Below are 57671 nucleotides of genomic sequence, written 5' to 3' on the forward strand. Positions count from 1 at the left end.
GCCAAAGCTTTTTGTTTTGTTTTTATCTTTTTCATTTTAAAAGCCAAATCCAAAAAGATTTGGCGGGCATAGCAAATAAACCCAAGCCATTAAATTTAGCACTTTATGCCCTATTTGCCATAGGTACTGTGTGTGCCCGGTATGGTCATCTTTACCTTATAGCAATATAAGGATTTTTTTAGAGGGTGTAAGTCCCTTATGCGCTGTAGTAACGTCTGGAAGCATTAGTAAGTCGCAAGGGTGGTGATCGCGAGGTTACATCTGAAGAAAGCGAGACTACAAAACCCGGTACCGACGAACAGGAACCGTATATAGAGGCATGGTTACTTGGGTAAGCAAGCACATCATTGTAACGCCCAACGATTACCAAAAGGGTAGCTATGTAGATACGGCGGGCATTGGGTGAAAGAAGATGTTCTTACCTGGGGAGGTCTCCAAAGTTACGTGTAGCTATATGGAGAAGTCAGCAGAGGTCATAGTAGTTGCTGGAAATGAGCTGATAGCAAAATCAGAGGTCTCACAAGCGACGAAGGGCCGAACGTAATTCTCTTTAAAATTCGCATAGGAATGACGATTCATGGCCTATACTAAAATTAGAGGATAGTTTCAAGGGTGAAAAGAGCCTTGGAGTGATGGATTGCGAACCGCCGTATACGAGACCCGTACGTACTTTGGTGTGAGGGGTGCACTCCGTCATTTATGGGGAGAGCCGTCTACTCAATTCTTGACAGTTTTAAATTTCATCAAGTAGCTTTTTTGCTTCTTCAATTTGCAATGAAACAAGATAATAGAACACTTGGTCTAATACTTGATTTTCGAATATCTTGCCTTTATATTCTTTTCTCTTCTGATATAATTTGACTGGTAGTTCTAATTCATTTTCTGAATATTGGACACCAAGAAAGTTCTGTAAAGTTTCTAAGCGACTATACCCAAATTCTTCAGAAGGTTCAATAATAGTTCCTTCTCCCCAATCATTCCATGTTATTATTTGCAATAAATCTATATCATTGGTTTTTACTTGTTGAAGCGATTGTTCAAATAGTAATCCTCCCATATCGTCATAATACGTAAATCCGTCACCCCAACCACCTTCCATATAAAAGTCATTAAAACCCGGTATTGCTCCTCCAATACATAAACTAAAATTTGAGTTTTGGCAATATGTATTAAAATCATTATTTACTGATTCTCCAACCCAACCAAATTCCCCAGCACCTACATCATTTAGATTATAGTTGTTAATCGTATAGGGTAAGGTCACAAACAAAGGTTTGGGAGTAATATCCGAAAAAATTGACTCCCACTCACTTGCTGTAAAAATTCCTTGAGGTCCAAAATTTAACAAGAGTGGTCTATTATTAATATTGACATAGTCATCGGTGTCAAAATAATTATCTTGCATATAACTTAACACCCTTTTTCCTTCCAGAACTTTATCTGTAATTACACCTTGCTCTTCAGCGTTTTTTAGGGCAGCATCTTCATAAACTAATCCGAATTTAAGACCTGCTTTTTTTAGCCAAGGAATTATGGCTTCCGTATGCTCTTGCAGTAATCTGGCATCATAAACTTCTGTAATGCCAGGGTTGTCTATTAGTATTCCATCTAAACCTACTAATTTGATGCAAGTAACTGCGTATTCTAAATAGTGAGGCTCACCATTATCATAAGGTCCTATGAGAGGATAATAATGAGCCGCTATTTCTCTTTTGCCATTCGCATCAACATTTGAAGGGTCTTTGGTTGACATTGTCCAATGAATCCCCCAATTACCTCTTTCTGTATTGGGAAATTCTGCAAATTCTGGACTTTCAAACCAAGGCATATAATGCACATAAGTTGGCGTTGTGTATGATTTGGATACCATCAACGGTTCAAAGATTGTAACCTCAAACGTTCTTTCTTCAAATGTGATATTAACAGTATATTCTTTAGAGTTTCCATTTTCGGCAGTTACATTAATTTTAAAATTACCACTTGAAATATTGAAGAAATCACCAGCTTTGACATTGGCTGCTGATTTATCAGAGACTTCGATTGATTTAATTTGAATACTTTCCGTTCCATAAGGTAGCTTTTCATTTACCTGAATTTCATTCCCTGAAATTGAGGTTAAATATTCTAAATTGTTCTGTTCAAGAACTAATTTCGAAATTTCACTTTTGGATGACAATTGAGGTTCTGGAATTGTAATTGGGTCTTCGTCTTTTCCGCAAGAAAATAGAATTATTAAAAGTAAAATTGAAAGTAGGAATTCTGTTTTTTTCATTTTTTAATGTTCGTTAAGGCACATAGTTTACATAAGTTAAAGATTAGGGTTTACACTAAATTAGTTTCTAACCTTGTTGCTTGTTCTTTATTTCTTAAATGTTTTTCATCAAAGAAACCTAAAAATACGTTTCTATAAAATACTCTCCCAATACCGTTTCCCATTTCTACATTTTCGAAATAATTCAAAATGACCTAAGCTATTGGTATAAAAAGAAAAGTATAGAAATTTGGAATTGGGATTATTTTCAAATCATTTTCCGTTTTAAAAATAAATTCAGGTGAATAATAGTCCGCATAACTTCCGGGAAAATATTTCACGTAATATTTGAATTCAGATTTATATTTAGTTGTTATTGATGAACCGTTTTCAAACATAATTTTCTTTTCCGTTGTATTTCAGTCGGAACATAGATTATTTTATTAAACCAGTTTAACGAGATTCCTTTGAATAAAACCTAACTTCAATGTCATTAATTTTTTAAAAATAGTTGTAATGGCCAATACCTATATAGAGATAGAAACCCTTAAATTTTTATTGTTTAACGTACACGATCTTAAAACGGTACTTGAGCAAGAACAATTTGAGGAGTATGATGAAGCGTCTATAGCTATGATGCTCGATTCGGTAAAAGATTTTTCAGATAAAGAACTCTATCCTTATTATAGGGAGATGGACGAAAACCCCGCACACTTTAAGGATGGGGAACTTATTGTTCATCCACAAGTAAAAAAGTATATGAATTTGGGGGGTGAAATGGGTTTTTTATCAGGACCATTCTCCTATGAAGCTGGGGGTATGCAACTGCCTTCGATGGTGGTACATGCTTCTGCTTTTATTCAGGAAACGGCAAATAATCACCTACCTGGTTACATAGGCCTAACGGTAGGTGCTGCTGAATTGATCGTGCATTTTGGCAATCAATTTCTTAAGGATACCTATGTGCCCAAAATGATGAAGGGAGCATGGAGCGGTACCATGTGCCTTACAGAACCACAGGCAGGAAGTTCGCTCTCGGATATTGTGACTACTGCTGTACCTGACGGAGATTCCTATAAAATAAACGGTCAAAAAATATTTATTTCTGGAGGCGATTATAAAGGGGCTGAAAATATTGTTCATTTGGTTTTGGCCCGTATTAAAGGAGCACCTGCCGGAACTAAAGGAATATCACTTTTTGTTGTGCCTAAAAACCGACTCGATACAGACGGTGGTTTAGAATATAATGATGTTACAACGGTTGGGGATTTTCAAAAAATGGGTCAAAGAGGGTATTGTACAACCCATCTCTTTTTTGGAGATAAGGAAGACTGTACCGGTTGGTTGGTTGGTGAACCTAACCAAGGTTTAAAATATATGTTTTTGATGATGAACGGAGCACGGATTGCTGTTGGTAGGGGTGCAGCTGCAATTGCTACGGCAGCTTATCATGCCTCGGTTAGCTATGCTAAAGAAAGACCTCAAGGTCGTGAGCTTCAACGTACGGGAAAAAAAGATGCCTCTCAAGAACAAACACTCATCATCAATCATCCCGATGTACGCAGAATGCTGCTCTTGCAAAAGGTAATTACAGAAGGATCTTTAAGCTTGGTATTTTTGACCTCTCGATACCAAGACCTTTCACAATCGCTTCCAGATGAGGAAAGTAGGGCGAAATATAAATTATTATTAGAAATATTGACTCCCGTTGTAAAGACCTACCCTTCTGAAATGGGTATTACTTCTGTAAATAATGGAGTGCAAGTACTAGGGGGTTACGGTTTTTGTTCCGATTATATTTTACAACAATATTTACGAGATATCCGAATCTCGGCCATTTATGAAGGAACTACTGGCATACAGTCCCAAGATCTGTTGGGAAGAAAAATAACCATGGAAAATGGAAAAGCACTGAAATTACTCTCTGAGGAAATTATGAATTCCATCAAAGAAAGTATGGCACACGAAACGTTGAAACCTTTGGCAGAGAAATTACGTAGTAAATTGGAACTAACCCAAAAAGTGCTACAATCTCTTATGGGGTATGCAATGAAGGGCGATTATCAGCGATTCTTGGCGGATGCCACACCTTTTATGGAATTTTTCAGTACAATAATCATGGCATGGCAATGGTTGGATATAGGCCGTGAAGCACAAAAAGCATTGGTCTCTGCTGATACTAGTTTTAGTGCTGAATTTTATGAAAACAAAATTCACGCCATGCAGTTTTATTTTAAATACGAACTTCCCAAAACAACAGGACTTTCTGAAATATTGATGGATAAACAGGCATTGACACTGAACACAGAGAAGCAACTATTCGCTTGATTAAAAAGGCAAAAGAATAAAAGAAATACTTAAAAAAACGAACAACCGACAACGAAACATGAGTAGTATAAAATCAAAATTTAACCTAACCGGAAAAGTGGCTATCGTCACGGGATCAAGCAAAGGTATAGGACTTTCCATCGCTAAAGGGCTGGCTGAAAACGGGGCCAAAGTGGTTATTAGTAGCAGAAAACAAGAGGCTGTTGATACAGTAGCGAGGGAGTTTAATGAAGCCGGGTTGCAAGCCATAGGAATCGAATGTCATATTGGGGATACCACCCAAAGGGAACAACTGATAGCCAAAACGATAGACGCCTATGGGCGTATTGATATTTTGGTCAACAACGCGGCCATAAATCCTTTCTACGGCCCATTGGAATTGGCAGGGGAAGAAGTGTTCGATAAAATTATGAACGTAAACGTTAAGGCACCTTGGTTACTTTCGAATTTAGCATTACCGCATATGAAAGCTAATGGCGGTGGTAGTATTATTAATATTGCATCGGTAGAGGGCATACATCCCGGATTTCGATTGGGACTCTATAGTATGACGAAAGCTGCTGTGATCATGCTCTCTAAGAACCAGGCAAAGGAGTGGGGCCGTTATGGTATCCGTTCCAATGCGGTCTGTCCCGGATTAATTAAAACAAAATTTAGTGAAAGTCTGTGGTCTGATGAAAAATTGGCTGCGCAATATACAGGGATTATTCCTTTGAAAAGAGTCGCAGAACCTGATGAAATGGCCGGAATAGTGATGTTGTTGGCATCTGATGCGGGCTCTTATATGACGGGTGGGGTGTATACTGCAGATGGAGGTTATTTAATTTCAGGTTAATATAAGAGAATTATGAATTTTGACTATAGCGATAAATCAATAGCACTTCAAGAAGAATTGAAGAGTTTTTTGGAAACTCATGTTCACCCTATTGAGAAGGAGGTAGGATTGTTTCATCAAAATCCGGAAAATAGTTGGAAACGATGGCCCGGTTTGGAAGCATTGAAGCAAAAGGCAAAGGAAGCCGGACTGTGGAATGTTTTTCTTCCTGCTTCATATGGAGAACTTAGTCCTGGGCTTTCGAATTTGGAATATGCCCCTTTGGCAGAAATAATGGGGCGTATAATCTGGTCGTCCGAAATTTTTAACTGTAGTGCTCCCGATACGGGAAACATGGAGGTGCTTGCCAAATATGGAACACCAGAACAACAAGAAAAATGGTTGAAGCCTTTAATGAATGGGGAAATTCGTTCGGCCTTTTTAATGACGGAGCCAGAGGTTGCTTCCTCTGATGCAACCAATATTGAAACCGCTATTGTTTCTGATGGAAATGACTATGTGATCAATGGTCGAAAATGGTGGTCTTCTGGTGCGATGGATCCTAATTGTAAAATTGCAATTGTAATGGGTAAAACCGATTTTGATGCTCCGCGGCATGTACAACAAAGTATGATTTTGGTACCTATGGATACGCCAGGCCTAAAGATTGAAAGGGCACTAAGTGTTTTTGGCTATACCGATTCCCCCGAAGGTCATGCTGAAATAATTCTTGACAATGTTCGTGTGCCAAAATCTAATTTATTATTAGGGGAGGGTAGAGGTTTTGAAATAGCCCAAGGCCGTTTAGGTCCGGGTCGTATTCATCACTGTATGCGGTTAATAGGAATGGCACAGCGTTCTCTAGAAATTATGTCTGAACGTACGGTGCAAAGAAAACCTTTTGGTAGAACCCTAGACACTTTTAGTAGTGTTCGACAAGATATCGCTCTTTCTGCCTGTGAGATTGAACAGAACCGATTGTTGGTATTATCTGCAGCAGATAAAATGGATAAAGTAGGAAATAAAGACGCCAAGGATTTAATAGCCATGATAAAAATAGTCACACCACAAATGGCATTAAGGGTAATTGATAGGGCTATTCAAATTTTAGGAGGAAAGGGCGTTGGGAGTGATACTCCCTTACCACATTTCTTTGCAGCAGCACGAATGCTACGCTTGGCCGATGGCCCAGATGAAGTTCACATGAGTCAATTGGGAAAAAGTACAATAAACAAGTATGTAAAAAAATAGAATGTCTAACGAGAATAACTTAAAACCGGTACGTGAAGGCGAGGAAATCAATGAGGTTAAACTCAAGGATTTTTTGTTAGAAAATGGGTTAATAACCGGAGTGCATTCCGAATTAAAAGTAAAACAATTCACTAATGGTTATTCCAACCTCACCTACCAACTTCAAATTGAGGATAAGGAATATGTCTTACGAAGACCGCCCTTTGCAGCCCCAAAACGTGGGCATGATATGGGGCGTGAATTTAAGGTATTACAGCATTTAAATCCTGTATACGACAAGAGTCCTAAAGTCTACGTCTTTAATGAGGACCCTAAAATTATTGGAGCTCCGTTTTATATTATGGAGAAGGTCAATGGAGAGATTCTAACGGCCATGTATGCGTTTGGTAAACAAGTTTCCCCCGAACAATTTAAAACCATTTCAACTACATGGGTCGATGCTTTTGTAGAATTTCACAATATTGATTATAAGGAAGCACGACTTTCGGAATTAGGTAGACCGAAAGGGTACGTTGAACGGCAAGTTAATAATTGGGGCAAGCAGTACTTGGCCGCGGTAACCGATGAAGTACCAGCGGCACAAAAGGTAATGATGTGGATGAGTGAAAATCAACCCAAAAAATATGACCATACCCTTATCCACAATGATTTCAAATATGACAATGTTGTTTTTGCAGATGATAGTTGGAAGAAGATTTCAGCTGTTTTAGACTGGGAAATGTGTACGCTGGGTGACCCTCTAATGGATTTGGGTACTTCTTTAGGCTATTGGACAACGGCAGGTGACCCAGAGTTTATGAAACAAGGACTTCCTTCTCCAACGGTAATGAAAGGCAATCCTTCACGAACGGAAATTGTACAACAATATGCCTTAAAAAGTGGCAGAAATATAGATGATCTTACGTTCTATTTCGCTTACGGACTTTTTAAGATTGCTGTAATTGCCCAACAGATTTATTACCGATATAAACATGGCCATACGAGTGACCCCAAGTTTGCGAATTTGAATAAGGCTTCTGCTTTATGTTGCAATACCGCATGGCAGGCCATTCAAAAAAATAAAATAGATAATTTGTACTAACTATGGGCGAACAACACTTTATAAACATAAATCTAGAGCAAGTAACTGACTTTGCAAAAAGCGAATCCAAAGAACCTGTTGTTATGCTAAATATGATAAAATATAAAGCTGTTGTGGCTGAAACGGGAATGACGGGTAAGGAAACCTATAAGGAATATATGCGACAAGCGACTCCTTATTTTTTAAAGGCAAATGCAGAAATTGTGTTTTACGGTTCGCCCAAGCATATGTTAATTGGTCCTGAAGATGATACTTTATGGGATGATGTACTTATCGTAAAGTACAATTCCGTTACCGATTTCATGAACATGATAATGGACAAAGGATACCCTTCAAATTTAAGGGCTCACGCATTAACTGATTCACGATTAATTCATTGTGCACCAAATCAAAAAAAAGTAAATCAATCAAACTAAAAAAATGAATTTAAAAGACAAAGTAGTGGTAATTACCGGAGCCGGCAGTGGCATTGGGGCAGCCACGGCAAAGCTTTTTGGCGTAAATATGGCCAATGTTATTGTATCTGATATAAATCTGGAAAGTGCAGAAAAGGTAGCAAGTGAAATTCGAAACGATGGTGGTACTGCATCTGCATTACAAACAGATGTGACCCAGTTTGAGCAGGTGAAGGAATTATTGCAGAAAGTAATACAAAAATATGGTAGTCTAGATGTTATGGTGAACAATGCCGGAATAGCCGGTAAACACCAAGCAAAGACTGCAGATCACTCTCTTGACGACTGGCATAATGTAATCGCGGTAAACCAAACTGGAGTATTCTATTGTATGAAACTTGCAATACAACAGATGCTAAAACAGGGTTATGGTAATATAGTGAATGTGGCTTCTTTGGCGGGATTGAAGGCTTCGGGAAATAACCTTTCCTATTCCGCTAGTAAGTTTGCGGTAGTGGGAATGACAAAATCGGCCGCTTTGGAGTATGCAAGAAAAAAAATTCGAATAAATGCAGTTTGCCCTGGGTTTACCAATTCGGCATTGTTGGAACAATTGCTTGCTGTAAGTCCAGATATGGGCAATAAGTTAAAACGATTTATACCTATGGGCAGGTTCGGGCAGGCAGAGGAAATTGCGGAAGCTATTTGCTGGCTGGCCTCTGAAAATTCAAAATTTATTACTGGACAAACCATAACCTTGGATGGCGGCACCTCCTTATAATATCAGACTATGATAACATTAGTACTTACCAAAAAGGAGAACTATACGATTGTTCAGATGAACCGGGGAAAGGTAAATGCCATCAATCATGAGATGGTGAACGAGCTGAGCGAGGTTTTCAACATATTGGAAAATGACCCAGAAGTAAAGGGTGTAATCTTAACTGGACAACCGCACTATTTTTCGGCCGGATTGGATTTAATCGAATTGTACCAATATAACAAGAACCAGATTCAGGAGTTTTTTACGGCCTTTGGTGCGCTGTATCTGCAATTGGTGCAGTTTAAAAAACCTTTTATTTCAGCTATAACGGGACATTCCCCAGCAGGCGGGTGCGTTTTGGCCGTTACCAGTGATAATCGATATATGACAGAGGGAGATTCCTATGTAATTGGCTTAAATGAGGTTGCCGTAAATATCCAAATAAGTCAAAACCTAACAGAAATTTATGCTTTTTGGATAGGGGAGGGTTTGGCTCATCGGTATATTATGGAAGGTAAATTATTGAATGGAAAGGAAGCCTTGGCTGCTGGTTTGGTAGATGAACTGGTTCCCTTGGATACCGTTTTGGAACGTTCTGAAAAACAGATGAAGCGCTATTTGCAAGCAAACCAAGAGATCTTGATGAATACTAAGAAAAAATTGAGAAAGCAACTTTGGGATAAACTCGATTTAAATGCGGAGAACTCCTTGAAAGAAGCAACCATATTGTGGTGGAAACCCGAAATTAGGTCAAAGATGAAGGCATATGTAGAAAGTTTTACTAACAAGAATAAAAAATAAATGTACATGAATAAACAACTCATTTTTATAAAGAGACCTGTAGGCGCTGCAGATGCTTCGTCTTGGTCTATAGAAACGAACCCTATTCCAGAACTTGAGGAAGGGCAGGTTTTAGTGAAAAATCATTATATCTCTCTTGATCCTGCCATGCGTGGATGGATGAATGAGGGAAAATCTTATATCGCACCGGTAGAAATTGGTGCTGTAATGCGCGCAGGCTCGGTGGGTGAGGTCATAAAAGTGAAAAATCACCCAACATTCAAGGTAGGGGATTTCATTTCCGGTCATGGAGGTGTACAACAATATGTTGCAACGGATGGAAAAGGATATTATAAAGTAGATCCAAAATTAGCACCATTGCCCACTTATATCGGCACTTTGGGAATGCCAGGAATGACCGCTTATTTCGGAATTTTGGAGGTGGGTAAGATTAAAGATGGAGATGTTGTCGTGGTTTCAGGGGCAGCTGGTGCAGTAGGTAGTATTGTTGGACAAATAGCCAAAATTAAAGGATGTACCGTAATTGGAATAGCAGGAGGTACCAACAAGTGTAACTATGTGGTTGATGAGTTAGGTTTTGATGCTTGTATCGATTACAAAAATGAAAATGTTAAGGAGCGATTAAAGCAAGAATGTCCTAAAGGATTGGATGTTTATTTTGATAATGTTGGAGGTGAGATATTGGACGCCGCTTTGGGAAGATTACGAATGCACGCTCGAGTGGTTATTTGCGGTGCAATTTCTCAATACAATAACAAGCAAAACATGAGAGGCCCAGCCAATTATCTTTCTTTATTGGTGAATAGGGCAACGATGCAAGGGATGGTTGTATTTGATTGGGCCGAAAGATATGGGGAAGCCGGTCAGCAAATGGGTAAATGGATGGCAGAAGGGAAGTTGAAAACCCGTGAGGATGTTTATGACGGAATAGAGAACTTTCCATCGACTTATAAGAGACTTTTCTCTGGTGATAAATTGGGTAAATTAGTGTTAAAGGTTATTGAGGATTGATGCAGTTCGGGATTCATCTCATACAAAATGAAAATATAGAAAATGAAAGCAATACGATGTCAAACTTATGGTCCTCCATCTAATTTGAAGTTAGAGGAAATAGATTCCTTACATGCAGGTCCAAAGGAAGTAGTCGTTCAGGTAAAGGCCTGTGGATTAAATTTTCCGGATACGCTAATTATTCAAGGCTTGTATCAATTTAAACCGGAGCTACCATTTACTCCTGGCAGTGATATTGCCGGTGTCGTCAAAGAACTTGGGGAAGAGGTGAAACACTTGAAAATTGGTGATGAAGTTTTTGGTTTTGTGGCCTATGGAGGTTTAGCGGAAGAAGTAATCGTACCAGCAAACGCATGTTTTCCAAAACCAACTCAAATGAACTATCCGGTGGCGGCATCATTTATGATGGCCTATGGTACGTCTTACTATGCATTGAAAGATAGGGCAAAGTTAATGGAAGGTGAAACGCTTTTGGTTATGGGGGCCTCGGGAGGGGTTGGCCTTGCTGCTGTTGAACTGGGAAAATTAATGGGAGCCAAGGTAATTGCGGCAGCCTCCACTCAAGAAAAGCTAGAACTCTGTAAAGCGTATGGTGCTGATGAATTAATTAATTACACCAAACAAGATTTGAAATCCACCCTAAAGAAATTAACGGATGGAAAAGGGGTAGATGTGATATACGATCCTGTTGGGGGTGACTTTTCAGAACAAGTACTAAGAGCTATCGCATGGAACGGGCGATTTTTGGTTGTAGGGTTTGCAGCTGGTACGATACCTAAGATTGCGTTAAATCTGCCCTTGCTAAAAGGAGCATCCATTGTTGGTGTTTTTTGGGGCGGTTTCGCGATGCAATATCCTAGGGAAAATATGGGCAACACCATGACTTTAATGAAATGGCATGCGGAAGGCAAGCTTAAACCTCATATTCATAAAATAGTTCCCTTAGAAGATGCTAAAGAGGCTTTAGAAGAAATGATGAACCGAAGTGTGAAAGGGAAAATGGTTGTTCAAATTTGATAAAGTAACGATAACAATTATTGAAACATAACGATATGAGATTAAAGGATAAAATAGCGATTGTAACAGGAGGTTCACAGGGAATAGGAAGGGCAATTTCTGAACTGTTCGCTAAGGAAGGTGCTACGGTAATTATCATGGATTTACTACCAAAAGGCCAAGAAGTAGCAAATGGAATTAAAGCATCAGGAGGTAAGGCAGAATTCCATACCGTTTCGGTAACCGACAAATCGGCTGTAGAAATACTCTTTGAACAGGTAAATTCAAAATATGGCAAAATTGATATTCTAATTAATAATGCTGGCATAACTCGGGACCGCACCTTAGAGAAAATGACCGAAGATGAATTTGACGCTGTTATCGAGGTGAACTTGAAAGGGGTATTTATTTGCACGCAGGCAGTTGCACCGTATATGAAGGCAAATAGATATGGAAGAATTGTAAGTGCGGCATCCAATGTGGGATTGCGAGGTAATTTTGGTCAAACGAATTATGCGGCTACCAAAGCAGGTGTCATTGCCATGTCCAAGACCTGGACAATGGAACTGGGTAGATATGGTATCACGGCAAATGCCATAGCTCCTGGCTTTACCATGACCGATATGGTCGAAAAAATTCCGCAAGAACATTTTGAGGGGATTAAGGCAAGTATACCTTTAAAAACGGTTGCACATCCCGTCGATATAGCCTATGGCTATTTATATTTAGCATCTGATGAGGCACGTTTTGTTTCTGGAATTTGCTTGACCATTGACGGTGGAACTTCACGATAAATGATAGAAAAATGACTAAACTAGTTTTAGATGATTTAAAGGAATTTAAAACCTACGAAGGAAAAGCACTTCCGTCAGGTGAATGGATTACCATTACTCAAGAAATGATAAATGATTTTGCAAAGGCAACCTTAGACTTTCAATGGATACATGTAGATGTGGAAAAGGCGACCAAATTCTCTCCGTTTAAAAAGCCAGTTGCACATGGCTTTATGTCGGTTTCTCTATTATCTAAAATGCTCGGAGATCTTGTACAAATTAAATCGGTAAAAATGGGAGTGAACTATGGCCTGAATAAAGTTCGTTTTCCAAATGCCGTTTTGGTGGATAGTAAGTTACGATTAAATAGTAAAGTTGCTTATATAGAGGAGTATCCACAAAATGGTGTCAAAGTCACATGGCACTGTTCGGTAGAAATTGAGGATGCCGACAAACCGGCCTGTGTGGCTGAATTTATTAGTATTATGTTCGAATAATACCTTATCTGCCTGTTATAATTAGTAAGTTTTATTTTGTATTTTCAAGGTTGTCAAAATAAACCAAACTAATGACCAGACTCTTCGATTTAATCGACTACCAATTAAAAAACAATCCGTTAGAAGCTTGTATTAGTGGAAGGGATAAAAATGGGAATTGGGAATCGTATAGTACTCAAAAGCTAAAGGATACTGCAGAACAAGCAGCAGCAGGATTATTGAAATTAGGTCTTATACCTGGCGATAAGGTAGCTATTGTTGCCTATAAAAATAGGCCTGAATGGATTATTATGGACTATGCCGTGCAAATGGCGGGTATGATCAGTATTCCCTTATATCCTACTATCAGCGTATCAGAATATGAATACATTTTAAATGAAGCTGAGGTGAAAGCAGCCTTTTGTGGGGCACTGGATTTATATGATAAGCTATCAGAAACTCAAAAAGTTGTAACGACCTTAAAACATATTTACACCTTTGATAGATTGAATGGAAATCCTTTTTGGGAAACTATTTTTGATACCAAAGGTATTCCACGCTTAGAAAGCATCCAATCCAATATAAAGGGAGATGATTTAGTAACCATTATCTACACTTCTGGAACTACGGGAGAACCAAAAGGAGTAATGTTGAGCCATACCAATATTATGCACGTGGTTATTACCACCTCAAATTTTTTAATTGTCAAACCCGAAGAAAAAGCACTAAGTTTTCTTCCGCTTTGCCATATTTATGAACGGGCTGTTTCATTTTGTTATTGCTATAAGGGCGTTTCGATATTTTTCTGTGGTACAGATAACTTAAGCGGACCCGATGGGGATTTTGCTGCAGTACGACCGGTTATCTTTACCACAGTGCCTAGGTTATTGGAGAAAATTTATGAAGCTATTTACAACAAGGGTTTAGCTTTGAAAGGTGCCAAAAGAAAATTATTTTTTTGGGCTTTAGACCTAACGGTTGATTATAAGATAGATCAGCAGTTATCTTTTAGTGAAAGTTTGAAATGGAAGTTTGCCGATACCTTTATTTTTAGTAAGTGGAGAGCAGCTTTAGGCGGTAATGTAATACAAATTATTACAGGTGCCGCCCCTTGTCCTATTAAAATATTACGAATTTTTTGTGCAGCCGGCATTCCTATTCGAGAAGCATACGGATTAACGGAGACCTCCCCGACTTTAACCGGTAATAGCTTGGAACCAAATGGTGCCATGATCGGAACCGTTGGGTATGCTATTGATGGTGTTGAATTATATATTGATAAAACTTCTGGAGAATATAACGAAGATGAGGGAGAAATTTTAGCCCACGGACCCAACGTAATGTTAGGGTACTATAAAAAACCAGATATTAATGAACAGGTATTCCAAACAAACAATGGTAAAAAATGGTTTCGCACTGGTGATATCGGAAAACTCGTTAAAGGACCCTATGGAAGAGCGTTTCTTAAGATTACAGATAGGAAAAAGGAACTATTGAAAACATCTGGAGGAAAATATGTAGCACCTGCGCCGATTGAAAACCGGATAAAGGAAGATTTTTTAGTTGAACAGATGATGGTTATAGGCGATAAACAAAAGTTTGTTTCAGCTTTAATAATACCTTCGGAAGTAGCATTGAAAAATTGGTGCCTTCACAAAAAAATGGAGTGGACCACATTAGAGGAAATGATACGAAATGAAAAAGTAATTCGAAAATATCAGAAGGTGATTGATGGCTATAAGACGGAATTTGGTCATATAGAACAGATAAAGAAATTTAAGTTAATAGCGACACCTTGGTTACCAATTCATGACGATGGTGCTTTGGCTGAACTAACGCCTACATTAAAACTTAAAAGAAGGGTGATAAGAGAAAAATACAGTGTGGAAATTGCTGCTATGTATAACGATGACTAAATAATAATATCAGAACTCATTCAATATTTTCAATATTCATAATAATTAGTTCTTTTTTAGATGGCTCACTATTTTCTGAATCCTTAACTTCTGGATATAATTGATATATACCATACGTAATTCTAAAAGTAGAACCTTCAAGCGAATTATCATTTAGGTTATTTTTTTAAAAATTTCTTGTTCTACTTGTGCAAACAGTATTGGACTTTGGTCTAAACTATTGAAAAATAGGTAGCCATAAAGAGATTTACTATCACATATGGAGTCTTAATATTTTACTTATTTATAGCATTTAAGGCAATGATTGAATGATTAACCTCACATCTCCCAATTATTTTATTCGGTAAGGGAATTTTTCTCCTGGTGACCCTTTAAACATGAAATTACTGTATTTGCCATATAAGAAAGTACAGTTAACGATGCTGCAAGTGAAGCTGTAGATTTTTTGTGATATTTAAAAGAGCATTGTAAGCCCCACCGACTTCACCATATATGATATGCGTCGAAAGAAAAGTAGCACTATGGCGACCATCTAAAGTTCACTAGCAAGAGTTTTATTTCGCTTGCTAGATCATTCTTTACCGCCAAAATACCACACTGATTATTTGGTAAAGGAAGTTGTCGAGCTTTCAATTATTGACTTGTTATCTGAAAAGTTCTTAAGTAATAGATAAACATGAATTTTTATTCAATAAACCAATCCATTACTTACCTTTGTGGAAGACTAAAATATTCCTATTATAATAAAGTTATAGTATATTTAAGCTTTAAACAAAAAATAGTGCCCCCAAAAAAATTATTTATTGTTCATGAAGACATTGATGTATGTCTTTTGCTTCAGTACATATTGCAAGTTGATTTCAAGACTACTGTTGTGGCTAATTCCTTCGGTATGGTTGAAAATTATTTGGAATCCCAAAGTTTTGAAGTTGTACTTACCGATGTTAATATTGATGGTATTTCGAGAAATCAATACATAGCCTACCTAAACGATAAATTACCCGATGCTAAGATAGTTGTGATTACAGATATGGATCAAGGCATTATAGAGAAAGAACTTTTCAATATTGGAATCGAACAATTTTTTGATTTTCCATTGACGATAACAGAATTAAGCAATGCCCTAAAATCATCTTTCTAATTTGAGCGAATTACAATCAATAATTATTCTTTTGTTGATCATACTGCTGGCTATGTTTTATGCATTGGCACTGTATAGTGTTTTCTATAGAAAACGGAAGGAAAAAATTCGCTTGGTTAACAAAAAGATAATTTTCCGTATTATGGGCCAGTATTTCAACAATTCTGATACTCCATTAAGAAATTCATATGTTAAAAGACTTAAGGCACAAGTGTCAAATTCTGAGGGACTTTGGTATGTTTGTCAACAGCTTATAAAGGTAAAGAGTATAGTGGTCTTGCCTGAAAAAGACATTCCACTCCCGATAGTATCAATATTGGGTATAGATAATTTATTGGAAAATAAATTATCATCGCGTAATTTGCATCATAGGGCTTTGGCTATTCAATATAGTTATGAACTTGAGATTACAGCTAATTATAAGAAAATTCACGAATTCATTAATTCTTCAAATATTTTCGTTAGACGAGAAGCTCAATTGGCCATGGTGGTCTTTATGAATTGGGAAATCCTATCCTTTTTTGCTAAATTAACTTACCCGATTTCATTGTGGCAACAGATAAGAATTATCGAAAAATTAAAATCGTCTAAGAAACCTATAGTAACAGAATCCTTAAAGTCATTATTAAATTCAAAGAATACTGATATTCTTGAACTTGGCATGAGATTAGTAGTTGCTTTCAATGTAGAAAGGGAATTTAATATGATAAAAAGTCATACGCAGCATCACAATACTAAGTTAGCCAATGCCGCTTTTGATATGTTGGTACAATTAAATATTTCTAAACCATACAATAAGGAACAATCCTTTTCAAAACAAACATTCGAGCTACCTTTTAGTTACGTTGATTATAGAAATCATAAAAAAAATGATAAACTTTAATGGAATATTTTAGAGCAGGTATCGATTGGTTTTTCTTTACATATGGAATCGTTCTTTTTGGGATATACCTAAGCTTCGTGCATTTGGCGATAAGGGCTATCAAAAAAAATAAAGAACAGGCAGTCTTTTTAAACATAAATAATATTAAAGGAGCAGAGAATTTACCTAGTGTTAGTCTTATTGCACCTGCTTTTAATGAAGGAATGAGTATCGTTACCAATGTACATTCATTATTGTCATTGCAATACCCTTATTATGAGCTGATTATTGTAAATGATGGTAGTACAGATGATTCGTTACAAAAATTGATAAATGCATTTGATTTAGTTGAAGTACCGTATACTCCTAAAGAAACGAATATTAACCATGCTGATATTATTGGTCTATATCAAAGTAGTGATTATAATTATGGTCGTTTAACAGTAATCAACAAGAAAAATGGTGGTCGAGCCGATGCATTAAATTGCGGGATTGCAAACGCAAAAACAAATTTAGTTCTCTGTACCGATGCAGATTGTATTATAGAACAAGATGCTCTTTTGAAGATGGTTCGCCCGTATTTAGAAGAATTGGATAAAGAAGTAATCGCATGTGGTGGAGGCATTGGTATCGCTAACGATTCTATTATTAAAAATGGGACGTTGAAAGAACTAAGGCTTCCAAAAAGTTGGATTGCCCGAATACAGGTAGTAGAATATATTAGGGCTTTCTTATTGGGTAGAATGGCTTGGCACCATTTAGACGGACTAATGCTTGTTTCTGGAGCATTTGGCCTTTATCCTCGTAGCCGTGTTCTTGAAGTAGGAGGATTCGATAAAGATATCGTTGGGGAAGATTTAGAACTATGCATGCGTTTACGGGTTCATATGGAGCAGCAAAGCCTGCCCTATGATGTTGTTTATTTACCAGAGACGTTATGTTGGACAGAGGCTCCTTCAACAGCAAAGGTTTATATAACGCAACGTGATCGTTGGGCTAGAGGACTCTGGGAAACGCTAAAAAAGCATAGACATCTATTTATGAATAGAAAGTACGGTGCAATGGGTGGTGTATTTTTTCCGTATTGGGTTTTATTTGAATTTGGTGCTCCTATTGTCGAATTTCTTGGGTTGGTTTTGATTACAGTATATCTCATTTTGGGTTATATCAATTGGCCAATAGCTAGATTTCTTTATTTATTTGTTTACTTGATTGGCTGTATGTTTTCAACAATTGCAATTCTTATGTATACTATTAATTTTAGACAGTACGCTAGTATAAAAATGGTTACGAAATTAATTTTGGCGGCTTTCATCGAACCTTTCTATTCCCACCAGATAATGCTCTATGCAGAAATAAAGGGATATTTAAAGAAGTTGTTCGGTGTAAAATCTACATGGGGTACAATGACCAGAAAAGGTTTTACTACATCAAACTAAAATTAGTTCTTTTTAAAATCGATAACGCAATTGTGTACTGAGGGTAAATTGACCTCCTTTTAGATTGTTAGGTAGTTCTTCGGTCAGATATCCTATGCCGACCCCTATGCTATAATCTTTGAACCATTTACTAAATCCTCCAGATACATAATATGCCTTCAAAGATGGATTATTGACTATCTGTGAAAATCTATTGACGTCGTCTGGTGAAATACCGGTACCTAAACGAACATAAGCAAAGTCAGCAGCGTTCGAGAAATAATATCGAGACGTGACTTGATAATTCTGAATAAAACGTTCATCCTTTTTTGGTCCTAATGAAGCTCGTGCATTCAAATAAAAGCTACCTAAATATTTGGTAAAGCCAAGACTAATGGAAAGGAAATCATCCTGTTCATAATTCAAATATCTAATTCCACCCTCTAATTCATAGCCTTTGCCCAAGGTATAAAAAAGGGATGCACTAGTACCAAATCGTTGATAGAACCCTCCATCAGAAAAACTTAAAACCACATTACCATATAATTTTTTTGAAAATACAGGGTAGGTATCCAATTCGAATAAAACTCTATCATTAACAAAGCGGTCACTATAGGTAACCCTACCTGCAACTGAATTTGCACCGAAATAATGTTGATATTCAGCAGAAATACTATTCCATGATTTATGTATTGGAAAGTCTTTTGTGAAAGTGATTAATTCATAGCTCATACCAATTTGGTTTGAACTAAGGCGTTTAAGAATTTGTTGTAATCTATACTTCTGCCAATCATCTAAAGAGCGTTCTCTTAGCGTACGAACCTTTTGTTTTGCCAATGTTCTTTCGTTAGCAGATATGAACTCTTCTGCTACATTCAAAGTTGTGTTGATGTCAATAGTGTCATTTTGCCCATAGCTCAGAATACTAAAAAAAAATAGTAATAGAGTTGTTCCTGGAAAAATTGAGATTCTAAATCGAACAAATACTTTCTTTAATAAAACTATATTAAACATTGTGTCATTAATATATAACGTAATTTATTATTTTTTGTTTCAAGTTACTTTAGCAAAACACCTCACTTTTAACTTTTAAAAACTAAATGCGATTTTTTATTTCGACTTATAATAATTGGTGTTTTTTCTTTTCTAATTCTTAGGTAAACAACCCTCTAGATTTTTTAAATATAAGCTTAATTTTAAACAGAAAATTGTATTGAGGAAAAATAGAAAATCTTTTAACTTTCAAAGTAAAAAGCAAAGAAGGATTAGTTGGTATTTTGATATTCAATAATATTGCTCGAAAGAAACAGAATTACCCGTGATTAATGAAAGAATATATAATTCCGATTATTATGAAACCTCCAAAAGTAAAACCAACCAATTTTCCAGTAATTTTGGACCCCTTAATTACGGTGATACCTAATTTAACGAACATATTACTCATAATTGCTGCAACAATGACAGATGAAGCAAGCGTTACTTTTTCTCCATCCAAAGTAAATTTAGCCAAACTTATGGTAATTGCATCTGTATCTGCTAACCCAGCTATTAATGCAGAATAATACAAACCACTTTCCCCGAATAATTCGTTACTGTAAAAAACTGCAAATAGAATTATCACATAAATAAACCCAAATCCTATGGCGTTAAGAAGGTTCATGGGGTTTCCTAATTTAATCTCTGTGTCGAGCTTTTGAGTATCTTCTTTTATGAAAAACAATGCCACGATTAGACATATTAATGTGAAAATCCCAAAAGGTAATATCAAATGGGTAAGAAGTGAACTATTGAAGATATAAATTAATAGCGTGAGTCTTGGAAACATAATGGCCGAAGCGATGATAATACCTGCAGCATATTTTCGTGACAGTTCTGGAGTTTCAATACTTCTAGAAGCATAACTCCATGTAACGGCTGTACTAGATATTAATCCGCCAAGTATTGCCGTCAAAAAAATCCCTTTTTTTGAACCTACAAATTTGACTAAAAAATAGCCAATGAAATTTAGGAAAGAGACTATTGCAATGATAGAGCCAATCTCAAACGGATTTATCAAATCATTTGGGCCGTAGGTATTATTTGGTAAAAAGGGCAATATTAATAGAGCTATGATAGAAAACTTTACAAATGCAAAAAGTTCTTCAGAGGTAATGTTACTAATGACAGAATGAAATCGTGTCTTTAGAGAAAGTAAGGTGACTATGATGACTGCCGTTGCCACCGCATTACGATAATATTCCGCAGAAACCATAAGACCAAGCATAAAAGTGGCAATAAGGGCTAAATTGGTCGTAAAACTTCGTTCAAAGCTATTTTTCTCTTTATAAAAGTGATTAAACCCTAGAAAAAGTATAAAAGCACCCAAGCTTATAATTGACAACCAAAAAGAAAATATTTCAATAAGACTACCCAATGAAAAGCCTAAAATAGTAACTATAGGGAATGCACGTATACCTGCAAATCCATAATCACCCTTAAGATTGTTGTATTCTCGTTCCAATCCTAATATAAGACCAATTCCTAAGCTTATGAATACTCCTAAAATGTATGGGTCTAGTGTTGTTAATATGATATCGAGTTCATCCATTTCTTCTTAGTATTAAAATCATTCGTTTCTGAATATGGAAATGACGATGTAAAACCCTAATAGGGCAGACATTACAAAGCCTATGGCACCTAATAGTGGTATTCCGTTAACCAACGGAGGCATTTTGGCCATGACCAAGAGAGATGAACCAATTGATAAAGCTGCTATGATAACGGCAAATACCAAACGGTTAACTGCTTTACTAGTAGCAAGTTGAAATTCTTTTAATCCTTTGTGTTTATGTATTACTTCTAGTTTTCCATCCTTTAATTTTTTAAGTATGATATTGATGTCATCTGGTAGGGTCTCAACTAAATTATTAATGTTCTTTATGCGGTTTAGGCTCTTTTTAAATAGGTATTTTAAGCTGAACCTACTGCGTACTATCTTTTCAGTGTAAGGTATTAAGTTATCTGTTATATTAAATTTAGGGTCTAGTTTAAGACCTACGCCCTCTATTATAATTATACCACGAATCAGCATATAGAGATAGTGTGGCATGCTAATTCTATTTTCATATAATACAGTCTTAAACTGAGTTAAGGTGGTACCTATATTAATGTTTTGAATTGCCGTATTACTAATTCCTTCGATTAAAATATATAAATCTTGTTCCAGTTTTATGTAATCTGATATATTAGTTTTTATGGCAATTTTTTCAAGTATAGGAATTATTTTCTTGATGTCTTTACTTAAAAAGTGGAGTAGTAAATCACTTAAGAGTTCTTTCTCCCTCGGCATAATAGAGCCCATCATACCAAAATCTAAAAAGCAGATTTTTCCTTTTTCTGGTAGCACAAAAATATTACCAGGATGAGGGTCGGCATGAAAGAAAGCATGTTCTAAAATTTGTTCTAAATAAAGGTCAACCCCAATTTTAGCAACTGCTCTTGGGTCAATATTAGTAGCTCTGAGTGTTGCGATCTCCGATACTTTAATACCGTCGATAAATTCCATACAAATAATCTTATCATTAGATAGTTCTTCATATATAGCTGGTACGTGAATATGCTCATTGCCATTAAAATTCTTGGTGAATTGTAAAGTGTTTTTCAATTCTCTCGAAAACTGAAGTTCTTCTTTTATACTACGCTCGAAAGATTCTACAATTCGTAGTGGCTGCAACGCTTCTGCTTGGCTACTGTACTTTTCAAGACTGTGGGCAAGTTGTCGCATCATCTGCAGGTCAGATTCGATTATTTCTTCAATATTTGGTCGTTGAATCTTTAGAATTACTTCATCACCGTTTATAAGCTGTGCACGGTGTACTTGTGCAAGAGAGGCTGCTGCCAATGGTTCAATGTTGATAGTAGCGAAATATTTAAAGTTTTCTATTCCTAGTTCGTCTTCAATGGTTTTTAGTACATCGAAGTTTTTTAGCAGAGGCACGTGATCCTGCAATTTTTCTAGCTCTGAAATTAATTCAGTTGGCAGCATATCTTCTCTAGTACTGAAAATCTGACCTAATTTTATGTAGGTTGGCCCTAACTCTTCCAACACCATTCGAATACGTTCGTATTTTGAAAAAGATAAGTTTTTTTCTATATCTGGATGGTTTTCTAAATATTTCTTTGGTATTATTTTACTTAATGAACTCTTGGCCAAAACATCTTCAAAACCATATTTTATTAATACGTTAAATAACGCAGTGTACCTTTTAATTTCTCTTTTTGTTGGAAGTTTTAAAATGGCCATTTACGATTTGAATGTTATTAAATTTAGAATGAAACGATAAAAATCCTTCTAAAATTTGCAGTCAGATTCATCATTGTCTGGGTAGAACGTTAAATGATTTCTTACCTTGAAAAAAGCATATAACATCAAAGCTATTTGAAATAATGAACGTGATTTATGATAAAAATCATATTTCATAGTTTGTTGCTTAATTTATAAAGGCTAGGTCTATTCGTAATTACTTCTTTCGATTGTTATCACTTGATATTTTGATTGCCACAGCATCTGAAAAGACGAATTGCATCTTTAAAAAGGATGAGGAAACATAAGTGCTTAATGCTATTTTTTCTTATGGAAACCCTGATTTCTATCCTAAATTAAGAGCATGTATCATTTCAATGAAAATCACACTAAAAGAAGTGAATGATTATAGGCCATTAGATTAGAAGATTGACTCGACGTAATAATATTTTAAATCTATAATATATGTTCTAGTATTTCTTTGTTTAAAAATTCACATATATGATTTTACTCATAGTAATACTTTATATTTTCGATTTATTTTGAAGATTTATAATGTATGTTTTATGCGAAATTTGAATATCAGTATACTTTTCTTGCTTTGCCTTTCCTGTAATCAAGAACGAGAAAAAGTTTTTCCTCAAAAAACGAAGTTAACATCATCTGTATATGCATCGACAACGATACAGCCAGATAGCTTGTATCAAATTTATGCTGTAGTTGCTGGTATTCTTGAAGATAATTTTGTGGAAGAAGGAGATTTGGTAGAGAAAGGAGATGCTATTCTGCAGATTAATGATCGTACTCCTAAATTAAATACTGAAAATGCCTATTTAACAATGCAACAATCTAAGGAAAATGTACAAGGCAATGCCGCCATATTAAAGGATATTGAAGATGAAATTTATGCAACAAGGTTAAGATTTACGAATGATTCTATCAATTTTAGTAGGCAAAAGCGGCTTTGGGAACAAAACATTGGATCTAAGGCAGAATTTGATAGTAGAAAGTTGGCGTATGAGCTTTCAGAAAACCAGCTAAAACAACAGAAAGCAAAATATGTAAGAACCAAATATGATTTGGAAACAAAAATGGAACAAGCTAAAAATAGTTATTCTTCTTCAAAAATAATCACAGATGATTACACGGTAAATAGCAAAATTAAAGGAATGGTTTATGCTTTATTAAAGGAGCCCGGTGAACTTGTGAATACCATAGAACCATTAGGTGCAATTGGTAGTGCCACTAATTTTAAAATAGTAATGTTGATAGATGAGGTAGATATCATTAGGATAAAAATAGACCAGCTAACATTGATAACATTAGACGCCTACCCTAAAGAAGTATTTACCGCAAAGGTGAGCAAAATATATCCTCAAAAAGATGAGCGTTCACAGACTTTTACAATTGAAGCACTTTTTACGGAGCCACCTTCTATATTATACCCTGGCTTAGCAGGAGAGGGTAATATAGTAATTGCGGAAAAAGAAGATGCACTTACCATTCCAATAGAATATTTAATGGATGGTGATAAAGTAGAAACAGAAGAAGGTTTAGTTCATGTTGAGGTTGGACTTGAAAATTTAGAAAGGGTAGAGATTATTTCAGGTATAACGGAGAAGACGATGCTTTTTAAGCCAAAAGGATGATAAACTGGAAGGTCATACTAAATATTGCAAAAACACATCTTCTTACCAAGATGAAATCTACTGCTACCGCATCTTTAGGCGTCACTTTTGGTATAGGTGCCTACATAACCATGGTTAGTTTTATGACAGGTTTAAATAATATGTTAGATAGTCTTATTTTGAACCAAACACCCCATATTCATTTATATAATGAAATTGAGCCAACGGTTAATCAACCAATTTCAATGTTGGAAGATTTTGAAAATTCGGTAGATATGATTAGCTCAATAAAACCAAAACAAGGGCAAAAGAAAATTCATAATGCAGTACCTATTCTTAGCTATTTAAAGAAAAAGGACAAGGTAAAGGGGGCGACACCACAAGTACGGGCACAAATATTTTACCTATCCGGTGCCATTGAATTAGGTGGTACATTAGTTGGGGTAGATATTATGGAAGAAACCAGATTATCGAATATGCGAAATTATATTGTTGATGGTACCCCAGAAGCATTGAAAAGTACAGATAATGGTATTCTGTTAGGATCTGGGCTAGCAAGTAAAATGTCATTATCAGTAGGCGATAGGGTTCAAATAAGCACTGTGAAAGGCGGTATTTTTCCTTTGAAAATTGTTGGTATCTACCAAAGTGGAATTGCAGATATCGATAATATACAAAGCTTCTGTAATTTAAAAACAGTACAACAGATATTAGGAGAGGCACAGAATTATGTTACCGATATCAATATTAAACTTAATAGGATAGAAGATGCCCCTGCATTGGCTCAAATTTTAGAAAAACAATTTGATGTAACCGCAACGGATATTAACGAAGCAAATGCCCAATTCGAAACTGGTACAAATATTCGAAATTTAATAACATATGCAGTTTCTATAACATTACTAATTGTCGCAGGATTTGGAATTTATAATATTCTAAATATGCTTATATATGAAAAAATGAAAGATATCGCTATTTTAAAAGCAACCGGATTTTCAGGCCGAGATGTGCAGTTCATTTTTATGAGTCAGGCCATGATAATTGGTATTGTAGGTGGAATCTTAGGATTGATTTTAGGTTTTGTACTATCTGTAATTATTGACGGGCTGCCGTTCAAGACAGAAGCACTACCAACAATTACAACGTATCCCGTTAATTTCAATATAGGCTATTATGTAATAGGAATCTTATTTGCCTTAATTTCAACCTTTATCGCAGGGTGGCTACCCTCTAATAAAGCAAAACGTATAGATCCGATAAAAATCATTAGAGGCACTTAAGAGAATTGAAAATGGATAAAGTATTAGAAGCTAAAAACATTAATAAACACTTTCTGAAACCTAAAGACTTTCATGTTTTAAAAGACATTTCTTTTGCAATAAAAAAAGGTGAATTTGCCTCAATTATGGGAAAATCAGGTTCGGGTAAGTCTACATTGCTTTACATACTTTCTACTATGGATACGGAGTATACCGGGGAGTTATATTTAAATGAAAAGTTGGTCACCGGTAGATTGCCAAGTGAGTTATCGGTAATTAGAAATGAGCATATTGGTTTTGTGTTCCAGTTCCATTATTTACTATCTGAATTTAGTGTTTTAGAGAATGTAATGCTCCCTGCAAAAAAGTTGGCCCGAAAGTCTGTTCAAGAAATTGAACATGACGCCATTTTGAAATTAAAAATGTTAGGTATCGAAAATCTTGTAAAACAGAAGGCTTCCCGTATTTCTGGTGGTGAAAAACAACGAGTTGCCATCGCAAGGGCATTGATTAATAATCCTTCTATACTTATGGGAGATGAACCAACAGGGAATTTGGATAGCTATAATTCTGATAATGTTTTTAACATATTTAAACGATTGAAAGAGGAGGAAGGTCTTTCACTCTTGGTTGTAACACATGATGAGGATTTTGCGAAGCGAACCGACTATATTATTGAAATGGAAGATGGTCGAATTATGATTTAAAATTGATTTAATTATAGTCGGTTATTATCCAAATAAAAATTTAGTTTTGAAATTATCAGTACTAAATTAATTTTCTTTCATTTTCATAATTTGTTGGTATGACTAAAAATACTTTAAAAAGCTATAGTTATTTTTTAAATATTTCAGTTTTGTGTTTGCTATTTGCTTCGTGTGCAAATGAGGCTAAACAGAGTTTAGTGATGCATACAGAAAATACGATTGCGCTCGATGCAGATGACACCCAAGATTCCATTAAACTTAAAGCAACTCATGTTGTTCCTACCAAGAACCAGTACGATGCTTTAAAAGATGAGTTTATAGCCTTCGTTCATTTTGGACCAAATACATTTAGTAGAATGGAATGGGGTAGTGGTATGGAAGACCCTGCTATTTTCAACCTTCAAAATCTTGATACGGATCAGTGGTGTAAGGCCATGAAAGATGCTGGTATGAAAAAAGTAATTATCACTGCCAAGCATCACGATGGTTTTGTGTTATGGCAAAGTAGGTATACAAAGCATGGGGTGATGTCTTCGTCGTATAAAAATGGTGAAGGAGATGTGTTGAAAGAATTATCAGAATCATGCAAGAAATATGGTATAAAACTAGGTGTTTATCTTTCGCCAGCAGATTTGTTTCAAATTGAAAATGCCGATGGGCTTTATGGCAATCTGAGCGAATACACCAAACGTACCATACCTAGAGAAATAGAAGGTAGACCCTTTGAGAATAAAACTACTTTTGAGTTTGAAGTGGATGATTACAATGAATATTTTTTAAATCAATTATTTGAATTGCTAACTGAGTATGGCCCTATAGATGAGGTTTGGTTTGATGGTGCCCATCCTAAACGTAAGGGAAATCAGCAATATAAATATAGGGACTGGAAAAAACTGATTACCCAATTAGCACCCAATGCTGTCGTATTTGGTAAGGAAGGTACACGTTGGTGCGGTAATGAAGCTGGGGCCACAAGAGATACGGAGTGGAATGTGGTACCATATAAGGAGGATCCTAGAACATTGAACTTGTTCGCAGATATTACGGATGAAGATGTAGGAAGTTTAGAGAAATTGGCAGTTGGTAAGTTTTTACATTATCAACCTGCTGAAACAAACACTTCAATACGAGAAGGATGGTTTTATAGAGATGACACTGATCAAAAAGTAAGAACTACAGATGATGTTTTTGATATCTATGAAAGGTCTGTTGGTGGAAATTCTATTTTTCTATTGAATATTCCTCCTAATCGCGAAGGTAAATTTTCAGACCAAGATGTTCAGGTTTTAAAAGAAACTGGTAAAAGAATTAAGGAAACGTACGGGGTTAACTTGTTGAAAGGTGCAGAGGGTCCAAAAGAACTTTTAGATAATGATGAAGAAACCGATTTGGTTCTGCAAGGGGAACAACCGATTGTTGAGCTAACGTTAAATAAAGAAGCCAAGATCAATAGATTTCTTATTCAAGAGAAGGTAAAAACATTTGGTGAGCGCGTTTCTAAACATGCATTAGATGCTTGGATAGACGGTGCGTGGAAAGAAGTTGCCAATGCTACCAATATAGGATATAAAAAGATATTACGTTTTCCAGAAGTAACGACAAATAAACTTCGCATACGCATTCTTGAAACAAGATTTATTCCTGTGCTGCAAAATGTTTCAGCACATTATTTTGAAAGTAGACCACCACAATTACAATTTACAAGAAATAGTAAGGGGGAGGTTTCTATCGTACCTAAGATGTCTGATTTTGGATGGAATCCTAATGGCGAAAATGCAGGTGCCAATCTAAATAAAGGAATGCAAATATTCTATACTACAGATGGTCAAGAACCTTCTGCGGAATCTAGTTTGTTTACAGCACCATTTGTATTTGATGAAGGGGAAATAAAAGCTATCGCAATTAAAAATAAAGAAAAAGGAGGTGTAGCTAGTATTAAATTCGGAATCTCTAAAATATTATGGAAGTTGGTTTCAACAAGCGGTGCTCAAAAAAAGCATGCCGCCAGTTTACTTTTTGACGAAGACCCAAGAACGTATTGGCAGTCGCTATTGAAGAGCAAGAACCAATTTGTAATTCTTGACTTGGGCAAGAAAATAGAAATCAAATCTTTCGCTTATACACCGCCCACTTCAACTGGGGATGGGATGATTCAAAAAGGAACTATTCACTCTAGTGAGGATGGTGAAAATTGGACCAAACAAGACGCCTTTATCTTTGGAAACCTAATCAATGACCCAACGCCACGCATGCATAAGTTTAAACAAAGTTTTTCTACGCGCTATATTAAATTACAAGTAGATGAAATTGCAGGCAATGGGAATTCGGCTGCCATAGCAGAGTTGGATTTTTATATGCATTAAGCATTTTTTTTGGGTTTTTTAATGACATTTCCATAAACATCAGAACAATCTAAATAAGATAAACCCTTTTATCGTTTATAGTCAAAAGAAATCCAATCTGCATGGCAGATGTTTTGGGTTGGGTTTTCTTTGTTTGTGAAGACTAAATATAAGTTGGCATTATCTTTAGTTGGCGAAACGGGTATGTTATAGTAAAATGTTTCTTCCACCCCATTATGCGCCAATACTTGTTTGCCTATAATTGGACCATCTATACCGTCTTCATGAATTTCAACTGCCCCTTTAAATTCTTGATCTAAATTATAAAAAGATGCAAATTTTAAATGCTTTAGGCCTTTTAGGCTTATGCCATTAAATTTTAAGTAAAATCCATCTTGCATAACCCCAACTACTCTTGATTTGCTTGTGCTCCAAGTTCCGGTACCTTCCTTTATTTCATCTGCGTTTTCAGCTTCAATTTTCTGACTTCTGAAAATGAATTGCTCACTAACTGTAAGTTCGGAATTAGGTTGGTTCGGATTGCCTTTATCACGATAAGAAGCCATTAAGACATAGTTGCCTTCGCCTTGCTTACCTATATGTTCCTTAAACGATAATATACCTGACAGAGGAAGTGATTTTTTCACTTCCTCCATCTGTGGTTTCAAGTCCAAAATATATTCTACCATTTGAGAAACCTCTTCAACAGTAAGTTGAGGATGTGCAGACATGGCATTTTCACCCCAAACACTACCGCCACCTTTTATGATTTTAGAAACCAAATAACCTGTATCGTCTTTACTATATCGTTTCGCAATATCGGTATAGCTAGGTCCGTTCACTTTGTCCAATATTGCATGGCATGCCTTACAGTCAGATGCTTCGATAGCTTTTTTTCCCGCTGGCTCCAGATTTCGTTGATGTCCTAAGGTAGCTTTTATAAGATCTCTACCTTCGGGTATATAATCAAAAGTCACTTTTACGTCATCTGCAGAAATTGTATTAGTATCTGTTGAACCATCTTGTTTGTCTGCTACTATGATTTCATAATCCAATTTCTTGCCATCCCAATAAATTGAATCGTTGTTCAATATATTTATTGCAATGGTAGGGGAGTCATTACCTACCAATATTTTTGAATTTGTAGTCGATGTGTTTCCATCAGTATCGGTAACCTTTAAGACAACAGTGTAACTACCATTTTCAGTAAAAATAAATTCAGGTTTTTGGTCCTGAGATTGCGATACATCATCTGTGAAATACCAATTGTAGGTAAGTGTATCGTAATCAAAATCAATAGAGTTTTCTGCAGAAAATTTGACTGTTAAGGGTGCGGAACCAACTGTTTTGTCATGCTCGAATTTGGCAACTGGTTTTCTATTTCCTTTTATATATGCGATACTACTTAAACGTGCGTCTAAATTTTGTGAGTTCCATTTTTGACCATATTCTAATACATACATATTACCGTTAGAGGCAAAAATCATGTCCATAGGATGTGAAAATTCTTCGTTGGGCATAAATGCATCGGCCTTCACATAATTCTGATTCTCATCTAGTGAGATTACGTAAATCCAATCTCTCATCCATTCATAAACGAACAATTTATCTTCAAAGTAGCTAGGCCATAGATTTTCAGCATTAGCCATGTCCGCTTTGTGAAAAACTGGCCCCGCCATAGGGTTAATACCACCTTCGCCCATCCAAGGAAATTCTTCAGACCTAAAATAGGTCATTGGTATCATAGATTTTTGAGCAGTCGGCATCTCTTGAATTCCGGTATTGTTAGGGGAATCATTGATAAGGTGTTTTGGGTCAAATTTATCACCTGCAATATTTGTTTCAAAGTTAAAATCATTATACGCCTCATTATATCCTCGCGTAAAAGGCCATCCCCAGAAACCAGCATTTTTAGCCTGATTATATTCACCCATTCCGCTAGGACCACGGTTAGGATTTGCCTTGCCGGCATCTGGCCCAATATCGCCCCAATATAAAATACCTGTTTTGCTATCTACGGAATGTCTAAAAGGGTTTCTTAATCCCATCGCATATATTTCGGGTCTTGTTTTGGCGGTACCTGTAGGAAAGAGGTTCCCGTCTGGGATAGTATAACTACCGTTTTCCTCAGGTTTTATCCGTAATATTTTACCTCTCAAATCATTTGTATTGGCAGCAGAACGTTGAGAGTCCCAACCAGCTCTGTGCGGGCGTTCATCCATAGGGGCAAAACCAGATGATTCAAAAGGATTAGTATTATCACCCAGGGTAATGAACAGATTGCCATTTGGCCCAAATTCTAAGGCACCACCACTATGGCAACATTGGCGGTCGGTAGGTATTTCTATTAGTATTTTTTCAGAATCTAAATGGAGTTGATCATTCGTTAAGGTGAAACGAGAAATATGTTGTTTAGATATATCTCCTTTAACGGAATATAAAAGATAGATCCAATTATTCTGTACATAATTCGGGTCAACGGCCAAGCCTAAAAGCCCATCCTCATTACCATAAAACAAGTCTAGCTGGGCTATGGTTTTCGTTTTTTCAATTTCAAAATCATATAGTTTCAAAGCACCGTGACGCTCAATGAACAGGATTCCCTTACCAGGAAGTTCATCTAACTCCATAGGCTCATTTAAATTAAAATCCAGAACTTTTTTCACGAAGCGGTCTTCAGGTGGCACCCTATCTGTTTTTGCCAAGGAATAATTTAAGGTGTTATCACCTACGGCATAGGTGATACCACCAAGTAAATGACTTAAGAATTTAGGATTTAGAAATGTTTCATCCGTATGTCCCATTTCGGTGTAAAAGGCTCTGCCACCGTCATAGTCGTGATACCAAGCTATTGGGTGACTACCAGGGTTTGTGCCCCCCTCGTAACTATTCTCATCAATAGAAATAAGAATATTGATATTGGGATTGATATTTTTGAAATTATACCACTCATCACTTTTGGTCCATGAATTATTTAAGTGTTGGGTAGATGTATGTGATTTATCGTTAATAATCAATTTGGCTTCTTGAATATGCGGATGATCATTAAATATAGCACCAACTAGTTTGTTGTACCACGGCCAATCATATTCTGTACTTGTTGCAGCATGAATGCCTACAAAACCCCCGCCAGCTTGAATGTAACGTTCAAAGTCTGCTTGTTGAACATCATTTAAAATATCCTTGGTCGTATTATTAAAAATAACCGCAGCATAGTTTTTCAAAGAATCTTCTACAATATAATTGGCATCTTCAGTTGCGATAACTTTGTATCCATTTTCCTTTCCCAATTTTTTTATGGCTTCAACTCCGGCTTCTATGGAGCCGTGTCTAAATCCTTGGGTTTTGCTGAAAATTAATATGGTTTCTTTCTTTTTTGTACAGTTTGTAAAAAGGGTAATACAGAGTAACCAATAAGAAATTTGCTTTATTGAACGTATAGAGATTTTAAACATATATTTTATTGGGAATCATTGGTTATTTGTAAGTAAACAAGGTTTTAGAGTTAACTGTATGGAACCTTGGAGCAAGAGCTGTCTAAAGATATAAAAATAGGATTACTGTGCGCTAAATGAATTTACCAAAGTGTTGGTTTTTTGGCGAATTGTAGTTATTTTATGTTGAACAATTTACTAGTATCTTGAAGTTTTATAAAGAGCAATTTTCTAATCAATAAGCCAATGTGGACCACAATTTTTATTGGTATTTATGTACTGTTAACTTTATTTATAGTACTATCTATTATTCTTTATGGCGCCAAACCAACAAAGAGTTTAGCTTGGCTTTTAGCGATTTTCGCAATACCCGTGGGTGGTATAATATTTTATCTTTTATTAGGTAGAAATAGAAGAAAGCGTAAACTAATACGTCTTAAGAAAAACATGTTCAATAAGATGCCATGGACTAATAAAGCACAAAAAAATGTTTTTAATGGTAGGTATTGCAAATTGATGACGCTATGCTATAAAAGCTCACATTTTCCTCCTACATCAAATAATGAATTACAATTATTAAAAGATGGTAGAACTACTTTTGAAGCTATATTTTATGCTTTAGAAAAAGCAACGGTTCAAATTCATATACAATATTATATTTTTGAAGATGGTGAGTTGGCCACTAAGCTTTTTAAGTTATTCAAGAAAAAAATAGACCAAGGTGTTGTTATTAGATTAATTTATGATGGTATTGGTAGTTTTTCTTTAAGTAAAAAATACCTAAATCAATTAGTTGAAATTGGTGTTGAAGCATATTCATTTCTTCCTTTTAAATTCGGACGATATTTTTCTTCACTGAATTATCGAAACCACAGAAAAATAATAGTGGTCGATGGTACAATAGCTTTTACTGGCGGAATTAATATTTCTGACAAATACTTAAAAGGCCAAGTTGGGCTTGGTAAATGGCACGACATGCACTTAAGGTTAGAGGGTCCTTCGGCCAAACAACTAGATCAAGTTTTTATGACAGATTGGTATTTAGTGAGTACAAAACTTTTACAGCCATTAGAACTCTCGAGACACAACTTAGAATCTATTTCGAATGAATTGGTGCAGATAGTGGCAGGAGGTCCTGATGATGATTTTCCTGTACTGGAACAGACTTATTTTTCCATTATTAACATGGCTAAAGAGTACATTTATATTACCAACCCATATATAATACCGGGTCAATCTCTTATACGTGCATTACAGACCGCAGCTCTAAGCGGTATCGATGTACGTTTGCTGGTCTCTGAAAATGCTGATAACAGAGTGGTTAGTTGGGCTGTTCATTCTTATTTTGAGCTGTTTTTAAAATCGGGCATTAAAATATATCTTTTCCCTGACGGATTTTTACACAGTAAAATTATGGTGAGTGATGATGCAATTTCTTCAATTGGTACCGCAAATTTAGATGACCGTAGTTTTGAACAGAATTATGAAGTAAACGCCATTATGTATCATAAAGAGTTTGCCAAACTTTTAAAAGAAGACTTTCTTCAAGATTGTAAAGTAAGTAATGAATTACGGTATGATGAATTTATTCAAAGACCTTGGGGCAAAAAACTAAAAGAAGGTTTTGGTAAAGTTTTGAGTCCACTGTTTTAAATACGCTAATTAATTAACTTGTGAGGTGAAAATTAAGTCTTGCTCTTCTAAAGTTGTAATTACTAATCTTATATAGTCTTTAATTGCTTTATCAATGTTATTTGGGTCAGCGATATCGATAACTCCTCTCCATATCATAGCTCTTTCTTTACCCTCACAGATACAGTATAAAGTAGTTTCAGCATGGTATACGGTAAATTCTTCATAATAATCATCTTCAAAGTAAATGCCTTGATGTTCTAAATAATCGTCATTAAAACGAGATTGATGATCATCCCATCGAGAAATAGACTTGATGAAATTCTCACGATTTTCAGAACCTGTAATTTTAGTCAATAAAATTGCATCAAAATCTTTGTCCAAAAGACTTTGTTCAACCTCATCCAGTTCTTTCTCGGTTTTTCTTGAATTGGTTAGTGATAAATCGAAAATATCAATACTACGCCATGCCTCGACATTTCGATTCGTAAATTCCTTTTTCAGTTGACTTTCAAAATGCTCTCTAGTTTCATCACTTTGCGTCATACCAACCAATAAAACTTTGTTGGCATTGAACAAAACTATATCTGGGTTCTTCCAATTTTCTACTAAACTAATAGAAGAACAACCCATTAATAAAAATGAGAATACGATGAATATTTTTTTCATACTAACTATAGGGATTTATTAAGTATATAATTCAAAGTTACTATTTAGAATATATCATGCATATGACAATGGTCAGTTGTAAATTAAAGTAGAAGAGATTCATTATTTTAAAAAGTTTATAACCACATATCTATGCTTTCATTTAATTTAGGGATGTGGCATTCCCAACCCTTAGCGTCTCTAATTTTTACTTTGAAAGCATCTAAGGCACCTGGTTCACCATGAATTAAAAAAACATTTTCAGGTGTGTTTTTAATATTATCTATCCAGTGCAAAAGTTCAGCTTGATCTGCATGGGCAGATAAACTCTCGATAAAATGTATACTGGCCTTCACCGGATAAAATTTTCCAAACAACTTAAGTTCATGTGTACCTTCTAATAATTGTCTGCCTCTTGTGCCTTCAGCTTGATAACCAACGAGTAATATTTTTGTTTTTGGCTCATCGATTAATTGTTTAAGATAGGTAAGTACCCTTCCGCCAGTAACCATGCCGCTACCCGCAATGACAATTTTAGGTCTAGGGTCATCTATTGTTGTCCATGTATCTGCGTAAGATGTAATAATCGTAAAATGATTGCATATAGCTTCATATTCATTCATCGATAATTTATGCCAATCTGGATATTGTTGAAATACGTTAAGCACATTATTACCCATAGGACTATCAATAAAAATGGGGATATTGGGTATTTTGTTCTTCTTATACATTTGCCATAATAAATACATGAGCAACTGCAAACGTTCAACAGCAAATGAAGGTATAATCAATGTACCTCTATCGTTTATGGTTTTTTCAATAAGATTTTTTAGAATTTCAGTAATGTTTTCTTCAGGGTGGAGTTTATTTCCATAAGTACTTTCTAAGAAAAGGTAGTCTGCCCATTTCGGTCTTTCAGGCGGTGCCAATAGTTCATCATTTAATCTGCCAACATCTCCTGAGAAGATAAAAACCTTTTCGAATATTTCTAAATGAATAAATGTTGATCCGATAATATGACCATTAAACTGAAACTTAAACTTGATGTTCTTAGAAAGTATGATCCATTCATCTTTTTTAAGGCCAGAGAAAAGCTTTAGGGTATTTTCGGCTTCCTCTAAATTATAAAATGGTAGTGCAACCGGATGCTTAGAATATCCTTCTTCATTTGCTTTATTTGCCTGTTCTTCTTGAATTTTGGCACTGTCCAACAAAATTATACGTGCAATTGATAATGTTGGCTCCGTAGCTAATATTTTTCCTTTAAAACCTTCTTTCACCAATCGGGGTAGATAGCCGGTATGGTCTAAATGCCCATGTGTTAATAGTACCACATCTACTTTGGAAACATCGATAGTTAAGGGCTGCCAATTTTTTTCACGTAATTCTTTTAGTCCTTGAAACATACCACAATCTATTAGTATGTTTATTTCAGGAGTTTCTATGTAGAATTTAGAACCGGTAACAGTACCTGATGCGCCGAGAAATTTTATACTAACTTTTTTCATGGTTTTAAGCTTTACAGAGTTGTTCTATCTCATTTAAGATTTTAGTTTTTCTTGTGTTGGAAATACCCAAATGGTCCAGAAAGAATTTATCTTTAATAAGCTGTCTACATAAAACAACATTTCTGCTCAATAAAAACTGTTTTTCTCTATTGGTTAATAAGCAAGAGACGGTAATAGGGTAGAGACCAAGCCTGTCTATTCTATCTTTGAGGCCATCTTTTTTAGGGTAATCCCAGCTTAATAGATAGAGGTCGGCACATTTTCCATACTTTATGGCATCTTCTGTAAACCGGGTATTAGTAACAACCCAGCCTTTATTTAGGGGTTTTGTATTATTACTATTAGTAACCCAATGTGCTTTTACATCGTTATATCTAGAATGTATGTAAAGTGGAACTTTTACATTACAATTTCGACCTTCTTCATTATGAAATTTACATTCTATTATGGTGACCGTATTATTTTTTTCTGCAACAACATCAATTTCATGGCTAACACAGTCGCCGTTTAAGACAATATCAACTTTTACCGCATAACCTGAAAATTGTAAAATTGCACCCACAAAACGTTCGAACGGAAAACCTGTAGGTCCTAGTTCATAAATGGCCTTCTTGAGCTTATATTTTGATGCAAAAACAGATTTGTTTTTTTTTAGTAATGAGTACGCTCTATTGTATATTTCATTAGTCGTTATACCTTCATAAAGTTCATCACCAACTCTGCTGACAATTTCTTCTACCAATTCATGATTTGCACCGCTATGTTTTAAAGAATTGCGTAGCTTATCTAACGAAAATTTCACTTTTTGTCCGGAAGATTTGATTATGTCGATAGTGTTGTAGGTATCCATATTACTTTTTTAAATTAATATCTATAGGCGGTATTTGAAGTAATTGTAACGTAGAAGAAGCTAAGATTACTTTGCCGTTCGTTTTTAATATTGCTTTTTCTATATGTTGAAAAAGGGTATGTTTTGTATTTCTTCTTCGTTTATAATCTGTAATGTATCTTACATTTAATTGAATCCAATTATCGGTTAGACTCATAGCTATAGTAGGTTCTATTGTTGCATTTTCTATATAATAACGCTCTACCATTTCTGCCCATTTTGCCTTAGATTTTTCAGTGTAATCTGATAAAAGTTCAGTAGCACTATTCATTAGTATAGTTTTTGCAAGTTCAGTATCCGAACCATAGGTGATAAGAATATTCAATTCATCCCAAACGAAAGGGAAGTCCATTGAATAATTTTTGATAGGGCCTTTAAATACGAAGGCGTTGCTGATTTTTACAATTCTACCCGAATAATTATCACTACTTACCCATTCACCCATTTCCATAATAGTGGTGTAAATACTGTCAATATCTATTACATCACCTTTAATATTATTAATCTCGATACGGTCACCAGGCTTATATACTCGAACGAATAAAATATAAAATGACCCCGCTATACTTAGTATTAATTCTTGAAGTGTAAATGTAATACCCGCAGTAAATAGGCCTATAATAATGGTGTAATCTTTTAAACTATCTACAGTAATGGCCATTAAAATCAAAAACAGGATAAGTAAATAACCTATAATTTCTACGCCCTTTTGAGCCTTATATCTTATTGATATATTATCAATTCTTTTTTTAAGTGTTTTTCTTATTAGGCCAATACTTATAATGATGAATAAAACCCACATAATTAATTTGGTCATTTTAATGACCATCGGGTCTTCAAAGAACTGTAAAAGTGAATCCATAATTAAATTTTAAAAAACCGCCAATGAAATAACTTCTTTGACGGTTTCTATTTTCAGACATTAACCAACCAACTATTTATGTCCAAAAAAATTTCTTACATAGCTCTTCGCTTGGTTTTCGGTCATGCTATCTGTTTTTTCAACTGCTTTTAGTTTGCCAAATAATGATTTGCGGTGTTGCGATAATTCTTTTTTAAATTGTTCATTAATATTTGCTGGCCCAAAAATCATTAATTCATCACAATCGGCAACGGCTTCTGCTATAGCATTAAAATAGTTTTTAAACTGAGCTTTTTCTTTTTCCAAATATTTTCTTTCATGGGTTACATCTTGTGTAGCCCCAGATTTTATGCGAGAACCACCAGTACTTGTTCTATTAAAGAATTCAATGTCAGAATTTATGGTTTCCAATGTTTCTTCTTCTTCTTGTGCCAGACGAATAATATGTGCATGTTTACTGTCCATCCAAATACCTGCTTTTTTCATTTTTTTTTCATTTTTAAGATTAATATTAGTGAAGAGCCAATATGGGCACTTTACTATCATAGCCAATTTCCTTTACAAGTGGTCTTGAAAATACACTGCCAAAGAATATATGTTTGCGATTTATAAAAGCTACCATATCACTATTTCTACTCTCAACAAAAGTTTGTATTCCTTTTCCTAAATGATTTTCAGAAAGCGTATGGAAACTATATTTTACCTCGGCTAAAATGGTATTAAGTAATTGCTTATTATTTAACTGATTTTCAGAAAGTTCTTTCTTCTTAAGGTATAAAATGGCAATTTCAACATTGTGCATCCTTCCTATTTCTATTAGATAATTAAGTTCTGCTCTTTTAAAGTTGTCATTAAAGTCGGTTGGAAAAACAATTTCTTTAGGAGATTGAAATACTATATTTTCTGGTATAGCTAAAACAGGACACTCTCTTATTTTTTCCATAGCCATTACCGTGTTACTGCCAAAAAGTACACGTTTTGATCCTGTAGCTCCTTTTGTACCCATGGCAACCAATTCAATATCCTTTTCAGCTATTATTTTTTTGATGCCTTCAGTTAAGAAATTGTGAGTAGATTTAGTATAATAATTGTGTTTAGGATTTTCGTTATGCAATGCAATACTATCCAATAATTTTAAAAATTTTTTTTCAGAAGCTGCTTTTGCCAGTTCAAATTCAGCGCTTCCTTCTTCAGGAATGTTTAAGCTGTTGGTCGTATATTTTTCAAAATCATATACATTCAAAAAATAGAAATCACAATTTAATTTAGCATATAAATCAATGGTATAACGAATAGCATTCAATGCATTCTTAGAAAAATCTGTTGGTATCAGAATACGCTTATTCATAGTTGACGTAAATAGATTGTTCATTAAATGTATCGTTCAATTAGATAAATAACTATGATAAATATCAGTCTTGAACGGGCAAAATTAAAAAGGGTATGGTGGTATAAATACTTAAATCCAAAACAGCAGGTTCGTGTAATAGATGTTTAAAGAAGCTTCTTCTGTGATAGGCCATTGCAAACATTTTAATGTCTCGCTGAATTAAAAAATCTTGAATTACATTGATCTTATCTGAATAATTCCAAATATCATCAAAACTGTGTTGCGTTTTTGTTAAATATTTTTTCAATATTTTTTTATTGGAAACCTGATTAAGGTTCATTGTTTTTTCTTCGTTGATATGTAGTACCCGTATGGCGGCATCGGCAATAGAAGCAATTGATATAAGCATTGCTAAGGTATTTTTCGTACAGCCTTTCTTATAGTCGGTTATAAAGGCAATTTCATCAATTGGTGGGTACGCAATCTCTTTTGGTATGGCTAGTGAAGGACATTGTGTAATGGTATTAGCTATTTTTATCGAATTACTACCCATGAACAGTTCTTTTGCACCAGTTTTACCTTTGTTAACCAGTACTATAAGGTCTATTTGAAGACTGTCTATAGTTTAAGAAATAACACTGGATATGGTTCCTTTACTTAATATGGTATTGAACTTATGTTTTTTATTGTCTGTTTAGAGAACTATTTTATGAACTGTTTCTATAAGATTTTCTTACGATGTGGTTCGTAATCTTGATAGTTCTTTTCACCTACAAAAGAACGTTTCTCGGACCTGACGATGCCGTAAGGTCATCAATGATATGAATTAGATGAAAGGTGCATTGTTTCGACTTAAAAAATTGTGTAATGTAAAAGAGCGCATTATAGGTTCATTGGAAAAATCTGTTAATACTAATATGTTTTTAATTTCCATGTTTATAATTGTGGTATTACCATGAAAGGAATGGTAACATGAAAACCTATTTTCTTAATAACTGGTTCAATAAATAAACGCTCAAGAAAGGTGTGTTTATTTTGAACCATGACTAACATATTTATTTTTTGCTTTACTTGAAACTCATTTATTGCGGCTATAATTTCATTACTTGAAACTTCATGAAACAAGGCATTTTTTGATAAAACCTTTTCCAATTTCTCTTTATTTTTTAATTGTACGGGATTGAGTTCGTCTCCCGTAAAAACATGCATGACATTTACTTGAGATACGTGTGTATTTACAATTTTCAAAAGCTGTGATAAACTGTTTTTATCTAACTCGATTTCAAAATCGTTTGGAAAAAGTATTTGTTCTGGTGCTTCATACTCAAAGCAGAAGGAATAACTAAAACAGGACATTTAGCATTTTTGATTACATGTACGGTATTGGTGCCAAATAATATTTCTTTCGCACCGGTTGCACCCTGTGTACCCATAATTACTATATCGATACCTTCAGTTTCAACAGTTCTCGTAACTTCACTAGAAAGTACATTCAATGCAGAGTGGGTTATAAAAGTGTGCAATGGATTTTCAAAATCTTTTTGTAATTTTTTCTTTAAATCTTTAAGGTCATTTATGGAATTCTCTCTAACGATATCTCCAAGACCAATTTGGGCAGGACTACCCATTAGGTACTCGGTATGGTAAACAGGTGGCATGTAGCTATTTATAAGATAGAAAGTGCATTTTATATTCTTATATAGCGTTAGTGCGTAACGAATTGCAGTTAAAGAGTTTTTAGAAAAATCTGTAGGTAATAAAACACGTGTCATAGTCTTAATTATTTGATATATTGAAATTAAGTACAGTTGATGAATTATTGTATGATATTCGTCAGGTTCATTTCTTAAGAAATAACTTATTATTAATCATAAAAAAGGTACCCTATGAAAAGGAGTTTCAAAAAAAATATAGGTTCAGATAAGCCATCATTAGTCCATTTTTATGCAAATTGGTGTACTCCGTGCAAATTAATGACACCAATTCTTGAACAAATTGAAGAGGAAATGGGAGAAAGTTTAAACGTGATAGAAATAGATGTTGAAGTTAAAGAAAAGCTTGCCCAGAAATATAAAATTAAAAGTTTGCCTACACTGTTGATATTTAAAAATGGAGAGCCACTATGGCGCCAATCTGGCATGATACAAAAAGAGGATATCAAAAATGCCGTAATGGAATTGGCCTAATTCAAGGTATGTGTTTAATATATTTATTATGATAAATTAAATTTAAGACTCGTGAATAACGAGAAATGGAACTTTAGTATGATAACTTATTTTTTCTACTGTGGGCCTAAAAAGAATACGTTCTAAGAAATTGAGATTTTTAGCAACCATAACCAACAAATCTAGATTTCTACTTTCGGTAAAACACTGAATTGATTCATCAACTTTCTTGCCAGTAACCACATGAAATGAACATTCAATATCTTTATAATAGTCCATTAAAATTCTTTTATTATTTTCTTGAATGGGGCTTAATATTTCATTTTTAAGCGATACATAAAGTAAACGTAAAGCAGATTTTTTAAGCAATAGAACATCTTTTAGAGTTTCTAAAATTTTATGGTCATACGTTACTTGAAAATCTGAAGGGAAACCTATTTCCTTAATACCAGAATATACAGCATGTTCAGGTACAGCTAAAACAGTGCAAGGTACTTTTGTGATTACATCACCTGTATTACTACCAATAGATACGGATTTTAAACCAGTAGAACCTTTCGTACCCATAATAATCAGGTCAATATTTTTTTCTTTGAATTGCTGTTTTATATGGTCGGTTAAAAAACCATAGAGTGCAATAGTTTTGAACTCATGTTTTACATTTAAGGGTAAATGTTCTATTTTATTCATTAGCTTGTTAAGCTTCTCATTACTTTCTACCAATAAGCTTTCTTCCAAAATCTCTGGAGATAGAAACATAGCGGTTTCTCCACTTGTATTAGTGTTAACAGAATTTACATGAACAATATGAAAGGTACAATGTGTTTTTTTGAAAAACGAAATGCCATAAAGCAAGGCATTCCATGCGTTTTCTGAAAAATCAGTAGGGATTAGTATGTTTTTCATTATAATGCTTATTAATAATAAGGAAATATTTTAAAATTTATTGAGGCAAAAAGATTACGGGAATATTAGAATGAAAGGCTATTTTTTTAACAATTGCTTCTCCTATAACTTTTTCCCAGAAGGTATGATGATGCCGAATAATACTTAGAATAGTAGAATCTTTATTACCAACATATGTGTTAAGACTTTGAGAAATACTTATTTCGAATGGTACATTTTTAAATGTATAATTTAAACCTGCAAATCTTTCCTTTAATACAGTCTTGTTCATATTTTGGGTATCATTCAAATTAAACTCTATGGCCACATGAACAATTTCAATTGGAGCTTTCCAAAGTTTTGCAAGTTCTATGATTATATCTAATTCGTTCTTTTTAAATGTTTTAGCGAAATCTGTGGCGAGAATTATAGTACGTAGTTTTTGAAAATTGTAACCACTAGGTATGGCAAAAATTGGAATATTTTTTATTGTTTTTAATACTTTAACCGTATTACTTCCTAAGAAAACTTCTTTAGCGCCAGTAGCCCCTTGTGTTCCCATCAATACTAAATCAATATCATTCTGGCTAACGATATCTTTAACAGCTTCCTCTAAAGTCTCTGCCATAGATACAGTGGTAAGCTTATGCTTTGGGTTTTTATGATTAATCTCAAAATACTTGTACATTTCCTCTAATTCTTGTTCAGAATGCTTTGAAAGAGAATCATAAATTACACCCAATCGTTGTTGGCTTTTAGTTCCTAATAAGTTTAAAGTTGAAGGTTCATAAGCATGCAATAGGTAAAAATGACAATCTAGATCCGCATATATTTTTAAGGCTGTAAAAATTGCATTCCAGGCATTTTCTGAAAAATCTGTTGTTAATACTATTTTTTTCATTTGATTTTTTTTTAAGATTACCTCGTTAAATTTTGCATAACTAAAAAAGGGACAGTAAGTGTTAGTCCGATTTCATCAATTGTAGAACGGTACAGCATATCTTCCAAAAATGAATGTCTAGAATTAACCATAACCAAAAGATCCATATCATTTTCTTTAATGTAGGACATAATAGCTTTAGCTCTATTTTCTACACCAGTTACAACAAATGATAGCATTGCGTTAGGTAATGATTCTTTTAAAAATTTCTTATTATCTAATTGTCTTAGGCTTAAATCTTCAAAATCAGATATATATAAGCTGTGTATTTGTGCTTTAAATTGTGCTGCCAACATATCTAAAAGTTTAAGTTCTCTTCTTTTATAGGGTAACATGTAGTCGTTAGGGAAAAGAATCTTTTTTGGTTGACTGTATTCGTACCCGTCTGGAATTGCTAAAACTGGACACTTTACATATTTAAATACTTGAACTGTATTACTGCCGAAGGTTATACTAGAGCTGGCGGTTTTACCTTTTGTGCCCATAATAATAAGGTCAATATTTTTGATGTTCACAAAATTATTGACCGCATCTACCAAAGATTCAAATGATGTGATTAACTCGTATTGATGTTTAGGATTTTGGGTTCGCTCCTTTATTTCCATTATGAGCTTACTTAGTTCATTTTCTGAACTTTTTTTAATGGCTTGTTTTTCTTCCTCAAAAGAATCAATATCTAAATTATGAAACGGGCCATATACTTCATCTGCGTAAGCATGAATAAAATAAAAATTCGTACGCTCATATTTAAAAAGTTGCAAAGCATACGAAATAGCATGATTTACATTACTTGAAAAATCGGTAGGAATTAGAATATGCTTCATAGTTTCTTTTTGCACTCTAAAATTATTTGAGTGCCAAAAGAAAACCTATGATATTTATCATGCAGGCTATTTAAGTTAAGAAATACTAGAACAGATTAGGTAACATATTTAAGCACTTTAAGTTCTTTTATATGTATGTTTCTACCTTCTATTTCAATAAGCCCTTCCTTCTTAAAACCAGAAAGTGTTCTAATTAAACTTTCAGTCGCTATACCTGCAACACTGGCTAGATCGGCACGAGATATTCTAATGGGCTCAGTGGTATCATTATTCATGATTTCGGCAAATTGCAATAAGGTTTGAGCGGTTTTTTTGCGAACCGAACTATATGCCATTTGTAAAAGCTGATGTTTAATGTCTGAAATATTATCAGATAATAGCGCCATTAACTCTAAAGGAATAGAGTGGTTTTCAGAAACAATTTGGAGTAATTGCTCTTTGGTGATAGAAGCTAGTTCTACTGGTTCTAAAGCAGTAGCGGTTTCTTGATTTACAACATTATTCATCAAAGAAGTAAAGCCTAAAAAATCATCAGCATGATATAAAGAAGTAATAAGTTCTTTACCATCTTGATCCATGGTATGGCATTTTACGACACCTTTTAAAATAAGATATACATTGGTAGAACGTATGCCTTCTTGGTAAATGGTATCACCTTCATTTATGATAATTACCTCGCCATTATCGTCAAAATAATTTTTAAGTTGATTAAGGTTTCCGATTTTATCAGGGTCGTCTACTTGTTCTTGTTTATTAGTGTTAATGTTGTGTAGTAATTTTGCCTTAGCCAGTCGGCTTTCAATGGCACTTATTAATTCTTCTTCTTCAAAAGGTTTGGTTAAAAAATCATCGGCACCAAGGTCCATTCCTTTTCGAATAGATTTATGTTCTGTAATCGCTGAAAGAAAAATAAAGGGAATATGTAATGTACATGTATCGCTTGATAGTGCCTCTATTACACCATAGCCATCAACTTCGGGCATCATAATATCACAAACAATTAAATCTGGTAGTTTTTCTTTTGCGCTTTCGATACCAATTTTACCATTTGCTGCAGTAAAAACTTGATAGCCATATAGCTCTAAAAGTTCTGCTGTGTTTTCCTTTAGTATAATATCGTCTTCTATTAATAAAATGGTTTTCATTAGGTGTTGCTTTTAATATTATTTGGAATTTGTATTGTAAACGTAGAACCGATATTTTCTTGACTTTCAAAAGTAAGTGTTGCATCTAAATTTGATAGGTGTTGTTTAGAGATACTAAGACCAATACCAGTACCTTGATTTAGCAATGCATTTTCAGCCCTAAAATAGCGATCAAAAATAAACTTCTGCTGTTCATCGGGTATTCCTATTCCTCGATCGATAACTGATAGGACCAAAAATTCTTTTTCAATGGTAAAAAGTATTTTTATAGTTGAATCTTCTGGAGAATATTTAATGGCGTTTTGCAGCAAATTAGATAATGCCAAGGCTAAGGTTTTCTCATCAAATTTTATCACTATCTCATCTATATTGTCCGGGTAACGAATTTGCTGTCCATTTTTAAGAAGCATATTGGCATCGTAAACTACTTCATTGATTACTCTACTTAAAGGAAAATCTTCAACTACATAATTTACTTTACCCAATTCTAAACGTTCTACAGATAGAAAATCGTTAAGAATTGTATCTAACTGTCGTACCTTGGATTTTATAATTTCTACGTGTTTGTCACGTTTTTCTTGTTGCTCGGTTTCCTTGTATTTTGAGAGTAAGGTTACAGAGGTGAGTATACTACTTAGAGGAGTTTTAAACTCATGTGAAACCAACGACAGAAATCGTGTTTTAAGCTCGTTGAGCTCTTTTTCCTTTTCTAATGCATCTGTCAATTGTTTTGTACGCTCTTGAACGGTTCGTTCGAGATGTTGAGTGTAGTTTTTGCGATCTGTAATGTCGGTAACCAATGCCATTACATAAGTATTTCCATAAAGTACGAAAGGATTTAAACCAGCCTCAACAGGAAATTCTTCCCCATTCTTTCTAAGGCCACTTAAATCGAGACCATTACCCATTTTTCTTTTTTCACTTTTCTCCATAAAACTAGAAAAGTGGTCTGAATGTTTATGGTGGTATCTTTTAGGTATTATGCAGTCTAATGATTTTCCTATGAGTTCGTCTTTTTCATAATGGAACATTTCTTCTGCAGAAGAATTGGTAGCTACAATTACTTGTTGCGTGTTTACGAGAATAATACCTTCAGAAATCCCTTCTGATAATAGATTGAAAATATTACTGTTTTTTTCAAAAACATTCATTTTTAAATATAATCCTTAACTGATAATTATCATAGTAAAGTAGTTATTATTAAAGTAATTTTTCTAAATATTAATTTCAATTTTTAAGATATGTTAAACTCGCAAAAATTTGGTATTGAGCTTTATGAGAATTTAGGAAAGTTGTTCTATGCCATGGCTAGTACAGATGGCACCGTACATATAAAGGAAGTTGATCATCTACGATCCTATATTCGCAGTTATTGGTTAGATATTGATACTATTGAAGATGAATACGGCTCAGATGCCGCGTTTAGAATTGAAACCACCTTTGACTGGTGTTTAGAGTACGAGAAAGAAGCTAAAGATTGTTTTATACAATTTAAGGAGTTTTATGAGGAACATGTAAAGATGTTTACACCAGATATAAAAAGGTTGACTTTGGATACAGCTACTGCTATGGCAAACGCCTTTGCAGGTAAAAATAAGGCAGAGTTGATACTTCTTTCAAAAATTGAAATCTTATTTAGATAAACCAATGCAATCAATCTTCATTACAGCTACAAGACTGATATTCGTCATAGTAATTTGATAATGAACCATCTACTTTGGTAGAACAATTTAAATTTAGAAATCATGAAAAACAAAATATTTCTATGGGTATTTATCTTATTGGTTGTACTACCCATATCTGCACAGGTTTTACAAAATATTGATGAAATAGCCCCTTTTGGTGAAGGTTTGGCAGCTGTTCGCAAAGGCCAACAATGGGGTTTTGTAAATGAAAAGGGTGATATGGTAATTGATTTCCGAGATGATATTTATTGGAACCCAAAAGCAGACGTAACTAAAACAGATGTATTAGGTGTAAAATACCCAATGTTTAATGAAGGTTTGTGTCTTATTAAGAATACCGTAGAAGACGGTGTGCCTGTATTTGGTTTTATTGATAAAACTGGAGCAGTGGTTATAGAACCACAGTTTTTAAATATTTTTCCCTTTAAAAATGGGTATACCACCGCTGTTTTTTTTGAGAAAAATTTTAAGGGTGAAAATGAATTTAAGTTAAAGATTTATGAGTACAAATTTTTTGATGTCCGTTTAAATACTGCTGGTGAGATAACAGATTATTTCGAAAAAAGAGACCATATACAAATGACGATTAAGCGTTATGAAATGCCTGAAATTAGAGTAAAAATTATTAATGAAAATTTGGTAGCCACTCAAATAGAAGGAAAAGGTTGGTCAATTAACAAATTGTAAGTAATAAAATAATACATATGGAAAGATTAAAAGATAAGGTTGCTGTTATCACAGGAGGTACCGGAGGTATAGGTTTGGCAACAGCAAATCTATTTTTAAAGCATGGCGCTAAAGTTGTTTTAGTTGATAAAAATTCTGAATCTATTGAAAAATCACGTGCGGAACTAAACCATAAAAATGTCTCTTATTTTCAAGCCGATGTTTCAAAGAAAGAAGATACGATCAAGTTTCTTGATCATTCTTTAGAAACCTATGGTAAAATAGACATATTCTTTGCAAATGCAGGTATCGAAGGAGTATCAAGTCCTATTTCAGAATACCCTGAAGATGTATTCGATAGTGTAATTGCTGTAAACTTAAAAGGAGTTTGGTTGGGTTGTCAATATATTATTCCAAAGATGGAAGATGGGGGCAGTGTCATTATCACATCTTCAGTCGCAGGCTTAAAAGGTTTTGCGGGTTTAGGCGCATATGTAGCTACTAAACACGCAGTTGTGGGTATTATGAGAGTTGCTGCTGTCGAGAATGCTTCTAGAAAAATACGGGTGAATACAATACACCCTGGTCCAGTTGATAATGAAATGATGCGTAGAATAGAAAGCGATATGTCTCCTGATAGTCCTGAGGTTGTTAAAGATGGTTTTATCGCAGCCGTACCTTTTGGTCGTTATGCTACTTCAAAAGAGATTGGTGAATGTGCATTGTTTTTGGCATCTGATGAAAGTAAATTCATTACGGGCTGTACACATTTAGTTGATGGAGGTATGCTGAATGCTTAAATGGTGATTCTACAAAAAGCATGAATGATTTAAGACTTGAATATATGAATGATATCATTTATATATTCAAGTCTTGTAATTAAAAATAGTACTTTAGAAATAAAATCGGCCTTTATGATAGTTCATAATTTAGGAAAGGAAAATTCAATTCTTAATCAGTTTATTTCGGAAATACGTGATTCGCAAGTTCAAAAAGATGCTATGCGTTTTCGACGAAATATTGAACGTATAGGCGAAGTTCTTGGTTATGAATTAAGTAAAGAATTAACATATAATCCGGCAATGGTTAAAACACCCTTAGGTGTTAAAGAAATGAATCTTAATCGAGATTCGTTGGTAATATGTTCTATTCTAAGGGCTGGTTTACCACTTCATCAAGGACTTTTAAATTATTTTGATACCGCCGAGAATGGCTTTATATCTGCTTTTCGAAAACATGAAGGAAATAGCGATAATTTTGAGGTAATCGTAAAATATTTTGCTGCACCATCTTTAGAGGGTAAAATATTAGTGCTTACAGATCCTATGTTAGCTACTGGTAGAACATTAGAAAATGTACTATTGACATTGAAAGACCATGGAACTCCAACAGCTATTCATATCATTTCGGTTATAGGGTCTCAGCAGGGTATTGAGTATCTAGATAATATCTTTCCAGGGCATACCCATTTATGGATTGCCGCCATTGATCAAGAATTAAATTCACGGGGTTATATAGTACCAGGTATTGGCGATGCCGGTGATTTGGCTTTTGGTGAAAAATTATAATAAACCTTAATTCTTATTTTTAGAGCGTTTCACCCATTTTACCGATTCATACCATAATACGGAAAAACCACCAACTAATAAGGATATTCCCAATTGATCAATGGATAGACTTTCAAATTCAAAAAAGTGTGTAAAAGCTGGAATATAAAGTAATAGTAGTGAAAGTGTTAGAGTGATTCCAATAATTAATGGAACCAAGGAATTCTTGTAATTCAGGGTGGTGAAAATGGAATAATAAAAAGAACGATTGACCAAGGTTAAAAAGATATTTGCAAATATTAAAACCATAAATACCATTGTTCTAGTTACACTTTCTGAGAAAACATTTATAACCGAATATTGATAAACAGAAAGTGCACCTAGTGTTATAATTAGACCTTGTATGATACTGGTAAATAGTTCTTTGTAGTTGAAAAATGTTGTTGAAAAAGGTCTAGGCTTTTTAAGCATCAGATTTTTCTCCATAGGCTCATTTTCAAAAATGATAGAACATGTAGGTCCCATGATTAATTCAAGTAATATAACGTGAGAAGGCGAGAATATATTTGGATAAACCCAACGCAATGCCAATGGAATAAACACGGTAAGAATGATCGGTATGTGAATTGAAATAATATATTGAATAGCTTTTTTTAAATTGGTGTAAATTTTTCTACCCATAGCAATGGCATCGACCATTTTAGAGAGGTCATCATCTACTAAAATGAGGGATGCTGCCTGTTTTGCTATCTCAGTACCCTTTTTACCCATGGCAATACCAATATGGGAAGCTTTTAATGCAGGGCCGTCATTGACACCATCGCCCGTCATGGCAACTACCTCGTTATTTTTCTTAAGTGCATTTACGATTCTCAGTTTTGCATCAGGAAACATTCTCGAGTACACATTAATATCCTTTACTTTCTCTTGCAATTCAGCATCGGTTAGTTGCATTAACTCATCGCCAGATATACATTTTTCAAATCCTTTAAAGTTAATTTGTTTTGCTATAGCGATTGCTGTATTGGCATTGTCGCCTGTAACCAATTTCACATGAATACCTGCACTTTCAAAATTTTTTAGTACTTGAGGAATGTTTTCTTTTGGCGGGTCGTAAAAGGCTATGATACCTTTAAATTCAAATTTGAAATCTTGTTGTTGCTTCGGGTATTCCATTCCGGTAAAAATACCATTACCAACCGCTAATAATCTGTATCCTTCTTTTCCTAAATTTAAAATAGTCTCTTGCAGTATTTTTATTTCTGAAGGTGTTAGTTTCGATACCGCAATTATTGCTTCAGGAGCACCCTTGGTCGCTACGATAAGGTTGCCCGTTGTATTTTCAAATAGATGGGTCATCATGGGCGGTTTACCACCTAATGGGTATTCATGTACCATCTTATAATTTGGGCGTTCATCTTTAGTGGATAATTTACCATAGGCATTATGCAGGGCAACTTCCATTGGGTCAAAAGGTATAGGTTCACTGGCCCACATTGCCATTGTAATTAAATCCTTTTCTTTGGTTTCGAGATGTTCATCAGCATTTTTTACTTGCCCTGTTTCTAAGGTGAAAAGTTTGGCCAAGGCCATTTTATTTTGGGTAATTGTACCTGTTTTATCAGTGCAGATAACAGTTGCGCTACCTAATGTTTCTACTGTTTTCATTTGCTTTACAACAATGCCCATTTTCATAAGTCGCCATGCACCTAAAGCCATAAAAGTGGTAAATGCAACAGGAATTTCTTCAGGAAGAATACTCATTGCTAAAGTAAGGGCCTGTAATAGACTTTCTAGTATTTCTCTTGAACGGAGATAGTTTATAGTCCACACCAGCAGAAATATAACGCCTCCCCAAATAGACATCAATTTCACGAAGTTGAAGATTTTTAATTCCAAAGGAGTTTTTTCTTCGGTTATTCCCACAAGGCTTTTTCCTATTTTTCCAAGTTTTGTTAAATTTCCTATAGCGGTAATTCTGGCTATGGCTAATCCGCTAGCGACCGTACTTCCTGTTAAGATTGAATTATCTGAACTAGAAGCGTCTTTGTAAATGGAAAGGGATTCTCCTGTTAAAACGGATTCATCGACCGAGAAATCATTTGAATGTACAATGGTTCCATCGGCAGAGATAGTGGTACCTTCTTCTACCATAAGATAATCACCAACGACTATGTCTTGACTATCAATTTCAACAATGGAACCAGAACGGATTACCTTACTTTTAGGATGTGTTAGATTTTTAAGATTTTCTAACGCTTTTCTACTTCTCGAATCTTGATAAAGTGAAATAGAGCCAACAAGAATAATGGCAGAAGCTAAAAAAATGCCATCTCCCCAGTTAGCGGTCATAAAATATATAGAGGAGGCAACTAGTAATAATATAACCATGGGTTCTTTAGCGATGCTTTTGAGAGCATCTAAAAAGCTATTTTCTTTTTTGTAGTTGAAGGTGTTTGAACCATATTTTTCTCGTGAAGTTTTAACTTCTTTATCTGTAAGGCCAGATATTCCGAAATCCTTGGGACTATTCATAAACTGTTGTTAGCGTAGTATATAAAGGTTTTAAATAACCTATGGTCTTGTCTAAATTATAGTAAAGCCTACTTGAATATACTGATATTTATCATATTAATTGAAGGAATAAGATTGCACTTTTATACTGGGATTAATCCTTTAAGTTTATAATTATGGAAACAGAAATAAATGATCTTCGTATGATAATGAAAGAAACGTATTCAAAATTAGTCTTTTTTAAAAGTGAGAATAATCAGAAGTCTTTTAATAAAGAGCTTTTGAAAATTGTTCCAAAAATTTATCGGTATGTATCTAAACGATTGAACAGCGCAGTGGCAAACGGAGAATTGAATAAAGGCATGTTTAATCCAAATGATTTCACGGATCAATTATTTATTGAAGTCTATGATCATTTAAAAGAAATAAATAACGAAAATGAACTACATGCTTTTCTTTATAAAAAAGTAGATCAATTATTGGAAGATAGTTTGGTAGAGGAAGAGTTTGACCATGTATTTTTTGATAATATCGACACATACACCCAACCAGAGTGGGATGCTATGGAGGAGAAATATAGCAGAGACGGTGATGGTGATTTTGTGATGCTTGAAGAAATGGATGATAGATCCTTAAATAAGGATGACTTAACCCTTGACCATGTTTTTATTACGGATGAAGAAAAAGATCTGGCAGAAAAATTAGATGCTTCATTGAATAAAGATGGTATTGCACGCCATGTGCAGTTAGTTCTTGATAAGATGAATACACGAATGAGAACAATTTTTCAACTTTTTGCAAATGAGGGATTTACTTTAAATGAGATTGCAAATATTAGAGATGCCAAGCTTAGCGAAGTGGAGAAAGATTTAAATGAGGCGCGTAAAATACTTAGAAACAGCATTGAAAAGCGATTCTTAATTGATAGTAATTAGATTATATTTAAAATGCTCTCATTATTTAATGATAGCATTGTTATTGTTTAAGTGGTTTTTATTTTTTGGACTAAATTCTAATAATCGTTTTTTCGAAGCTTTCCAGTTAATTCCTTAATTTTCATTCGAAATACAATAGGAGCATCTTCGGCATCAATTTTTGCAGAAAACTCACTAATATATTTTGGGTGTTCACCATAGTTGTTTTTTATAACTTTCTTCACTCCTTCAGAAAACTCATGAAGCATATGTTTTGCATCAATACGAGAGAGTTCTTCAAAAGTACCCTGTACGAGTACCGACTTCCAATTCGAGATAGAGGCAATTTCATCGACTGCTAAACAAACGGCTGTATTTTTTCTCATCTCTTGAATTTTATGGCCTTCAGAAGAATAGCTGGTAATAGTATTGGTCTCCGAATCGTAGAAATAAGTGATGGGAACAATATGTGGATATCCACCTGAAATATAAGCTAGTCGCCCTATATAGTTATGCTCAAGGAGTGCTGCACATTCCTTTTCATCCAAATTTCTTCTCATGACCTTTTTGTATTTAATAATCCGATAAATGTATAGATCATTGAAATAGTGGCACATGATATTGGTCAGTAATAACGAAAATTAAAGAATCTACGAATTCTAGTTCATGCCCAACGTATACTAAAAGCCTCCATAATTACCGATTGTTCAAAGTTAGATTTGACTTCAAATAATACTAATCTAAAAAGGAGCCAAAAATTTATCTTCCAATAATATTTACCAGCTCATTTTTGATAATCAAGGATTCCTATGGGCAGGTTCTGAACGGGGAGTAGATAAAATAGAATTGAATACATCTAACGAGATTGTAGACGTTTATCACTTTGGTAGAAATGACGGATTTCTAGGTATAGAAACATGTTTAAATGCAGTGGATATAAATGAATAGGGCAATCTATGGTTTGGTGCTATTTATGGATTGACAAAACATATACCTAGTGAAAGTAAAAAAACAGCTGCACCACCAAAAATTTATTTTACAGGAGTAGAGGAGCGTTATAAAAATATAGACTCCATTAATTTAAAAGAATGGACAAATAGTAATAAAATACTTCAATTAACTCCTGATCAAACGCAATTAGGTTTTTCGTTTAGAACAGTAGATGTCGACCACCCAAAAGAAATTGAATATAGAACTAGATTAGATGATACCCAATGGAGTCCTTGGGTAAAGGAGAACATGCAAATTTTTTTCCGGGCTAGCCTACGGTCCACATTCATTTTTGGTACAATCTAGAAATTACAGATGGCAAGAAAGTGAACCTATAGAATTTAATTTTTTTATTGATAGTCCACTGTACCAAAAATCTTGGTTTCAATGGTCTGTTTTAGCGCTATTATTTTTTATATTTCTGGCCTTTGGACTTTAGTACATCAAAAAAATAAAAGCAAGGAATAACGCGGAACAAGAGCAGTTGAAAACTCAGAATTACCTACTTACGTTAGAGCAAAAAGCATTGCGTTCGCAAATGAATCCGCATTTTATATTCAATGTGCTAAATGGCATAAAAGCCATGGTGGGCATCAAACCATAAAAAATGAATGCTACCATTAATAGTTTTGCCATTTTATTTAGAGAAACACTGCAGAATTCAAGAAAGGAACATATTGGTTTAGATCAAGAAATTAAGGTGTTAGGACATTACGTAGAAGTAGAGCAGTTAATGGCCCAGAAACCTTTTGAATGTAATTTTGATATACAAACAACGCCAGATCCAGAAGAAATTTTGATTCCACCAATGTTGATACAACTATTTGTAGAAAATGCAATAAGGCATGGTATTTTAAAAGGAGATAAAAATGGCAAGCTGCAAATAAAGTTCAGAACCACTAAAACCCATTTGCATTGTAGTATTATTGACAATGGTTTGGGTATTTTTAAATCACAAAATGAAAAGTCTAAAACAGACCATCAATCTATGGCATTGACAGTGACCAAAGAACGATTGGAGTCTATTGCAAGTATAGACACTTTACATATTACAGAACTTAAAAATGAAGATGGTAGCATTGAAGGTATAAAGATTACCTTTAAAATACCTTTGTTAACGGATTATTAGAATCCTAAACACACAGCAATTATTGTAGAAGATATGATTGATGCCCTAACCCTTTTAAAGAAGGATGTAGAAGTACAGCATCCAGATATTGAAATAATTGCAACGGCACAGAGTGTAGTGGAAGCTGCGAAAATACTTCGTAAAATCCAACCCGATATTTTGTTTTTGGATATTATCCTCGGTGGACGGTACAGGGTTTGATATTCTAACGATTTTTCCAGATTTAAAATCCAAAATAATCTTTGTAACGGCAAGTGACGAATTTGCCATACGGGCGTTTAAGTTCGCTGCTATAGACTATGTGCTAAAACCTTATACGCACGAAGATTTAAGTTTGGTGATCCAAAGAGCAAAAGAACAATTGCAACCTAATAAAGAACGTCTACAAATTTTAAAGGAAACCATTTCTGCTCCAGAGAAGAAACCTAACAAGATATCTTTACATGCGCTAGACCAAATTATTATTGTAAGCCTGGATGAAATTATTCGGTGTGAGTCGGACAGTAATAACACTATTTTTCATCTTCAGAATAAACGCAAGATTTTCGTAACAAAGACCTTAAAATATTTTGCAGATTTATTGAGCAGTCATGATTTTGTACGTGTGCATCAAAGTCATTTAGTGAATCTTCAATGCATCAGCGCCTATATAAAAACCGATGGTGGTTATTTAATGTTGAAGAATGGAGAAAACGTACCGGTGTCTGTCCTTAAGAAAACCGAGATAATCGAGATTTTGGATAAGATGCATCGGTAATTAAAAAAATAATATATTCAATTGTCGATTTCCCTTCCACGCTGTTGAAAAACAAAAATTCTAGGTTCTATTTTTATATTATTCTCAAAAACATCTTTTTAAGTTATATTTTATGTTAAGGTTAACATAATTGTTAAGAATCCCTTTCTATTTTTAGAGAGCTGTAATTAATATCACAAATTCTGTGATTTTAAGATTGTGAAATTATCTTATCAATTGTAGCTATTTTTAACTTAAAACTAGTGTTTGCAGAACAAGTTTTTATGAACGGAATATCCTTAGAATACTAAATATGTTACAGTTAGATGTGCCTTAGGTAGATGTAACCTTAAAGAACCAATTTAAAACGAACAGATGAAAAGAAGAGATTTTGTACAGTACGCCGGTTTTGGAGCCGGAGCATTAATGATGCCGTCATTATTGCTAGGTAAAGACATTCCGACAGAAGCTTTGTTAGAACCGGGCATGGATGTTTTGATAAAAAGAAAGATGGCAGATGTTGCCTTAAATACAGCTAAATCTTTAGGAGCAACCTATGCGGATGCCAGAATAGGTAGGTATTTAAATCAATACGTTTTCACTAGGGAAGATAAAGTACAAAATGTAGTCAATACAGAATCTTTTGGTATTGGTATTCGTGTTATAGCAAATGGTACATGGGGTTTTGCCTCAACCAATAGTGTTACAGAAGACGGAATTAAAAAGGCAACGGAACAAGCTGTGGCAATTGCAAAGGCAAATTCAAAAATACAAACAGAACCAGTTAAATTGGCACCCGTAAATGCATATGGTGAGGTCTCATGGAAAACTCCCATTACAAAGGATTTTAAAGAAGTACCGGTGTCAGAAAAAGTAGATTTATTATTGACTGCCAATGCCGCTGCTTTGGATAATGGTGCTGATTATGTAAACTCAGCCTTATTCATGGTAAACGAGCAAAAATATTTTGCATCTACCGATGGTTCTTATATTGATCAAGATATACACAGATTGTGGCCAACTTTCAGGGTAACTGCAATTGATAAAGCTAAAGGGAACTTTAAGACTAGAGAAAACATGAGTGCGCCAGTCGGAATGGGGTATGAATATCTAGACGGACTTGAATCTGAAAAATTAGAGGGGCCAGCTGGTTTGCGTCTATATAGAAATAGCTATGATATGGTAGAAGATGCGACCATTGCAGCAAAACAGGCTAAAGAAAAATTGACGGCAAAATCGGTTGATGCTGGTAAATATGATTTAGTTCTAGAACCAAATCATTTGGGTCTAACGATACATGAATCGGTTGGGCATCCACTTGAATTGGATCGTGTATTAGGTTATGAAGCCAATTACGCAGGTACAAGTTTTGCAACTTTGGATAAATTAAAATCAGGAAACTTCAAATACGGTAGTGATGTTGTAAACCTTGTAGCTGATAAAACTCAAGTAGGTTCATTAGGTGCTGTAGGGTACGATGATGAAGGTGTTAAAACCAAGAAATGGGATTTGGTTAGAAATGGTGTTTTAACCAATTTCCAAGCTATTCGCGACCAAGTTCACATGATAGGCCAAAATGAATCTCATGGTTGTTGTTATGCACAAAGTTGGGAAGATGTACAATTTCAACGAATGCCAAATGTATCTTTAGAACCAGGAAAGGATAAGTATTCCATTTCTGAGATGATCAAAGATGTAGAGAAAGGAATTTATATTGCCGGTCGTGGTTCCTATTCAATTGATCAACAACGTTACAATTTCCAATTTGGTGGTACGGTGTTCTATGAAATTAAAGATGGTGAAATTGTAGGTATGTTAGAAGATGTGGCGTACCAATCCAATACCCAAGAATTTTGGAATTCATGTGTTAAGATTTGTGATGAAAGTGATTACCGATTATTTGGTACTTTCTTTGACGGTAAAGGGCAGCCTTCTCAGGCGAGTGCCGTATCTCACGGTAGTTCTACCGCTAGGTTCAATGATGTAAATGTAATTAACACAGGTAGAACTATTTAATTAGTTTCACCCAAAAAAATATAGCAACAATGGCAATATATACTAAAGAGGAAGCAAGAAAAATTCTGGAAAAAGCCTTAAGCTTTTCCAAGGCCGATACCTGTGAAATTAATTTAAACGGTTATAATAGCGGCAATATCAGATATGCGCGTAATACAGTATCTACATCTGGGTATAGTTCTACTCAAAGTTTGGCGGTACAATCAAGTTTTGGTAAAAAATCGGGTACGGCAACTATAGATGAATTCGATGATGCATCATTGGAAAAGGTAGTAAGAAGAGCGGAAGAATTGGCAAATCTTTCACCTGAGAATTCTGAGTTTATGGAACCTTTAGGTCCACAGGTGTACGACGAATCTATAAGCTTTAGTGAATCTACGGCAAATATATCTCCAGAATATAGAGCTGAAGTAGCCAGTAGCAGTATTGATCCTGCTGCTGCAAAAGATGTTACCGCTGCTGGATTCTTAAATGATTCTGCCGGTTTCAGCGCCATGATCAACTCTAAAGGTCTTTTTGCTTACAATCAATCTACCGATGTAGATTTCACGGTAACCATGCGTACCAATGATGGTACGGGTTCTGGTTGGGTATCTAGAGATTTTAATGATGTAACAAAATTTGATGCTGCAGAAGCCGCGAAAACGGCAATCGATAAAGCTGTGATGTCAAAAGAGGCAAAAGCAATTGAGCCGGGTAAGTACACTGTAATTCTAG

Annotated in this window: 53 protein-coding genes (1 of these 53 running past the window's edge); 32 read left to right on the plus strand and 21 right to left on the minus strand. The window is 34.7% G+C overall.

Annotation, left to right across the window (positions count from 1 at the left end):
• Positions 1 to 733: 733 nt before the first annotated feature.
• On the minus strand, positions 734 to 2272 hold the full coding sequence (locus AACZ49_RS14430) for a glycoside hydrolase family 71/99-like protein (protein WP_339656307.1): 1539 nt from the start codon (positions 2270 to 2272) through the stop codon (positions 734 to 736).
• A 495-nt stretch (positions 2273 to 2767) separates the two neighbouring features.
• Here AACZ49_RS14430 and AACZ49_RS14435 point away from each other — a divergent pair, with 495 nt between their 5' ends.
• The 15 genes from AACZ49_RS14435 (at position 2768) to AACZ49_RS14505 (ending at position 18298) form a co-directional block, all read left to right on the plus strand.
• On the plus strand, positions 2768 to 4579 hold the full coding sequence (locus AACZ49_RS14435; protein ID WP_339656310.1) for an acyl-CoA dehydrogenase: 1812 nt from the start codon (positions 2768 to 2770) through the stop codon (positions 4577 to 4579).
• A gap of 58 nt (positions 4580 to 4637) precedes the next feature.
• Positions 4638 to 5414: a glucose 1-dehydrogenase gene (locus AACZ49_RS14440; protein WP_339656313.1), complete on the plus strand. Its 777-nt coding sequence runs from the start codon at positions 4638 to 4640 to the stop codon at positions 5412 to 5414.
• 12 nt (positions 5415 to 5426) lie between these two features.
• A complete protein-coding gene (locus tag AACZ49_RS14445; RefSeq protein WP_339656316.1) occupies positions 5427 to 6644 on the plus strand; it encodes an acyl-CoA dehydrogenase family protein in 1218 nt (405 codons plus the stop codon).
• Between the two features lies 1 nt (position 6645).
• Positions 6646 to 7725: a phosphotransferase family protein gene (locus tag AACZ49_RS14450; RefSeq protein WP_339656318.1), complete on the plus strand. Its 1080-nt coding sequence runs from the start codon at positions 6646 to 6648 to the stop codon at positions 7723 to 7725.
• A gap of 2 nt (positions 7726 to 7727) precedes the next feature.
• A complete protein-coding gene (locus AACZ49_RS14455) occupies positions 7728 to 8141 on the plus strand; it encodes a hypothetical protein (RefSeq protein WP_339656320.1) in 414 nt (137 codons plus the stop codon).
• 4 nt (positions 8142 to 8145) lie between these two features.
• The gene (locus AACZ49_RS14460) at positions 8146 to 8901 is read left to right on the plus strand and encodes an SDR family NAD(P)-dependent oxidoreductase (RefSeq protein WP_339656322.1); all 756 of its coding nucleotides are present in this window, start codon (positions 8146 to 8148) and stop codon (positions 8899 to 8901) included.
• A 9-nt stretch (positions 8902 to 8910) separates the two neighbouring features.
• Positions 8911 to 9684 carry an enoyl-CoA hydratase/isomerase family protein gene (locus tag AACZ49_RS14465; RefSeq protein WP_339656325.1) on the plus strand — a complete coding sequence of 258 codons (774 nt, stop codon included), beginning with the start codon at positions 8911 to 8913 and terminating at the stop codon, positions 9682 to 9684.
• Between the two features lie 6 nt (positions 9685 to 9690).
• On the plus strand, positions 9691 to 10695 hold the full coding sequence (locus tag AACZ49_RS14470) for an NADP-dependent oxidoreductase (protein WP_339656327.1): 1005 nt from the start codon (positions 9691 to 9693) through the stop codon (positions 10693 to 10695).
• A gap of 42 nt (positions 10696 to 10737) precedes the next feature.
• The gene (locus AACZ49_RS14475) at positions 10738 to 11712 is read left to right on the plus strand and encodes an NADPH:quinone oxidoreductase family protein (protein WP_339656330.1); all 975 of its coding nucleotides are present in this window, start codon (positions 10738 to 10740) and stop codon (positions 11710 to 11712) included.
• 35 nt (positions 11713 to 11747) lie between these two features.
• Positions 11748 to 12485 (plus strand): 3-oxoacyl-ACP reductase FabG, encoded by a 738-nt coding sequence (gene fabG, locus AACZ49_RS14480; RefSeq protein ID WP_339656333.1) that lies wholly within the window; start codon positions 11748 to 11750, stop codon positions 12483 to 12485.
• Positions 12486 to 12496: 11 nt separating this feature from the next.
• On the plus strand, positions 12497 to 12961 hold the full coding sequence (locus AACZ49_RS14485; RefSeq protein ID WP_339656336.1) for a MaoC family dehydratase: 465 nt from the start codon (positions 12497 to 12499) through the stop codon (positions 12959 to 12961).
• Positions 12962 to 13032: 71 nt separating this feature from the next.
• A complete protein-coding gene (locus AACZ49_RS14490; protein WP_339656339.1) occupies positions 13033 to 14856 on the plus strand; it encodes a long-chain fatty acid--CoA ligase in 1824 nt (607 codons plus the stop codon).
• Between the two features lie 781 nt (positions 14857 to 15637).
• Positions 15638 to 15997 carry a response regulator gene (locus AACZ49_RS14495; protein ID WP_339656342.1) on the plus strand — a complete coding sequence of 120 codons (360 nt, stop codon included), beginning with the start codon at positions 15638 to 15640 and terminating at the stop codon, positions 15995 to 15997.
• A gap of 142 nt (positions 15998 to 16139) precedes the next feature.
• Positions 16140 to 16880: a hypothetical protein gene (locus tag AACZ49_RS14500; RefSeq protein WP_339656345.1), complete on the plus strand. Its 741-nt coding sequence runs from the start codon at positions 16140 to 16142 to the stop codon at positions 16878 to 16880.
• Positions 16880 to 18298, plus strand: coding sequence for a glycosyltransferase (locus tag AACZ49_RS14505; protein WP_339656348.1), 1419 nt, complete (start codon positions 16880 to 16882; stop codon positions 18296 to 18298). Before AACZ49_RS14500 ends, AACZ49_RS14505 begins: the two co-directional genes overlap by 1 nt.
• Before the next feature lie 12 nt (positions 18299 to 18310).
• Here the strand turns inward: AACZ49_RS14505 and AACZ49_RS14510 are convergent, their stop codons facing one another.
• From AACZ49_RS14510 to AACZ49_RS14520, 3 genes are all read right to left on the minus strand, one after another.
• Positions 18311 to 19291, minus strand: a complete 981-nt coding sequence (locus tag AACZ49_RS14510) for a YaiO family outer membrane beta-barrel protein (RefSeq protein WP_339656351.1) — start codon at positions 19289 to 19291, stop codon at positions 18311 to 18313.
• 298 nt (positions 19292 to 19589) lie between these two features.
• Positions 19590 to 20864: an MgtC/SapB family protein gene (locus AACZ49_RS14515; protein ID WP_339656354.1), complete on the minus strand. Its 1275-nt coding sequence runs from the start codon at positions 20862 to 20864 to the stop codon at positions 19590 to 19592.
• Positions 20865 to 20882: 18 nt separating this feature from the next.
• Positions 20883 to 22559, minus strand: a complete 1677-nt coding sequence (locus AACZ49_RS14520) for an AarF/UbiB family protein (protein ID WP_339656356.1) — start codon at positions 22557 to 22559, stop codon at positions 20883 to 20885.
• A gap of 566 nt (positions 22560 to 23125) precedes the next feature.
• On the opposite strand from AACZ49_RS14520, the gene AACZ49_RS14525 reads away from it, so the two are divergent.
• The 4 genes from AACZ49_RS14525 (at position 23126) to AACZ49_RS14540 (ending at position 28516) form a co-directional block, all read left to right on the plus strand.
• Positions 23126 to 24208 (plus strand): efflux RND transporter periplasmic adaptor subunit, encoded by a 1083-nt coding sequence (locus AACZ49_RS14525; RefSeq protein ID WP_339656359.1) that lies wholly within the window; start codon positions 23126 to 23128, stop codon positions 24206 to 24208.
• Positions 24205 to 25467 carry an FtsX-like permease family protein gene (locus AACZ49_RS14530; RefSeq protein WP_339656362.1) on the plus strand — a complete coding sequence of 421 codons (1263 nt, stop codon included), beginning with the start codon at positions 24205 to 24207 and terminating at the stop codon, positions 25465 to 25467. Before AACZ49_RS14525 ends, AACZ49_RS14530 begins: the two co-directional genes overlap by 4 nt.
• A gap of 11 nt (positions 25468 to 25478) precedes the next feature.
• Complete coding sequence (locus AACZ49_RS14535; protein ID WP_339656365.1) at positions 25479 to 26153, plus strand: ABC transporter ATP-binding protein; 675 nt, start codon at positions 25479 to 25481, stop codon at positions 26151 to 26153.
• A 98-nt stretch (positions 26154 to 26251) separates the two neighbouring features.
• Positions 26252 to 28516 carry an alpha-L-fucosidase gene (locus tag AACZ49_RS14540; RefSeq protein WP_339656368.1) on the plus strand — a complete coding sequence of 755 codons (2265 nt, stop codon included), beginning with the start codon at positions 26252 to 26254 and terminating at the stop codon, positions 28514 to 28516.
• A gap of 68 nt (positions 28517 to 28584) precedes the next feature.
• Here the strand turns inward: AACZ49_RS14540 and AACZ49_RS14545 are convergent, their stop codons facing one another.
• Positions 28585 to 31950, minus strand: a complete 3366-nt coding sequence (locus AACZ49_RS14545; protein ID WP_339656371.1) for a ThuA domain-containing protein — start codon at positions 31948 to 31950, stop codon at positions 28585 to 28587.
• A 225-nt stretch (positions 31951 to 32175) separates the two neighbouring features.
• Between AACZ49_RS14545 and cls the strand changes: the two genes are divergently transcribed.
• A complete protein-coding gene (cls, locus tag AACZ49_RS14550; protein WP_339656374.1) occupies positions 32176 to 33582 on the plus strand; it encodes a cardiolipin synthase in 1407 nt (468 codons plus the stop codon).
• A gap of 9 nt (positions 33583 to 33591) precedes the next feature.
• On the opposite strand, the gene AACZ49_RS14555 is transcribed toward cls, so the two are convergent.
• The 9 genes from AACZ49_RS14555 to AACZ49_RS14595 all read right to left on the minus strand — a co-directional run bounded on the left by AACZ49_RS14555 (position 33592) and on the right by AACZ49_RS14595 (position 40570).
• A complete protein-coding gene (locus AACZ49_RS14555; protein ID WP_339656376.1) occupies positions 33592 to 34230 on the minus strand; it encodes a hypothetical protein in 639 nt (212 codons plus the stop codon).
• Between the two features lie 116 nt (positions 34231 to 34346).
• Positions 34347 to 35717, minus strand: coding sequence for an MBL fold metallo-hydrolase (locus AACZ49_RS14560; protein ID WP_339656378.1), 1371 nt, complete (start codon positions 35715 to 35717; stop codon positions 34347 to 34349).
• A 4-nt stretch (positions 35718 to 35721) separates the two neighbouring features.
• Positions 35722 to 36567: an ATP cone domain-containing protein gene (locus AACZ49_RS14565; RefSeq protein WP_339656380.1), complete on the minus strand. Its 846-nt coding sequence runs from the start codon at positions 36565 to 36567 to the stop codon at positions 35722 to 35724.
• Between the two features lies 1 nt (position 36568).
• Positions 36569 to 37468, minus strand: a complete 900-nt coding sequence (locus tag AACZ49_RS14570; protein WP_339656383.1) for a mechanosensitive ion channel domain-containing protein — start codon at positions 37466 to 37468, stop codon at positions 36569 to 36571.
• Positions 37469 to 37540: 72 nt separating this feature from the next.
• The gene (locus AACZ49_RS14575; protein ID WP_339656386.1) at positions 37541 to 37954 is read right to left on the minus strand and encodes a hypothetical protein; all 414 of its coding nucleotides are present in this window, start codon (positions 37952 to 37954) and stop codon (positions 37541 to 37543) included.
• A gap of 25 nt (positions 37955 to 37979) precedes the next feature.
• A complete protein-coding gene (locus tag AACZ49_RS14580; protein ID WP_339656389.1) occupies positions 37980 to 38816 on the minus strand; it encodes a universal stress protein in 837 nt (278 codons plus the stop codon).
• Between the two features lie 64 nt (positions 38817 to 38880).
• The gene (locus tag AACZ49_RS14585; RefSeq protein WP_339656391.1) at positions 38881 to 39351 is read right to left on the minus strand and encodes a hypothetical protein; all 471 of its coding nucleotides are present in this window, start codon (positions 39349 to 39351) and stop codon (positions 38881 to 38883) included.
• A 383-nt stretch (positions 39352 to 39734) separates the two neighbouring features.
• Positions 39735 to 40154, minus strand: coding sequence for a universal stress protein (locus AACZ49_RS14590; protein WP_339656618.1), 420 nt, complete (start codon positions 40152 to 40154; stop codon positions 39735 to 39737).
• Positions 40070 to 40570, minus strand: a complete 501-nt coding sequence (locus AACZ49_RS14595) for a universal stress protein (protein WP_339656394.1) — start codon at positions 40568 to 40570, stop codon at positions 40070 to 40072. The genes AACZ49_RS14590 and AACZ49_RS14595 overlap by 85 nt, the downstream gene beginning before the upstream one ends.
• Before the next feature lie 114 nt (positions 40571 to 40684).
• Here AACZ49_RS14595 and trxA point away from each other — a divergent pair, with 114 nt between their 5' ends.
• Positions 40685 to 40984, plus strand: coding sequence for a thioredoxin (gene trxA, locus AACZ49_RS14600; protein WP_339656396.1), 300 nt, complete (start codon positions 40685 to 40687; stop codon positions 40982 to 40984).
• A 42-nt stretch (positions 40985 to 41026) separates the two neighbouring features.
• On the opposite strand, the gene AACZ49_RS14605 is transcribed toward trxA, so the two are convergent.
• From AACZ49_RS14605 to AACZ49_RS14625, 5 genes are all read right to left on the minus strand, one after another.
• Positions 41027 to 41869, minus strand: coding sequence for a universal stress protein (locus AACZ49_RS14605; RefSeq protein WP_339656399.1), 843 nt, complete (start codon positions 41867 to 41869; stop codon positions 41027 to 41029).
• Positions 41870 to 41906: 37 nt separating this feature from the next.
• Entirely contained in the window at positions 41907 to 42749 is an 843-nt protein-coding gene (locus AACZ49_RS14610) for a universal stress protein (RefSeq protein ID WP_339656402.1), read from the minus strand.
• A gap of 17 nt (positions 42750 to 42766) precedes the next feature.
• Positions 42767 to 43612: a universal stress protein gene (locus tag AACZ49_RS14615; RefSeq protein WP_339656405.1), complete on the minus strand. Its 846-nt coding sequence runs from the start codon at positions 43610 to 43612 to the stop codon at positions 42767 to 42769.
• Between the two features lie 95 nt (positions 43613 to 43707).
• Positions 43708 to 44757, minus strand: coding sequence for a response regulator (locus AACZ49_RS14620; protein WP_339656408.1), 1050 nt, complete (start codon positions 44755 to 44757; stop codon positions 43708 to 43710).
• Positions 44757 to 45908, minus strand: a complete 1152-nt coding sequence (locus tag AACZ49_RS14625) for a PAS domain-containing sensor histidine kinase (RefSeq protein WP_339656411.1) — start codon at positions 45906 to 45908, stop codon at positions 44757 to 44759. Before AACZ49_RS14625 ends, AACZ49_RS14620 begins: the two co-directional genes overlap by 1 nt.
• A gap of 90 nt (positions 45909 to 45998) precedes the next feature.
• Between AACZ49_RS14625 and AACZ49_RS14630 the strand changes: the two genes are divergently transcribed.
• From AACZ49_RS14630 to upp, 4 genes are all read left to right on the plus strand, one after another.
• Positions 45999 to 46400, plus strand: a complete 402-nt coding sequence (locus AACZ49_RS14630) for a hypothetical protein (RefSeq protein WP_339656414.1) — start codon at positions 45999 to 46001, stop codon at positions 46398 to 46400.
• Between the two features lie 102 nt (positions 46401 to 46502).
• Positions 46503 to 47129, plus strand: a complete 627-nt coding sequence (locus AACZ49_RS14635) for a WG repeat-containing protein (RefSeq protein ID WP_339656417.1) — start codon at positions 46503 to 46505, stop codon at positions 47127 to 47129.
• A 17-nt stretch (positions 47130 to 47146) separates the two neighbouring features.
• A complete protein-coding gene (locus tag AACZ49_RS14640; protein ID WP_339656420.1) occupies positions 47147 to 47908 on the plus strand; it encodes an SDR family oxidoreductase in 762 nt (253 codons plus the stop codon).
• 114 nt (positions 47909 to 48022) lie between these two features.
• On the plus strand, positions 48023 to 48676 hold the full coding sequence (upp, locus tag AACZ49_RS14645; protein WP_339656423.1) for a uracil phosphoribosyltransferase: 654 nt from the start codon (positions 48023 to 48025) through the stop codon (positions 48674 to 48676).
• A 6-nt stretch (positions 48677 to 48682) separates the two neighbouring features.
• Here the strand turns inward: upp and AACZ49_RS14650 are convergent, their stop codons facing one another.
• Positions 48683 to 51190 carry a cation-translocating P-type ATPase gene (locus AACZ49_RS14650; RefSeq protein WP_339656426.1) on the minus strand — a complete coding sequence of 836 codons (2508 nt, stop codon included), beginning with the start codon at positions 51188 to 51190 and terminating at the stop codon, positions 48683 to 48685.
• Between the two features lie 155 nt (positions 51191 to 51345).
• Here AACZ49_RS14650 and AACZ49_RS14655 point away from each other — a divergent pair, with 155 nt between their 5' ends.
• A complete protein-coding gene (locus AACZ49_RS14655; RefSeq protein ID WP_339656429.1) occupies positions 51346 to 52104 on the plus strand; it encodes a sigma-70 family RNA polymerase sigma factor in 759 nt (252 codons plus the stop codon).
• Between the two features lie 77 nt (positions 52105 to 52181).
• Here AACZ49_RS14655 and AACZ49_RS14660 read toward each other — a convergent pair whose 3' ends face one another.
• Entirely contained in the window at positions 52182 to 52643 is a 462-nt protein-coding gene (locus tag AACZ49_RS14660) for a pyridoxamine 5'-phosphate oxidase family protein (protein ID WP_339656432.1), read from the minus strand.
• 418 nt (positions 52644 to 53061) lie between these two features.
• Here AACZ49_RS14660 and AACZ49_RS14665 point away from each other — a divergent pair, with 418 nt between their 5' ends.
• From AACZ49_RS14665 to AACZ49_RS14690, 6 genes are all read left to right on the plus strand, one after another.
• Positions 53062 to 53379: a hypothetical protein gene (locus AACZ49_RS14665; RefSeq protein WP_339656434.1), complete on the plus strand. Its 318-nt coding sequence runs from the start codon at positions 53062 to 53064 to the stop codon at positions 53377 to 53379.
• Positions 53380 to 53680: 301 nt separating this feature from the next.
• A complete protein-coding gene (locus AACZ49_RS14670; RefSeq protein ID WP_339656437.1) occupies positions 53681 to 54202 on the plus strand; it encodes a hypothetical protein in 522 nt (173 codons plus the stop codon).
• A gap of 33 nt (positions 54203 to 54235) precedes the next feature.
• Positions 54236 to 54403: a hypothetical protein gene (locus AACZ49_RS14675; protein ID WP_339656440.1), complete on the plus strand. Its 168-nt coding sequence runs from the start codon at positions 54236 to 54238 to the stop codon at positions 54401 to 54403.
• Complete coding sequence (locus AACZ49_RS14680; RefSeq protein ID WP_339656443.1) at positions 54384 to 54959, plus strand: LytTR family DNA-binding domain-containing protein; 576 nt, start codon at positions 54384 to 54386, stop codon at positions 54957 to 54959. Before AACZ49_RS14675 ends, AACZ49_RS14680 begins: the two co-directional genes overlap by 20 nt.
• A gap of 354 nt (positions 54960 to 55313) precedes the next feature.
• Positions 55314 to 56954: a TldD/PmbA family protein gene (locus AACZ49_RS14685; RefSeq protein WP_339656446.1), complete on the plus strand. Its 1641-nt coding sequence runs from the start codon at positions 55314 to 55316 to the stop codon at positions 56952 to 56954.
• A gap of 29 nt (positions 56955 to 56983) precedes the next feature.
• Positions 56984 to 57671, plus strand: partial view of a TldD/PmbA family protein gene (locus AACZ49_RS14690; protein WP_339656449.1) — the 5' portion only. The gene runs 629 nt beyond the window's last position; 688 of the gene's 1317 nt are visible here — the first part of the coding sequence; its start codon is at positions 56984 to 56986; its stop codon lies off the right edge, out of view.

Source organism: uncultured Maribacter sp. (assembly GCF_963975365.1).
Lineage (GTDB): Bacteria > Bacteroidota > Bacteroidia > Flavobacteriales > Flavobacteriaceae > Maribacter.

What these genes read in the sequence shown, in the direction of transcription:
- AACZ49_RS14430 (WP_339656307.1), bottom strand. Translation starts at nt 2,272, where the DNA reads ATGAAAAAAACAGAATTCCTACTTTCAATTTTACTTTTAATAATTCTA.
- AACZ49_RS14435 (WP_339656310.1), top strand. Translation starts at nt 2,768, where the DNA reads ATGGCCAATACCTATATAGAGATAGAAACCCTTAAATTTTTATTGTTT.
- AACZ49_RS14440 (WP_339656313.1), top strand. Translation starts at nt 4,638, where the DNA reads ATGAGTAGTATAAAATCAAAATTTAACCTAACCGGAAAAGTGGCTATC.
- AACZ49_RS14445 (WP_339656316.1), top strand. Translation starts at nt 5,427, where the DNA reads ATGAATTTTGACTATAGCGATAAATCAATAGCACTTCAAGAAGAATTG.
- AACZ49_RS14450 (WP_339656318.1), top strand. Translation starts at nt 6,646, where the DNA reads ATGTCTAACGAGAATAACTTAAAACCGGTACGTGAAGGCGAGGAAATC.
- AACZ49_RS14455 (WP_339656320.1), top strand. Translation starts at nt 7,728, where the DNA reads ATGGGCGAACAACACTTTATAAACATAAATCTAGAGCAAGTAACTGAC.
- AACZ49_RS14460 (WP_339656322.1), top strand. Translation starts at nt 8,146, where the DNA reads ATGAATTTAAAAGACAAAGTAGTGGTAATTACCGGAGCCGGCAGTGGC.
- AACZ49_RS14465 (WP_339656325.1), top strand. Translation starts at nt 8,911, where the DNA reads ATGATAACATTAGTACTTACCAAAAAGGAGAACTATACGATTGTTCAG.
- AACZ49_RS14470 (WP_339656327.1), top strand. Translation starts at nt 9,691, where the DNA reads ATGAATAAACAACTCATTTTTATAAAGAGACCTGTAGGCGCTGCAGAT.
- AACZ49_RS14475 (WP_339656330.1), top strand. Translation starts at nt 10,738, where the DNA reads ATGAAAGCAATACGATGTCAAACTTATGGTCCTCCATCTAATTTGAAG.
- fabG (WP_339656333.1), top strand. Translation starts at nt 11,748, where the DNA reads ATGAGATTAAAGGATAAAATAGCGATTGTAACAGGAGGTTCACAGGGA.
- AACZ49_RS14485 (WP_339656336.1), top strand. Translation starts at nt 12,497, where the DNA reads ATGACTAAACTAGTTTTAGATGATTTAAAGGAATTTAAAACCTACGAA.
- AACZ49_RS14490 (WP_339656339.1), top strand. Translation starts at nt 13,033, where the DNA reads ATGACCAGACTCTTCGATTTAATCGACTACCAATTAAAAAACAATCCG.
- AACZ49_RS14500 (WP_339656345.1), top strand. Translation starts at nt 16,140, where the DNA reads ATGGGCCAGTATTTCAACAATTCTGATACTCCATTAAGAAATTCATAT.
- AACZ49_RS14505 (WP_339656348.1), top strand. Translation starts at nt 16,880, where the DNA reads ATGGAATATTTTAGAGCAGGTATCGATTGGTTTTTCTTTACATATGGA.
- AACZ49_RS14510 (WP_339656351.1), bottom strand. Translation starts at nt 19,291, where the DNA reads ATGTTTAATATAGTTTTATTAAAGAAAGTATTTGTTCGATTTAGAATC.
- AACZ49_RS14515 (WP_339656354.1), bottom strand. Translation starts at nt 20,864, where the DNA reads ATGGATGAACTCGATATCATATTAACAACACTAGACCCATACATTTTA.
- AACZ49_RS14520 (WP_339656356.1), bottom strand. Translation starts at nt 22,559, where the DNA reads ATGGCCATTTTAAAACTTCCAACAAAAAGAGAAATTAAAAGGTACACT.
- AACZ49_RS14525 (WP_339656359.1), top strand. Translation starts at nt 23,126, where the DNA reads ATGCGAAATTTGAATATCAGTATACTTTTCTTGCTTTGCCTTTCCTGT.
- AACZ49_RS14530 (WP_339656362.1), top strand. Translation starts at nt 24,205, where the DNA reads ATGATAAACTGGAAGGTCATACTAAATATTGCAAAAACACATCTTCTT.
- AACZ49_RS14535 (WP_339656365.1), top strand. Translation starts at nt 25,479, where the DNA reads ATGGATAAAGTATTAGAAGCTAAAAACATTAATAAACACTTTCTGAAA.
- AACZ49_RS14540 (WP_339656368.1), top strand. Translation starts at nt 26,252, where the DNA reads ATGACTAAAAATACTTTAAAAAGCTATAGTTATTTTTTAAATATTTCA.
- AACZ49_RS14545 (WP_339656371.1), bottom strand. Translation starts at nt 31,950, where the DNA reads ATGTTTAAAATCTCTATACGTTCAATAAAGCAAATTTCTTATTGGTTA.
- cls (WP_339656374.1), top strand. Translation starts at nt 32,176, where the DNA reads ATGTGGACCACAATTTTTATTGGTATTTATGTACTGTTAACTTTATTT.
- AACZ49_RS14555 (WP_339656376.1), bottom strand. Translation starts at nt 34,230, where the DNA reads ATGAAAAAAATATTCATCGTATTCTCATTTTTATTAATGGGTTGTTCT.
- AACZ49_RS14560 (WP_339656378.1), bottom strand. Translation starts at nt 35,717, where the DNA reads ATGAAAAAAGTTAGTATAAAATTTCTCGGCGCATCAGGTACTGTTACC.
- AACZ49_RS14565 (WP_339656380.1), bottom strand. Translation starts at nt 36,567, where the DNA reads ATGGATACCTACAACACTATCGACATAATCAAATCTTCCGGACAAAAA.
- AACZ49_RS14570 (WP_339656383.1), bottom strand. Translation starts at nt 37,468, where the DNA reads ATGGATTCACTTTTACAGTTCTTTGAAGACCCGATGGTCATTAAAATG.
- AACZ49_RS14575 (WP_339656386.1), bottom strand. Translation starts at nt 37,954, where the DNA reads ATGAAAAAAGCAGGTATTTGGATGGACAGTAAACATGCACATATTATT.
- AACZ49_RS14580 (WP_339656389.1), bottom strand. Translation starts at nt 38,816, where the DNA reads ATGAATAAGCGTATTCTGATACCAACAGATTTTTCTAAGAATGCATTG.
- AACZ49_RS14585 (WP_339656391.1), bottom strand. Translation starts at nt 39,351, where the DNA reads ATGGGTAGTAATTCGATAAAAATAGCTAATACCATTACACAATGTCCT.
- AACZ49_RS14590 (WP_339656618.1), bottom strand. Translation starts at nt 40,154, where the DNA reads ATGTCCTGTTTTAGTTATTCCTTCTGCTTTGAGTATGAAGCACCAGAA.
- AACZ49_RS14595 (WP_339656394.1), bottom strand. Translation starts at nt 40,570, where the DNA reads ATGACACGTGTTTTATTACCTACAGATTTTTCTAAAAACTCTTTAACT.
- trxA (WP_339656396.1), top strand. Translation starts at nt 40,685, where the DNA reads ATGAAAAGGAGTTTCAAAAAAAATATAGGTTCAGATAAGCCATCATTA.
- AACZ49_RS14605 (WP_339656399.1), bottom strand. Translation starts at nt 41,869, where the DNA reads ATGAAAAACATACTAATCCCTACTGATTTTTCAGAAAACGCATGGAAT.
- AACZ49_RS14610 (WP_339656402.1), bottom strand. Translation starts at nt 42,749, where the DNA reads ATGAAAAAAATAGTATTAACAACAGATTTTTCAGAAAATGCCTGGAAT.
- AACZ49_RS14615 (WP_339656405.1), bottom strand. Translation starts at nt 43,612, where the DNA reads ATGAAGCATATTCTAATTCCTACCGATTTTTCAAGTAATGTAAATCAT.
- AACZ49_RS14620 (WP_339656408.1), bottom strand. Translation starts at nt 44,757, where the DNA reads ATGAAAACCATTTTATTAATAGAAGACGATATTATACTAAAGGAAAAC.
- AACZ49_RS14625 (WP_339656411.1), bottom strand. Translation starts at nt 45,908, where the DNA reads ATGAATGTTTTTGAAAAAAACAGTAATATTTTCAATCTATTATCAGAA.
- AACZ49_RS14630 (WP_339656414.1), top strand. Translation starts at nt 45,999, where the DNA reads ATGTTAAACTCGCAAAAATTTGGTATTGAGCTTTATGAGAATTTAGGA.
- AACZ49_RS14635 (WP_339656417.1), top strand. Translation starts at nt 46,503, where the DNA reads ATGAAAAACAAAATATTTCTATGGGTATTTATCTTATTGGTTGTACTA.
- AACZ49_RS14640 (WP_339656420.1), top strand. Translation starts at nt 47,147, where the DNA reads ATGGAAAGATTAAAAGATAAGGTTGCTGTTATCACAGGAGGTACCGGA.
- upp (WP_339656423.1), top strand. Translation starts at nt 48,023, where the DNA reads ATGATAGTTCATAATTTAGGAAAGGAAAATTCAATTCTTAATCAGTTT.
- AACZ49_RS14650 (WP_339656426.1), bottom strand. Translation starts at nt 51,190, where the DNA reads ATGAATAGTCCCAAGGATTTCGGAATATCTGGCCTTACAGATAAAGAA.
- AACZ49_RS14655 (WP_339656429.1), top strand. Translation starts at nt 51,346, where the DNA reads ATGGAAACAGAAATAAATGATCTTCGTATGATAATGAAAGAAACGTAT.
- AACZ49_RS14660 (WP_339656432.1), bottom strand. Translation starts at nt 52,643, where the DNA reads ATGAGAAGAAATTTGGATGAAAAGGAATGTGCAGCACTCCTTGAGCAT.
- AACZ49_RS14670 (WP_339656437.1), top strand. Translation starts at nt 53,681, where the DNA reads ATGAATGCTACCATTAATAGTTTTGCCATTTTATTTAGAGAAACACTG.
- AACZ49_RS14675 (WP_339656440.1), top strand. Translation starts at nt 54,236, where the DNA reads ATGATTGATGCCCTAACCCTTTTAAAGAAGGATGTAGAAGTACAGCAT.
- AACZ49_RS14685 (WP_339656446.1), top strand. Translation starts at nt 55,314, where the DNA reads ATGAAAAGAAGAGATTTTGTACAGTACGCCGGTTTTGGAGCCGGAGCA.